This is a genomic window from Pedobacter sp. (genome assembly GCF_037719805.1).
Lineage (GTDB): Bacteria > Bacteroidota > Bacteroidia > Sphingobacteriales > Sphingobacteriaceae > Pedobacter.
This window is the reverse complement of record NZ_JBBJLZ010000003.1, coordinates 692,059-749,729: the sequence shown is the minus strand read 5'-3', so window position 1 is coordinate 749,729 and position 57,671 is coordinate 692,059. Positions and strand designations below refer to the sequence as shown.

The following is a 57,671-nucleotide window of genomic DNA, read 5'->3' as shown; positions in this document are numbered from 1 at the left end:
GGCTGTAGCTCTGGCGGCTATTGGGGCAACTATCGAAGTCAGGAAAACTGATGGATCTTCCAGGATGATAGAAATTGCTGATTTCCACCGCTTACCCGGCGATACCCCCGAGATAGATACGAACCTGATGAAGGGTGAATTAATCACAGCGATTCATCTTCCGAAACCTGAATTCGCAGAACATTATCACTACTTAAAGATCCGGGAACGTGCAAGCTATGCTTTTGCGATCATCTCTGTGGCTGCCGGTTTACAAGTTAAGGATGGGAAAATCACCAAAATAGGTCTTGCCATGGGTGGAGTTGCACACAAGCCATGGAAACTCACCAAGGCAGAAAACTTCCTGTTGGGAAAAACTCCTGATCAAGCAAGTTTTGAAGCAGCAGCCAAGCTCGCGATGAAAGAAGCAAAGCCATTAGAAGACAATAAATATAAAGTAGAAATGGGTGAAAAGGCTATCGTAAGAGCGCTTACCCAAGCTTATCAAAGAAAAGCCTAATCCAAATAAAGAACATTAGTATGAAGACAGTAAATGCATCGGGAGTAGGAGAAGCAATTGATAGAGTCGATGGTCGCCTGAAAGTAATGGGTATGGCTAAATATACTTCAGAATTCTCAGTTGAAAATGTAGTATATGCTCAGGGCATCAATAGCACGATTGCGAAAGGCAGAATAACCGCTATAGATACATCTGAAGCGAAAAAACAAAAGGGTGTATTGGAAGTGATCACCCATTTGAATGCGCAGAAATTAAAGGCTTTTGACAAAGAAAGGCCCTCATATACATTGACTACCATAGCACCATTATTGCAGAGTCCGGAAGTGAATTATTACGGTGAATTTGTTGCTTGTGTGGTTGCTGAGACTTTCGAACAAGCTCAATATGCAAGCAGATTAGTGAAAATAACCTATGAGGAAGACAAGCCTGATATCCATATCGATAAAAATAAAGATAAGGCCTATAAGCCAGACGAGGCTGCGGACTATTCAAGGGGTAATATGGACGCCGGTATGCGGGATGCAGAGATTAAAGTGGAAGAGACTTACACCACTCCTATCGAACATCAGCACCCGATGGAACTGCATGCAGCAATAGTTTCCTGGAATAATGGTCATGTTAAAATGTATGCGAATCAGCAAATCATGCATGAAGCCACGATTGCTGTCGCTGATACATTTATGATCCCCAAAGAGAATGTCCAGATCATTGCACCTTATATAGGCGGTGGTTTTGGCTCCAAACTACGCGTAAAGAAACACATCATCTTAGGCACTATGGCATCTAAGATGTTGGGTCGACCAGTTAAAATTACCGTCACCCGACAACAGATGTTCACCAATACGGGGATGAGACAGTTTGATGAACAGGTGATGCGAATAGGTGCTAAGAAAGATGGATCCTTAACGGCATTGGCTCACAATACTACCTCCCACTGTGCTGTTGATCTTCAATACTACGAAGCTTGTGGCAATGTTTCAAAGATGCTTTACAACACGCCGAATAATGAGATTACCCATAGATTGATCCCTTTGAATCTTCAATGTCCGGATTCTATGAGGGCGCCAGGCGAAGCGACTGGAAGTTTTGCGCTGGAGTGTGCGATGGATGAGATGGCCTGGAAGCTGAAGATGGATCCCATCGAATTCAGAATAAAGAATGATACCCAGGTTGATTTGGGAGCAGGTAAACCATTTTCATCGCGCTTATTGAAAGAGTGTTTAAGAATCGGAGCTGACAAATTTGGATGGCAAAGCCGGAATGCACAACCCGGCACTAAACAGGAAGGAAACTGGCTGATCGGTTATGGAGTGAGTGCTGCTTCTCGTAATGCACCCTATAAAAAGACCTCTTCAAAAGTTATCCTGGAACTTAATGATACAAAGGTTCATGCCACCATTCAAATGGATGCGACCGACATAGGTACCGGTAGTTATACGATCATCGCACAAACCGCATCAGAGTATTTAAAAATTCCAGTGGAGCAAGTGACGGTAGAGCTGGGAGATTCCAAGTTTCCAGTTACGCCTGGCTCAGGGGGATCTTGGGGAGCGGCATCCTATTGCAATGCTGCACGTGTTGCCTGTCAGAACGCTATTACAGGACTAAAGAACAAGAAAAGTATAAACCAAAGTCTGGAAGTATCGGTAGCAGAACTTTTAAAGCAAAATGGGCTGAATAAGTTTGAGGCTGAAGGAACCGCAGAGCCTTCGGAAGAATTCAAGAAGCATTCTGTCTTCTCATTCGGGGCAAATTTTGCCGAAGTATGGGTGGATAAAGATACTGGAATGTACCGCATTAAGCGGATGGTAAACGTGGGTTCTGCAGGAAAAATAGTCAATCCTAAGACTGCCTATGGTCAGATCATTGGTGGGTTAACCATGGGTGCGGGAATGGTATTGGCCGAACAGTCAAAGGTTGAACCCAATTTCGGTAATTTCATCACTCGTACTTTAGCGGATTACCATGTGCCTGTGAACCTGGATATGGCTAATATAGATGTGATTTTTTTGCCTGAAGAGGATAAGATTGCAAATGATATGGGAATAAAAGGTATTGGTGAATTGGGAATTACTAGCGTTGCCGCCTCTATAGCCAACGCAATCTTCAACGCCACTGGGAAACGAATGCGGGATTTACCAATTACTCCTGAGAAGCTGGTTGTGGCGAAGGCTGAGCGTTTCTAGCTAAGCCACCCTTCCTGAGTTTCAGCATATTCTTGCCAAACCTCTGTGAGATTTTCTAGTGCGTCTTGTGCGTCATTATAATCCACATATTCAATGGAGATCATATCGTTGATCGCCTCTTTCTCGAAGTCTTTTTTATTGGGGTTGAAAATATATTCATATCTCAAATTCAGATCTACTTTTAACACATTAGTTGGCCCAAGTGTGGTGCTTGTATTTAATCTGATTGCTTTTATTCTGGATAAATCTATACTGAAACCTGAAACGATAATAATCTTTGATTTTTGCATGCTGGTAATTTCGATCTTTAATAAAACTTGTATCTGACTCTATAAACGGAAATTATTGAAATATAGCGTTGGAGCCTGTGAAACTCAGTTCCATTTCGAAATCGAAAGTAAATAAAACTTACGCTATGATCGACTCATTTGGGTTATTGGTCGCATTCTGTTACAAAACTGTGAAGCAAAAAACGAAGCGTTTCACATAAGGCGGGTAGCTGTGTGCGCCATGTCCATGGCCATCAAGATTATTCAAGCATTAGCTAGCTCCGTATTTCTCAAAGGAAGCTTTTGCAAGTTCGGCGATTATACGATCATTAACCACTTCAGATTCACTGGACATCGTAACAAATGCCGAGATGAGCATGTGGTTTCCATTAGGCAATACCACTAAGCCGATGTCATTGGTCGCATAAGTAAGCCCATTACCATCAGTGCCGGAATAACCGGTTTTATGTGCGAGTAATGTCCCAGGAGGCAACAAGCCTTTTAGCTTTTTAGGTCCCGACGTCGACACCTGCATCACCTTCATTAAATAGTCAGTCGAACTTTTATGCAACACCTTTCCCTGAGCGAATTTAAGGAGTAGTGCTGTCGCAGATTTGGGCGTGCTGTAGTTATTAAACTGCATTTTATAATCCGCATGCATTTGCGCTTCTGTACCTACGATTGCTACTTCGAGTATTCCAAGGTGTTTAATATAGCGATCCACAATACTGGTCCCGCCAATAAGTCCAAATAAAATATCACAGCCATTGTTATCGCTTTGCCCTACCGTATATCGTAACAGCTCATCAATAGTGACGTAGACATTTCCATCAGGGTATTTATCTCTTAAGGGGCTATGCGTATCCGGATGTAAGTCCATTTTTTTCAACAATACCTTTTGATCGAGCTTAAGCTTCCCATTATCTACCCTATCGAGAACCGCCAAAGCAAGGTGGAACTTATAGACACTTTGCATTGGAAATCGACGGTCACCGTTCAACGAGATCGTATCGCCGGTTTCCATAATTTGTACCGAAAAACCAACAACAGCCTTCCGGAAACCTACGATACTGTCGAGTTTCTTAATAAAGGTGCGGTCTTGAGCTGCTGCAGAATCTGCAAACAAGAAAAAGCATAAGACAACACTGCAAATTGTTTTAGTCATAGGGCAATGCTTATCGCTGTTACTTATTGAAGAAAGAATCCATTAACACATACCGTCTCAAATTCCTTTCTGACTGTGACTTGCTTTCGGCATCAATGACCATGACTTTAGGTTGGCTACTTTGCAAGCCGTACCATGTTGGCAGACTTCCACCATTCGGGTTTCCGGTTTTAACAAAATTAACGAAGTAGTTCTGCATGGTTTCCGAAGCTTTGTAGTCGTCAGGCGTCCAGGCATAGACTTTATTAGTAGACAGGTTGCCCAGCGAATATTCAATATCAGACGCATGAGAAGCGCCAATAGCATGATCTACCGTGCCCGCTGGAGCATTAGCCATCACCGGACGCTTTTTAGCAAACAGGTATCGGTATACCGGGTGCCCGTTCGTTTTGCTATGCAGGTCAATAAACTTCCAGGAAGCATAGGCAATAAAGCGATCCGAAGCCAGATCCGTCGCTACCTGCCACACGTCGCCATCGGTTGCAGGGTTGTAAGCTTTGAGAATTTCCTCTGCACGCTCGCCATATAACTTTTGCACTGCGGCTTTAAAGTTCCCGATCGTCGGCTCTGCTTTCCCTAACACATCTCCAGCGCCAGATTCGGCAGTAGTCCAACCAGCTAGAAGTGGTACATCCATTTGCTTGCCAGTGGAGAATATTGCCTGCGGAGATTCAGGTAAAAAGTAGCCATCAATAGTGAAGGGGAAACTTGCTCCAGCTGAGATTTTTAATAAAGAATCAGCAGGGAGTTTACGCAGATCGGCTAATGATTTCGCTTTGATACCAGTTGCAAACTTAACTCCCCTTTGCTCGGCATCCGCTAATGGTGCCGGCGACAAATTGCCAAGAAATGCGCCGCTTTGGCCTATCGCACCGATAAATAAGCCTTTTGATAACGGCGATGCCATTTGTCCGCTTACCGACATGGAGCCTGCAGATTCGCCTCCGATAGTTACTTTATTAGGATCACCCCCAAAAGCCGCAATATTTTTCTTCACCCAAACCAATGCCGCGTGCTGATCCATCAAACCATAATTGCCTGAAGAATGATGAGCTGACTCAGCAGTTAGCTCAGGGTGGGCCATAAAGCCGAATATTCCTAAGCGATAATTGACGGTAATGGTAATAATTCCTTTTTTAGCCAAAGCTTCACCATCGTAACGGTACTCCGAGCCGTCGCCTGCACTAAATCCTCCTCCATAAAAGTAAACAAGTACCGGTAACTTTTCCGTTGGCGATTTCGCTGGAGTCCAAATATTCAGGTACAAGCAATCTTCACTTTTGCCTGCACTTCTAAACATCATATCACTATAAATTGCACGTTGCATTGCTTGTGGGCCGAAATGATCGGCCTGGCGAACACCTTTCCAGTTTAACGGTGCCTGCGGCTCTTTCCAACGCAAATCGCCAACTGGTGGTTTCGCAAAGGGAACGCCTTTATAAGAAACTACCCCGCTTGCTTCGGGAACCCCTTGAAGTATGCCGTTAGTTGTTTTCGCTTGTTGAGCATAGTTTTGCATGGACAGTACGGATAGTATAACCACTAATATCTTCTTCATAAACAAATTTATAATTTACCAAACGTAAGTTGCAACTGATGCTGCAGTTAATTGCGCCGTCACCGTTTTATCTTTCAACACTATTTTAAAGGTTTTCGCCGAATTGCCTTTGTTGGCAACGACTAAGACAGTCTTACCTTCGGGCGTAGTAAATGCGACGTTTGATAAGCCATCAGGCATGGAACTTTCGACCCTAACTGAATTTGGAGGAATAAATTTAGACACATGCCCGATGGTGTAATAGGCCAGATTTCGAGTTACCTTATCACCATCAATAGAAATCGCACCCTGGCAACTTGCACAACCACCGTTATCAGTATGTGGCTTGTTTTGCGAATCAGCAGCTAAGTTCCATAGGATGACATTGCGACTCCAGTTGCGGGTAGCGCCAATCACGATCCGTTCTGTTGGACTCCCTACATTGAAATCGTTCCGATTAACGACCATCATCTCGGTAAAATACAGGTTCTTTTTAGGGAAGGCATCATGTACCTTGCTCATCGCTGTTATCGGTCCCGCATATAAGTGAAAGCCGGAACCATCAACATATTGATAAGCCACAGGATCTGTCATTATTGAAATCGGGTATTCCGGCGCGTCAAGGTTGTGATCAAAAAGTATGATCTTCGTCTTAAGACCAGCAGCTTTAAACGCCGGAACTAAGTTGTTCTTTATGAAGTTTAACTCCTCTTTCGCCAGGAACTGGGCGCTCGGGGTATTCCCATCGTTAAAGGGTTCGTTTTGAATAGTAACAGCATCAATGGTGATCCCATGCTTTTTCATCCCCTGGATATACTTTACAAAGTATTGGGCATAGACACCGTAGTATTTATTTAGCAGTCTGCCGCCCTGAATATTACGGTTTGATTTCATCCATAACGGCGGAGACCACGGCGAACCGAGGATCTTAATGTTAGGGTTAACCGCCAGGATCTCTTTCATCACCGGTATCACATCCTGCTCATCTTCTTTCAAAGTAAACTTTGCAAGCTTCATATCGGTTTCCCCTTCCGGCAGGTCATTGTAAGAAAAAGTATGATCATTCAGGTCAGAGGCGCCAATGCTTAAACGCAGGTAACTGATACCGACGTCATTTGCACCGGAACCAAATAGTTCCTGTATAAGTTTCTTCCGCTCAGGTGCCGACATGCGGATCATATGTTGAGCGCTTCCACCGGTAACCGCAAAGCCGAAGCCATCAACGGATTGGTACTTCTTTAATGGATCGATAGTAATGACCGGGATGTTCTCCGTAGTACCAGGGCCAAATGACAAAGGTGATTGTTTGGTAAGCAACGCGGACTTCTCGTTATTCGTTAACCACCAATTTACGGTATTCTGTGCGAAGCAGATAGAACTTAGCAGCATGCAGACTGGCAGTAATAGTAGTTTAGAGAGTTTCATGAGGTAAATTATATTTGGTTAAATGTAAAGTCGATTTTGTGAAGATAATAAATTATGCGCTTCTTCATCTTGAATTCGTCATCCCGGTGAAGACCGGGACGATCGTAAAACACTTCGTCATCCTGAATTTATTTCAGGACCTCGGAATAGCGACGCCACCTAGTCCGAGGTCCCGGTCTTCACCGGGATGACGGTCGTAAAAAACACCTCCCAGTCCAAGGTCCACGCCTTCACCGGGACGAGTAGCGCTTAAGATCATATCTCAAATGTCAAAAAACCGAGACCAAGGTCCAACACAATTATAAAGATGCAAAAAGACCTTATCTTTATGGTAACCTATTGTGAAGAAACAAGATGCACCTGCTTAAACGATACCTAATCTTTATTTTTCTAACCGTCTTAGCTTTTCCTTCATTAACTTCGTTTAGAAGCTTTGAAGTTGCGGCTGAGGAACCGGTACTGTTCAAGCCATTGACTTTCTACGTTGCCGAAATGCAGGATCTGCGTGCGATTAAGGGGCCAGAGTTTGCAATCCTGACCAAATTCATTACAGACAATTTGCCGAAGAATCGATCCCTTAAACCAGTTATAATTGATATTAAAGAGCTGACGGTAAACGAAACACCAGGAAAAGCAGGTATGGTGGATGGAGTGATAAAAATGACTTTATCATTCAGCTTACAAAAAGAGCAGAACAACCAACACCTTTTAAACTACACTGGAGGCATGCGTTACTCGCGACTGCTTACCAATAAAGGGGCAGTGGAACAAAACCTGAAGAACCTTGATAAGTCTGCCCTCTTATATTTTAACAAGTGGATGAACGAGAATATCAATTCCAGCAGGGTACTTGCAAGCGGTGTAAAGATTCGTTTCGAGTATTATAGCGAGCAATTGGAGGGCGACACCATTTACTATGCTGCAATGAGGCCTTTAACCTGGACGGATTTCAAATCCAAAATAAGAAGGTCTAATAAATATGCTGCGATGGTAATGCCTAACATCGGTTATGACCAAAACGAAGAAATTCAGAATGGAGTTATCCATGTCACCCTGACCCTAAAGACCTTCCTGGCTAAAAATGATTGCTGGCTTGGCGTTCCGTACAAGGATGATTACATGCTGAACCATGAGCAACGGCATTTTGACATTGCGAAGATCGTAACCGAACAATTCAGGAAAGAAATACTACAAGCGAGCCTCAACCCTGATAATTATGAAGCGGTAATCAATATGCAATACCTGGATTCTTACCGGGATATGAATAAGCTTCAGAAAGATTATGATCGGGAGACCTCCCACGGCTTGAACAGGACGGCGCAGCAAAATTGGAACAAGCGTATAGACAATCTCCTGTCAGGCACGACCCTACCGGATGTGTAAGTGAATGCCCAGAGTGGCTAGACTATCATTTGCGGTCACCGTAGAGATCCGGATCATTTTTCAGCATTGGAAATTGACGTTGGTGCCAGTATGGATAAGCAGGTAAAACTTCACTTACTTTGTCCAACCGCTTCACTTGCTCGGTACTGAGGTTCCAACCCACTGCTTCCAGATTCTGTTTCAACTGTTCTTCGTTCCTTGCACCAATAATGATGTTAGCGATGGTCGGTCGTTGCAATAACCAGTTCAGGGAAATCTGCGCAGCTGTTTTACCGGTTTCTTCGGCGATTTCATCCAATACATCTACGATATCATAAAGCCGCTCTTCGTCTGCATCAGTATTTACAACCGGACTACCGCCCTGCGCTACACGTCCTTCGGATGGTATCGGTTGGTCTCTTCTATATTTGCCGCTTAGTTTTCCGCTGGCCAATGGGCTCCATACAATTGTGCCGATATTTTCTTCAATTCCTAATGGCATTAATTCCCATTCGAAGTCGCGGTTGAGCAGCGAATAATACGCCTGATGAGCGATATATTTTGACCATCCATAACGCTCTGACACGGACAATGACTTCATTAAATGCCATCCGGAGAAATTCGAGCAAGCAATATACCTCACCTTACCGCTCTCGATTAGTGTTTCGAGTGCCTTTAACGTTTCATAGATTGGCGTGGTGGCATCAAAGCCATGCATGTGATAGATATCAATATAATCAGTATCGAGCCGCTTTAAACTTGCTTCACAGGATTTAATAATATTGATTCGCGAGGAGCCGAAGTCGTTTACAGCCTCCCCCATTGGAAAAGTAGCTTTTGTAGAGATCAATACCTTATCCCGCGAAACGCTTAGCGCCTTGCCTAATATTTCTTCTGCCGCGCCCGCAGAATAAACATTTGAAGTGTCAAACAGATTTACACCTGCATCAAGGCATAAATTGATCAGCTGTGTTGCTTCATCAACTTGTGTGCTTCCCCAAGCTTTAAAAAATTCATTTCCTCCGCCAAAGGTGGCAGTTCCGAAGCTTAAAACTGGAACCCTAAGTCCCGAATTTCCTAATTGTCTGTATTCCATATACGTAATTAATAATTTGGTATAATGTGATCGGCCCTTAATTCGTCGAAAGTCTTTTTAAACGATTCGAAACTCTCCACCTGCATTTCATGGAAACCTGCACGGCGAAGTTTGTTCACATCAAAGAAAGCATCGGCTTCAACGTTGAAGATGAAGTCTCCAAAAGGCCAGTTGGCTAGTTCTTTAATGGTATGAGATGTTAGATTGTATTTACTGACAATTCCCGTCCATACCTCTTCCTTGTCGGCCATATAATCAGCTAAAGGGAAAGTGATAGGGCTATCCATACTCACTCCGAAGTATTCGGCTATTTTCGGCCATATCTGCTCCCAGCGGAAAATGTCGCCATTGGTTACGTTATAAATTTCTCCGTAGCACTCCTCATGTAAAGCCACGTATTCCATGCTTTTGGCAAGGATTTCACTATCCGTAACATTCACCAGCACTTTATAAGCTGCATCTGATCCAGGAAAACGAAAGGGCACATCCAGCTCACGACAAAGCGTAGCATATACGGCGATCAGGTTAGCCATGTTCATCGGATTTCCTGTGGCAAAACCGACTATAATATCCGGCCTTACTGCCGTCCAGCTCCATGCTTTACCAGCTGATTGTTTAACTAAATAGTCCTGCTGACTATAATAGAAGTTGGGTGGAAAGTGTCTTGAATCGGTTTCTAGCGCTGGTGTTTTGTATTTCCCTAAATGGGCACCATAAGCTTTACCGCCTTGTATAAAAGTGAGGTGTTTAAAATTCGGTGCCACCTTTTCTAACCCATTTACCAGATTTTCCAGTAATGATAGATTAGCAGAGGTTTGTTCTGCCAGGGCTTTCTTTTCCATATAGGCCGCATAAAAAACATGGCTTACGTTGGCTAAAGCTACCGCATTTTCAACTGCTTGCGCATCGGTTAGATCCATGCGGACGAAACCTGCAGTCGTTTCAAAGTCCGGGGCACGGTAAGAGGTGATAATGACCTCATCCCAGATCTCCCCTGCCTGAAGGTATTTCGCCATGTTACGGCCAATGATTCCGTTACCGCCGACGATAAGTGCTACTTTTTTGTTTTGCATAAAATTGATCAGCTGGTTGCTTCCATTCTTGTTACTGATAAGGCTTAATGTTCGGTAATTGTTTTGCGATGCGCTCCGCCATGCTATCTAAATAATCTACAAATGGTTATTTAATAGAAAATATTCTACAAATTCGTGTATGTCGACGAAATATAGGTCCTGCTTATGAAAAACCTTCTCAAAGCTGCAAAGATCTTGTCTTACCTGAGCCATCCCCTATTTACCTCCCTATTTCTTATCATCAGTTTTAGTCTGACTCGCTATTCGACCCGGCAGGCAATGATAATTATGGCAATACTTATTTTTGGAGTTGTTTTACCGATGAACGTGGTGACTTATCTTGGACTGAGGAAAGGGCGTTTCACCGATTTCGATGTGTCCTCCAGGAGTCAACGCTCCCCGCTGTACATCATGGTAATCATAACAATGCTCATAGCCTCGGGAGCTATTTATTTACTTGGGTTAGACAGGGTATTGTTTTCGAATTGCCTGATCACCTCATTATTGCTTTTGACTGTTTACCTGATCAACTATCGCTTAAAGGTTTCCCTGCATGTCTCTTTAAATATCTTTTTTTGCTTTATCCTGTACCAGATCCATCCTTATAGTGCGATAGCATTTGCATTAGTATTGCCACTGGTGGCATTTTCCAGACTTTTGCTAAAACGACATACTCTTGCGGAGGTAGCCGCAGGCGTTGCAGTTGGCTTGGTGTTCGGAGGACTATTGCTGATGATATAAACAAATTAAGTTATACCGATGGTCGGAATCCTAATATGGGTGGTCATGTAGGATTGCAGCTATGGTTACTTCTTCTTAGGTTTGACAGGTTCAACTTTATGATTAGGCATCGGAACAGGTTTAATTGAGCTTATACCAGACGAGTCCTGTGTCCCTTTAAACTTCAGCTCTTCAACTTTATGGGTAGACATAGGAGCCGGCTCCATACCTCCTTTGCGATAGGGATTCGGTAATTTAACATTCCCACTCGTCGCTGTATTTATTGGCATTGTTAGCATCAACGGATTACCAAATCCGGATCTAGTAATGATTTGATAGGCATGGACTTAATCCCTCGGCAATACGGGCTTTTTTGCTTTAGACTTGTTTTCTGTCCTCTGGCGACGCCCACCAGCATTGTCATCATGATATTAAGGCAAGTTTCGTTTTCATATAGCCATCTCAATTGATTGTTCATTAAGATGCGGGCTCACAGGGCATTCCATGAAAATAGCCTAAAAAGTTGACTAAACTCCATTTTGATGCATTAATTCTAATTCTTCCTGAGTCCGGGGAGGCAATTTATCTAACAGGGTCAGGTGGCGTAGGGATAGGAGTTTCGTCAGGCATCTTCTTATCTTTTGCTGGTACAATTACTACTGTTAATCAATCTTTATAGTGTTAAAAACCTGTTGCTACAACAAAAATGCTTTCGTCAAAATGTCTGCAACTTCCGGTTTTACCACATCAGAATGTCCTCCAATGATATTGTCACTTAATAAGTTGTAAACTTTCCCAGCTCTAAATTGATTTGAATCTACCGCTAATCTTAGGCTGATTGAATTATCAACTTCTGGGGTCTTCTGCGCACCATTACCCCCGAGCCCGCCATAAAGTGAGCTTTTATCTCCGATATCGCTCGATTCTTGTTCCAAAAGTCGTGAAGCCAATGCATAAGAAAGTCCAACGGCCCTGTCTGCTCTTGTATGTGTGATCAATATCGCCCCTTTTACCTTACTTCCAGTCAATACCTGTCTGAAAAATCCGTCATTTATGTCATCATATTTCTTTGCGAATGCATAGTGGGAAAATGCAGCCTGAAGAAGTGCTAGCGTTTTAACTTCAATTGGCTTAATTCCTTGAAGACAAGAGGTAACCAATCTTGCACCAAAACTATGGCCGACTAAGTGAACATCAATATTTGGTTTTGTCTCTTTGATGTCTGAAAGTAAAGGACTTAAACCTTCGGTTCCAATCTCACCAGCTCTTGCTTTCATCTTGTAATAAGTGGTTAAGTTGATCATATTTGCAAATCCTTGCTTCATCCCGAAAAAAAAACCAAGTGCATAACCATTTTCCCCATTTGTCTGGCTATTATCGTTAGAAGCAGCTCCGCCAGCTTCCTGCCCCGTTTCTAAATATGGTAGGCTTCCGTCTTGAAGGAATGTTTTCACTCTGTCAATTGATAAGTTATCGAAACATTCAGAATTTTCCACTCCCCCGTTTAAAGCAGCAAGTATTCTTTGAAACTGAGGACTAAGCTCTTCTTCATTTTTACCTTTCTGAATACCTTCCAGTATTTGTTCATAGGCTACTAGGGAATTTTCATCATCGAATAAATCAGCCATTTTTTTCCATTCATTTTCAAGGCGTAAACTTTCTTCACTATCATCGTTACTTGCGGCTCCACCAGGAATGAGTTTAGCATCAGTGAATTTCTTGGATGGCCAAAAGATATTTAAAGCTGCAAATCGCTTCGATTCATCATGGTTAGCTGTTATCGAGGAGGAGATCAAGTCTAGCAGTCCTCCGTATAAATTACGGGCCTCAGCAATATTGTTGTTCCAACCATGACAGAGGACAATCAAGTCTGTATAATCGGTTTCCCTAAGTGCTTTTATGACGCCATCAACTTGATTGCTATCAACTCTTTCTGCATCTTTACTAAAGTGAATTTCGAAATGTGGTATGCTCATGATCTCATTCTTTAAACTGACTGAATCGCACGCATTAAATCTATTAGGCCATTGCCCTGAAAATACATATCACGTTTGAGATCGGTAGCAGACTCTAAAAATATGGTTTTCAATTTTTCAGGCTGGCCAATATATTCTTTTCTTATAGATAAAAATGCTGCTATTGCACCAGAAACATGTGGTGCAGCCATGCTTGTCCCACTTTCTTCGAGGTAGTACGCTTCTCCAATAGATTGTGCGTTTACTCCAAATTTGCTTTTCTTCGAACCCGCTGCGCAGGATATAATTTTTTCACCTGGTGCAATAATATCCGGCTTAGGTCTACCATCGCCAGTTGGTCCCTTAGATGAAAAGTAAGAAACGCCATAAGTGTGTGGAGCTTCCCTATGCGTGGCGCCAACGGTGATAGCAAGTTCTGCATTACCCGGGTCGTTTATACTTAGGGGCATTCCAGTAGCCATTCTACCATTAAATTTAGTGTCAGTATAACCAAAACCTGTATTTCCAGCAGCAATAACAACGACTACTCCAGACTTAACTAACCGATTAACCTCAACGCAAATTGGGCTTTGACCGCAGGCAAACCATTCAGGATCGAAGGGGTAACCTAAGCTTAAATTTACACCATGTATTTTCAAATTTCTCCCATAATTATTCACTTCCTGGATATACGCAATTGCAGCGATTAGAGCGCTGGTTTGTCCTTTGCCGTTACTATCAAGTACTTTAAGGCTAACTATGGAACATTTAGGGGCTACACCGGAAATTTTATCAATGGTTTCATTTCGATATTCAGACTCTCCAAGTTGGTTCTTAGCCTTTGTAAGAAATATTGGCTGTAATCCCTTCCTTTTATCTCCTTTTATTATCTCACCAGCAATTATTCCAGCGACATGTGTACCGTGTCCGAAATCATCCTCTATTTCACTTCCTGATTCGGTGAAGTTTTTATGAAATTCTTTGTGCTTATTTTTATGCAAACTAAAATGAGGGTGACTAAAATCTACACCTGAATCTAGTACAGCCCAAATGATATCTTCTCCTAGAGCAGAAAACGAACTTCTAGCAGCATCAGCTTTAATAGTTTGGACTGACTTGATTGTCTGGCTGCTTACTTCAAAGTCTGGCCAAATCTTATAAATTGCAAGTGAACGTTCCCGATCTTTTAAAATTAGTGAACGAATATTTTTAGGGCTTAGCTTTACGAAAATATACTGGCGTGTAAGACGATTCTTTACGTCGTTTATAGCCGCTTCATTGAGGCTGCTTTCACTAGATAGCTCGCCCGATTCAGACAATTCATTTAACAATCCCTCTACTTTTTTTCCGGCTTCCACAATTCCTCCATCGTAATCAAAATTGAGATCAATAATAATATCTGTTGGTTCCTCTGGATGCTCTTCCATAACATTTAGGAGCGGCTTAGCAATGATTGTCCTCTCTAGTGCACTTGGGTCAAACTTGTAGTCTTGGCCGACTTTATCTCTTTTCTTTGTCATCTTACTGGAACTGAACCAAATTTTCTTGCGCAGATAACCAATTTACGGTTCCCCGTTCGATCCATTCAGGTTCCTCAATTGACAAAGGAGTTCCTTCGCTGGCCTTCTCGAATGCGCTATATTTTCCATTTTCGTAAATTAATCGTAATGCTTTAAAACCGAATACTAGTGTGTTTTCCCCACGATAAGCAATCTTGGACTCTATATCACCATTTGTTTCAATATTAATTTTGCCACCTAAGACTTCTTTAATTAGAGGTATATCGAGCTTTAATCTGCTGCTATCCTTTTTCGTCCCTTCTACGCTTATTATATTGCTTTTAATAATGGAAGTAATGATATAAATGTCATCAGACTCTAGTAGTTCACGTACTTGTTTTGAAAGCGGATCAATATCTGCATCATTAAGATACAAATCAAGCTCCACGATGTTAACAGAATCGGATTTTACATCTTGGAACTCGAAATTGATAGTTTTTGCACTAGAGTATTGAGCATCAATTCCAAGATTGCCACCCATTGCCGATATTATATTGCCCAATATACTCAAGGCAACTCCAGCACTCATATCGCTAGTCTTCTTCCCCGAAATGCCTGCCACACTTTCATCACGTTTTATTTTAGGTAATGACTTATTATTCCCAGCAATTAGTACAGAATCTATTGATCCTAATGTTTCAAAAGAACCGCTTTTTTTTATCAGAACTTGTAGAGGTCTAATATCGGCTCTAGGTAATCTTACTACATTATAGCCTTCTGATTTAAGGTATGTCACAGACTTATCGTTACATTTCATAGTTTACATTAGTGTTAATTCATTAAAAAGTTGGATTATCGAATTGTATTAGCAACGCCTCGTTAGCTATCAGCAACTGCAAGAGTTGATCAAAGGTCGAAGAGAAAAATGTTTGTCTCGCTTCGTACTATCCCGGGCGTATGTTCGCTGGAAATAGATTTCCAATATTTCGAGAATCAATAATTCTATCTTCTAAAGTTTTAAAAACATACGTTTTGGGATAACCGACACGTTTACATTTAGCTTTTATGTCTTTTTTAATAACTGCATTGTAGATAGTAGTTTTCTTTAATTCTAAACCGGGCGCGCGCAAGTGGTTGTTAATTATCATAGGAGGCGTTAATAATTCCACCCTAATCTAAAACCAATTTAAACGAATTAAAATAGCTAGAAGTAGTCATTTTTTCTAACAATCTTCGTGGTTCTTACGCAGAAATCAATAGAATGATCCAGTATTTTGGGCGCAGTTAACTCCTGCTAAGCAGCTGCGTAAAAACCCGCAGGCTTGATCACAAGACACTGCGGGATTGCAACCGTTACATTACAACTCTTTATCCCCGACTAGCTTTGCGTCGCGGGTATTCTTTTGCACGGCAATAGCCGAAAACATACTTAGACAAAAAGCCATAGTGTAAAACCCTTTTTCACTCCGGTCGATACCTGCATTCCAAAGACCGATGGTTAGTAAGATCATGGATGCGATGGTCGCGAACCAACTCAAACCGTAGTAAAGATCAGTAACGGCTAGTCCTTCGGCTCTATCCCTAACGCTTTTTTGTACGGAGATCACCGCGAACAAGCCAAATAATAAAATGGTGAAATAATAACCTTTTTCGTTGAGTTGCATAACGGCATTCCATAAGCCGATGCAATAGCCTGCGACACCTGCTAATAAGGCAAACCATGACGCTCCAATAAATGCGGCAGTAGGTTTAAATGGGTTTCTAAGATTCTCGCTATGCTTTACGATAGGTGAATGCTCCTCTGTTCTGTGTTGTAACGGTTCCATGTTAATTTGTTTAAGTGATTAATATGGAAGCAAATGTGGGATGAAAATCAAACCTAAAGAAATGAACTTCTTGAAATAACTGACGATATATTTAGACATTATAGTAACTTTATATTGCAATTACAGCGTTTATGGACCCAATATTAGAGCTTACTAACCTACTTACCCACAGTGATAAAATGCTTTTTAAGCAGTTTTTACAGCAGAAAAACAAGAGAACTGATGTAAAGAACTTACAATTGCTGAATTTGATAGAAACTGACGATATCAAGGGCTTAAACAAGCTTTACGATTCCGCGAAAAATAAGGATGCCTACCATGCCTTACGAAAAAGGTTGCAAGATAATTTGCTGTTGTTTCTATCGCAGAAGACATTTGAAAGCAACCAGTCAGACACGTATGATGCGCTTCGCCTGGTGGTCGTAGGGCGTTTCTTATTAGAAAATGATATCGTTAAAACAGCATTTAAGTGTTTGGATAAGGCTCAAAAGTTAGCTGCGCATTTAGAGCAGTTGAATTTGATAAACGAGATCTTATTGTTGAAGCTACAGTATGCACATCTGCCCGGTGCAGAAGACCTAGAAGCCTTGACTTCGCGCTTTCTCAAAAACCAGTTTCAAATGCAACGGGACGCGAAGCTCAATATGGCCTACGCCTTTTTGAGACAGCAGTTGCAGGAGATACACCTGAATGCTAAGGTCATTAATCTGAAAACCTTATTGGCAACAACCATTAAAAAATACCAGATTTCCCTTGAGGATCTGATGACCTATAAATCCATTTATCAAATTCTTCATATTGCGAATGAATACGCAGCGATACAGCAGAATTATGGATTGATAGCGGACTATATTGGCCGGGCAAGTCAATATATCGAAGCCGATGCGAATAAAAAAGAGTCTCATCTTTTTTATAATTTATCCATTCTGTATTACCTGGCGAACTTTCATCTCCGCAGAAGGGACTTTGCTAAGAGTTCATCCCAGCTTAAGGAAATGATGGATTTAATGGCGACAGATAGTCGGTACGCTGCCCTATTCTCTATGCGGTATACTTTGCTTTCTGCGCTAACCTTGTATTATACAGACTTTGCAGCGGATGCAATTTCGCTACTGCAAAAATCACTGACGGAAAAGAAACCTGCTGATAAAGCGGAAGATATTGAGGATCTGCAATTGTGTTTAACTATGTTTTTAGCCCTTCGGGATGACCGGGGAAGTTTAAAGCAGCTGACCTTGCTCACGCGGACCGATGCCTGGTATGAGAAAAAGATGGGCATGTTATGGACCATTCGGAAAAACCTGATGGAGATTCTGGTTCATGCACAATTCTCTAACATCGAGCTTGCCATGTCCCGGCTCAGTAGCTTCAGGCGGCGCTATAAGAAGTATTTACTAAGTACTTCGGAGGAACGTGTGCTCGCGTATCTTAAGTTGGTGGAGAAATACCTGATCAAACCCGACCTGCTTTTTGAAGCAAAATATAAACAGGCGGTCTTGGACTTGTTAAGCAGCATCGAAAACAATGATATCTTCACATCCAGCTTTATTGCCTGGTTAATAGCACGCTGGGAGAAGAAAACAGCATATGAGGTCGTTCTGAGATTGATGAAAGATGACCAAACCAAAGCCCGATAAGCCTTGAAAGACTAGCCGGTGATCTTTAGAGAACGTATTAACTTGTCCCCAAATTCTAAGTTGCACTTCAAAACGAGCGGACTTCCTTCAAAAGTGCCTGAGATCTTAGCACTTAGTACGCCTTTGTCATCAGATTCGCTGTATTCAATGGGCTCCATCACAGTTTGATACTTCTCTGCAGAGTTTTCGATCCAGGTTTTGATCTCATCTTTACCCTGATGGTTATGGCCTTCGTCGAAGACTATCGCATCAATGGTAAAACAATCTGCATAAGCAGCACTGTCCCGGCTGTTTTGTGCATTTACTAATTCGGTGATAATTGCAGGTAATTTCATAATTGTATTGTTAAAAATATTAAATAGTGGGGATTGTTCCTCCGTCGATTACATATTCGGTTCCGGTTAAATAGCCAGCTCTTGGCGAAACCAGGAACCCAACTAATTCCGCTACTTCTTCCGGTTCAGCGGGCCTGCCGGCTGGTATGCCGCCAAGCGCATCCATCACGCTCTGGGTAGCCTGTTCGATCGTTACTTTTGAACTTTCGGCAATCCTTTCCATCATCTTGATGGACGATTTAGTTTTAATCCATCCCGGAGAAACGGTGAGCACACGGATACCTTGGGGTGAAACCTCATTGGACAGACTTTTACTGTAATTGATGAGTCCTGCCTTGGCTGCTGCGTAAGGAAGCGTCGAATCATATAGTGGCAACTTGCCCTGAATGCTGGCGATATGTATGATGACCCCATTTCCACGTTCAATCATTTTGGGAAGGAACAGTCTGTCCAGTCGGACCGGTGCAAAAAGGTTTGCGCTAAAGGTCGATTCCCAATCCTGATCGGTCAATACGGAGAAACCACCACCTGGGCTTTCAGAACTCCCAAGGTTATTGACAAGAATATCCAGTCTACCATATTTCTCCAGAATCTCATCAGCTACTTTTTGTGCGCCCTTAGAAGTACTTAGATCGACGGCAATGAAATAAAGATCCTCATTGGCATCTTCTGGCTGGTTCCTGGCAGTGATAATTACTGTTGCCCCTGCCCTACGCAACCGCTCGGCAATCGCTTTTCCGGCGCCTTTCGTGCCGCCTGTTACCAGTGCTATCTTGTCTTTGAGCTCGTTATCAAAATTAAACTGTTCCATGTCTTAACCATTTATCTAAGACAAATTTCAGACATACCAAACTTCTCTACAAGTACGGAGGAACGAATCAGATAGGGATAAATTTATCTCCTATTTGCGGTTTTGTAACATACCCTTACATTTGTTATATGTACGAAAGGAAGTTAGCATTGAACCTGAACTGCGGGCTGGATTTGATCGCGGAGGTTTTGTATGGCAAGTGGAAGATCCGGCTGCTCTGGTTTATCAACGAAGGGCATCAGCGGCCGAGTGAATTGCAGCGTAAAATTCCGGAAGCCTCGAGACGGATGTTAAATGTGCAGCTGAACGAATTGGAAGCCCATGATCTGGTTACCAAGGTGATTTATCCGGTACTTCCGCCAAAGGTGGAATACAGTCTTACTGAATTTGGTAAAACGCTAATTCCGGTAATTGCAGCTCTTGGCCAATGGGGCGACGACAATGAGGCGTACCTGCGGGAAGTGATCAGTAAACGACTATAGGATTGCAGCTATACTTACTTCTTCCTGGGTTTAACAGGTACAACTTTACGATTAGGCCTCACAATAGATTCAACTGAGCCTTTTGCAGACGAGTCCTTTGTCCCTTTAAGCATTAGCATTTCAACTTTATGAGTAGGCATTGAAACCGGCTCCAGGCCTCCTTTGCGATAGGAATTCGGTAATCTAACACTCCCACTCCTCCCCGTATCTATTGGCATCGTTAGCATTAGGGAGTTACCAGATCCGGATCTATCAATGATTTGATAACCATAGACTGAATCCCTTGGCGATACCGACTTTTTTGGTTTTGACTTGTTTTTCTGTCCTTTGGCAATGCCAACCAGCATCGTCATCATGATAATTAAGGCAAGTTTTGTTTTCATATAGCCATGTCAATTGATTATCAATAAGATGCGAGCTTACGGGAAATTCCATAAAAATAGCCCATAAAATTGTTCTGCCTGACTAAAATCCATTTTGATAGATTAGTTCTACTTCTTCCTGAGTCTTGGGAGCTCAGGATAACGAGGAGTAAAGGTAAAAGTGTTTCATGAGAGTCTATGCTTCGCTGCGGATATTAGTTTATCCCCTTGCCGCTGCAATCGACACTCTTGCTCATGGCTAACCCCTTCCTACTGCAAGTTGGGTTTGCGACTTGTGCCCTATAGCAGATCTACATGCCCGGTGCAGAACAAAAAGGCGCCGATAAATAACCGGCGCCTTTGAAGAACAGTTGAGTTGATCACTAGAAACCTAATCCCAATGTAAACCCACGTACTGGTGTTGCAATGGTTGAGATAGCAGTTGTTGCTCCTGAAGTCAGGTTCACACTATACAGTCTTTGAACTGTCCCAACTGTAAAAATGCCATATGCAATTCCGCTTGTGCCGCCAATATCGAAACCGCTTGTAGCTTCAACATTTATGCCCAGTGGACCTACGTCTACCAGCGTTCCGTTGTTAGGCGGATCTTGCTTGTATAACCTATCAATCGTGGAATCTATATCATATAAAACCGTTGCCGTTGTACCCGCAAAGTTATTAGTATAAGCAGCACCCGTAATAGTTGCGCCTGCTAATGAGATAGGCATATCAACAGTAAGTGTTGCATCAACAGGGTTAATTCTGAAATTTTGACCATTGTTACCTACAATCCTGATTCTATCAGGTACCGGATTAAAGTCAAAGCCTACTGCAGTTGCTGGAATTAGCGTGCTTAGTGGACCAGTACCCACCATTGTGGCAGCTCCAGACGATGCGTTAATGGTATAGATTCTACTTGTTGACCCTAATGCATAGAGCTGTCCGTTCAAAGGTCTCATATCAAGCCCAAGAATGCTTTCGCCAACTTGAATACCAGTTATGGTTTTCGCTACGAGTGTAGGAGTTTGAGACGAAGGATTAAATATTAACAATTCATTTGAAGTGGATATCGCATAGGCAACAGGCTCCGTAGGTATCGCAATACCAGTTATTTGACCGCTTAGGTTAGCAATTTTCATCGCTTTTCCGCTGGTCAGATCTACGGTGAACAAGGATGACTGGCCACTGACTTGTAATGCAGCTAAAGCTACACTCCCGTCCGGATTGATATCAAAACCACCAATTTGATCTACATCAACGCCAAGGCTACCAACTTCAACAAGTTTACCATCATTTGGCGGATCCTGTTTGTACAATTTGTCAGTTGCTGCATCGATGTCAAAAAGAGTAGTTGTAGCCGCACCAGCACGATTAGAAGTATAGGCAACGGAAGACACTTGCGCGTTCGTTACACCATTGATTACTCCATCTACAATCATTACTGAACCTGTCTCTGGATTTAACCTAAGATTTTGGCCACTTGAACTCACTAATCTGATGCGGTCAACGGTAGGATTAAAATCGAAGCCGAAGCTGGTACCAGAAATTGCAGTAGCAAATGCTGTTGCACCTATTGCGCGGGCAGCACCAGTTTTGTAGTCGATCACATAAAGTCGGCTACTACTTCCGATACCATAAAGTTGACCTGTAGCTGGGCGGAAATCTATGCCCAAAATGTTTTCGCCAGTTTGAAGGCCCGATATGCTTACCTGAGATAATACGGATGATGGGTTTTTAGCATTTAGCGATAACAATCTATTATCGTTTGTTAATGCATAAAAGTTAAGGTCTGGTCCTGGGGTCAGGACCTCTGGCTTCACATCACGGTCTTTTTTACATGATGTAAAAGCAATAGAAGAGAAAATAAGGCACAAGAATGCCAGCGTATACAGTTTGAAATTTGACATGTTAAGATTTGTTTAATGAATAAATAGATTGAGAATATTTAACACAAACAAGCCTTAGGTGGCAATTCTGGGATCTTTTGAAAGATGGAAGAAAGACGATCGTCTATTTTGCTGTAAGCTAATATATTGCTGGTTTTTGGTACAAAATAGGAGACCAAATGATTAATGAATTCACTTTTCTTGAGGTCGTCCTTTGAATCTTTCTCTTTTTCAGAGAACTCGCTTTTTTCAGATTCATCGTTTTGATTCGTTGTGAGTTGCTTCTGTAAAGGTTCTGTATAAAAGAAAGCAACAGAAGACTTAACAGAAACTGCAAACAGGAGCGTGATATAAAAGAAACCGACGGCAAGCTTTAGCATTTTGTTTGTTAAGATTGCTTTCATATACGACGCAATTACGCTCGTAGTTTCGGAATTTGATTAATATCTTGCGCTCCACCTAAATTCCTTATCATTGTAAAAACTTTAAATGAAACGTATCTCAGCTCTTATCCTAGTAACCGTAACAGTTATGGCATTCCAGTCCTGCACAAAGTCGGATGACAATAAAAAACGTTGCTGGAAGTGCACTACCACTAAAAACGACGCTAAAGAGGTAAAGCGGGTTTGCGATAAAACACTCTCAGAGATATCGGCATATACCATGGAGAATCTTACTTTGGGCCAGCTCCCATCGAGAACGAAGTGTGTACCAGATTAACGTTAAATAAAACCCGCAGGCTACATAGCAAGACACTGCGGATTACGCTATCCTGCTCACCAATAAAGGGGCAGTGGAACAAAACCTGAAGAACCTGGATAAATCTGCGTTGCTATACTTTAACAAATGGATGAACCAGAATATCAATTCCACCAAGGTACTGGCCAGCGGCGTAAAGATCCGTTTCGACTACTATAGCGACCAATTAGAGGGCGACACCATTTAACAGAACGTCTAACAAGTATGCTGCGGTGGTAATGCCAAACATCGGTTATGAGCAAAACTAAGAACTCAAGGATGGAGTTATCCATGTCACCCTCACGCTAAAAACCTCTCTGGCAAAAAGTGATTGCTGGCTTGGCGTTCCCTACAAAGATGATTACATGTTGAACCATGAACAGCGGCATTTTGATATCGCGAAGATCGTAACTGAACGATTCAATATTTACGATCGTATCTATCCTCTGGCTTCTGGTGAACGAGCGGGGCGGCAGTAAGATCCGTCCTTGCTTCAGCATCAATTACCTTTACGCTAGGTTGCTAATTCGGCCATGTCTAATCACAAGCAGCTTCAAAGAATGAAAGATGTAAAGCCTTTCTGAATGCTCAATTGTTGTTCTTTCTTTAAATCTTGAAAGTAAACGTGGTGAAATTTGATACGTTAGCACCATCATTTTTAAAGTCAAATTTCTCTAAAAGCGCTATTGAATTTTTGTTTTCATTATTAGTGACAGCTTTGATTGATTCTAGTTGCAAATCTTGAACGGCAAAAGCTATCACTTTAGAAAGCGCTTCTTGCATTATTCCTTTTCCCTGAAAATCCGGCAATAATTCATAGCCAATCTCTGCCTTCAAATTGTCATTTGAAAAGTCAAATAGGCAAACTGTTCCAATCAGTTTGTCGATGCCATTTAATGTAATCGCCCAATAATATGAATTGTTATCTTGATTGTTACTAATGATAGCCCGAATAAAGGTCATTGCATCAGCAATTGATTCGCTTGGCTTTCTGTTAAGATATTTATTTACATTATCGCTTGAACGCAAGGCGAATATTCCATCGACATCACCGCTTTTAAGTTGTCTCAATGTTAACCTTTCAGTACTTAAGACTTGAAATCTATTACCGTTTTTGCCTCTCATTGATAACTATTAAAAATATTACCGCTGTCATTTTTCCAGGACAGCGTCGAATTACCATTTCCAGCTAAGATACAAAGGTTTAATAATGATTATGGAAGATAAATTCAACGTCCAAGCCTCCTTTGCTATAGGAATTCGGTAATTTAACACTCCTACTCCTCCCCGTTTCTACTGGCATCGTTAGCATCAAGGAGTTACCAGATCCGGATTTATCAATGATTTTATAACCATAGACTGAATCCCTCGGCGATACCGGCTTTTTTGCTTTTGACTTGTTTTTCTGTCCTCTGGCAATGCCAACCAGGATCGTCAACATGATAAGTAAGGCAAGTTTTGTTCTGCCTGACTAAAATCCATTTTGATGCATTAGATCAATTTCCTCCTGAGTCCTGGGAAGCAATTTATCTAACATTTCAACCGCATCGGCCTGAACCTGGTCGATAAACGGCCGCAGTTTTCTATCGTATTCAAGAAACGCCAATTCATGGTTTCCCTCACAATTCTGCAAAGCATCAGTAACCGCCGTCGCGCCTATAATGGCCAACGAACCGCCCATGCCAGCGGCCGGAGAAGCACAATAGCCAGCATCACCCGCCAATGCAACACGGCCTTTAGTCCAGGAAGGCATTTTAACCTGACAAAATTTATCAAAATAGAACGAATGTGCATTTATCAATTCCGACTGCAATTCTTGAGTACGCCAGCGCATCCCCTCAAATTGCGCTGAGACTATTTGTTTATGACGTTCCTGGTCACGAAAATCATAAAGTATCTCATTTTCCGGGCGGAACGTAAATACAATGTCCGTCTTATTATTGTATGCATTTAACATTACACCTTTGTTTGGTTCCGCATACAACTGCAATGTAGCATCAGGTATCAGGTATTTGTCGACTATAGCAGTGGAGAAGTATGGGCCCAAAAAACTGACAAAGTGATTTTCTGTACCAAAGGAAAGTTTTCGTACAACCGAGTGTAGCCCATCACAACCAAAAACCAGGTCATACCGATTACTAGTACCATCTCTAAAACTGGCTTGCACGAAGTCTTTTTCCTGATGTAATGCGGTAATGCTGTTACTGAAAAAGAATTGAACATCGTTCTTTACCAAATCAAATAGCATTTGAAGCAATACATCCCTTTCGATTTCAAACTCATCGTCCGGCAATTCTTCACCTGGTTCTTTTAGTAGCATCGTCCGTACGGTAAGGTCATCTGCATTTTTGAATTCCCACCTTTCCAAACCCAGTCTGTTCGCTTTTATTTGTTCAAACAAGCCCATTCTTTTTGCTATGTCAACCGTCTGATCCTTGATATCTACAGGAGTACCACCCCTTTTTAAGTCGGCACTAGTTTCTACCACAGTTACTTTATAGCCCGTTTTATTCATCCAAAAAGCGGTAGTAAGACCTGCAAAGCTGGCTCCTGATATCAATACACTTTTAGTATTTCCCATTTTCATAATTTAACATTGACCACGCAGATTCCATATCCTCGTTCTGTAATACAAAATTGCACTGAACCTAAAGAATGTCACATGCTGGAACGAAGCAAGTATGGTACTAATCGCGGTTTTTGTTGCGGAAGGCTAATCCGGACATACCGGCGATCTTTTTGAAAAGCTTAGTAAAATAGATGTAATCATCATAACCTAAATCATATGAAATCTCCTTAACTGATTTATCGGTGTAGTAAAGCATTCGCTTTGCTTCCAGAATAATCCGGTTATGGATATTTTTTGAAACAGAATGTCCAGTGCTGACACTAATACATTCATTCAGATAGGGTACGGAGATATTTAGGTGATCAGCATAGTCTCCAGCTCGCTTCAGTTGACGGTAGTTTTTTTCCAGTAGTAATCTGAAGGATTTAGTGATGAGTGCATACCTGGGAAGATTAGCTGTTTGTGGATCTTGTTGTAGGAATTGTGAGATTAGATAAGACACAAGCGTGTTACAGCTGTCATTTAGAAGCGGAAAATAAAACCTACCGCTGTGTTCTTCGGAAAAGCCTAAACACAATGCGAAGATAGTTGATACCTTGGAATCGGCATCATTAATAAGAGCAAGCGGTTTTGAAGGAACAAGCTCCTCCAGAAAATCAATGTAGTCTGGATTCATCGCTTCATTTCGAATCGATACAGAGGCAACTGTGACCTCATCAAAATCCAGAATTCGATGAACCTGGGTCGGATGCATATAGACTACGGAAGGCCCCGTCACTTCATATTGCTCAAAATCAATTTCAATGAGGATTGTGCCGGCTTCAACAATGTGAAAGGTGTGACCGTCATCGCGATGTGAGTCGTTGGCACTTTCATATTGCTGACCCGCTTCGAAGTCCGATTTTCTGATGATCATTCTTTCCACCGAGATTCCCTGACTGAAATCATCTGCCATGGAATTGATGGGTATTTTGCCGTTTGTCTTCGCCATGGGAATTGACAAAATAAGAAATAAAAGATTAATCAACTAAATGACCTCATTAGATTACAACCTACCAGATGCCAAACCATTAAATGACTATTACTAGTCATTGTGAGCCTAATTTCCCTTTGGTAACTTACAAATACCATCCACGGCTTTTATCAAACATCAACCAACTAATTTTATTCATAAAAATTTACTCTTAACTCTGAAGTGCATGAAAAATTACGCTATTAAATCTTCACTAATCATTTTATGCCTTTTTACAACGATACACTGTAAGCCAGAAGAGGAAGTCACCATTTCAGGAAAGAAATTTCAGGTTACTGAAAAAAGCACGCTGAATAATACCACAGAATATTATGAGCTGAAGGATGGGTCAACCCCTAATGCTTCGCCTACATCTTACCTGAAAACGAAGGGCAAATTTGTGAAGACTATTTTCCTAGCAGCGGAATTAAAAGGATTCTTTGAAAAAGGAACAATCTCTTCACTTGGAAATATCAAATCTTTTAAAATGAGCGAAAAAAGAACGGTAAAATATGTCAGCAGAGGCAATGTAAACGTACTTTTCGCTTATCACGATAAACAGGTGACGGTATATGAGTTTCCGGGTGATATTGTGCAGGTGCCAGGCGACAATCCATCAGGGGATGGAGGATTCAGTGAGGCAAGAAAAAGATGTGGAAGGAACTGTACGGACGATCTTAGAGCTTGTGATGACGAATTGGGGCCGCAACCCGAGGATAGTGATGATCCCTGCTTTAGGGATTGGCTGCTCTGTCTAGTTGCTTGCGACAAATCCATCGCTATTGGCCAAAGACCAAACAATTATACTGTTGATTTTAATCTGCCCTTAAAATTCAAATAAAACTCTTTATTTGGATTAATCGTTCAAGTAAAGCGGAAACCACTTGGGCAGGGGCCGCTTCGTATAACCGCTACCAGCATGTGCTCAATCAAGGCGCTGAAGCTTAAACTTACCCGCAATGACTGAATTCAGGTATTTAAAATGCCAAACCCCGAAGGTAGGGACCTAATTTTTAACACCCTATTAGGAAAGTTAAGGGCAAAATTTACTAATACGTCAAAGAACGATGCTGGACGCTTCACAGCGAACAACCAAGATTCCAGGTGATCAATCCTGATTAAATTGGAAATTAGGATAGAGGCTAGCATAGATCCTAATTAAACGGGAAATTGTAACTAAGAAGAGGAACGTTGTTGATGTCAGCCTGGGGCTGATCATTTTGCAGGTCACCTGATGTGATCTACTTATTTTTTGTTTATAGGTACGGACGCGAGCGCAAACTTTGTTATGCTGTGGTTATCGGCGATAGTAATCAGCTTCTATTTAATGCGAATGGTGTTGATAATCTAATTAACAAGGGCATTCAGGAACATTAGTATCTTATAAGTGCAATGTACGAAGATTTAATGGAATAAACAAATAATTTCATAAAAAGAAACGATTATTTTTTAATTATTATTTTTTATCCATTTTATTTACTTTCCTGATAGGAAACGACGACTATCGCCCCTCCTATCAAATCAGCGATAACGGACTAACCAAATTTTGCACAACGAGGGAACTCCTAGGTATATCAGTGCGAACTGCTTGGGAAAAGCCCCCCCTTTTCGCAACGAATGCGCCCTGATATACCTCTTAGTCCGCAGTTTGTGCAAAGGGAGGTACTAGAATATTCATTCTAATTGATATGAGGTTAATAAGGAAGATTCTTGCCTCCCACTGAGTTATGTGTATTCTATGTGCTCGCTACGGCCCAGGAGCAAGCAAACACATAGCTGATACCTAGCAGACACCAAGGAAAGACCTAGTCAGATAAACCCCATATCAACTAGATCGTAGGCTCGATGTAGACTGAAACAAGGGAATTGATGTCTAGATAGTACCATATTTAAGCGCCAGCATTGATTAATTGCTGAAACGAAACTACAATCCTTTTACTCCAAACAAGATTAATTTACACTTAATCTTCGTAGCTGTACAGATAACCGGCCTATTTATACAGATTTTTTTTATCTGTACACATAACATTTATCTGTACAGCTACGGTTTATCTGTACACTAACCTCTAATGTCATTCAGGAGAATGGCTGGTACCCGGCTTTTCTTACCTCCTTTGCAAATTATTCATTCTTAAAACGCGCCAAACTCTTTAATGACCGGAGTTCCTTCTGAATCCAACACACGAAGCTTTATTTTAGAAAGCACCATAGGCTTAATCAGCATCTCGATTCTTTTATGACCTATTGAACTGCCACCGCCAATTGTTTTCCAGGTCTTCCCATTAAATCCTTCCAGGACGTATTTCCGAATCCGCTCTCCTTTTGCAATGTCTTCTTTGATCACCACTCCTTTCAGAGACTGCATCTTGTTAAGATCCAGCAAAAGCTCCCTGCCGCTTCCAGAAGTCGTTTTTACCTGGCGATATTTCATCTTCACTGCATCTCCAAATTCTTTTAGCAAAGCCACATCTCTTACAGGAACCAGTCCGCTGCTATCCACTACGATCCCGATCAGCATGTTTGAGTTACGACCTACACTGGTTACATAGTTATCCAGGAATTTTTCTTTAGTAATCATATCCTGATTTTCATCGACCCAAAACCAACCACCTTGGAAACCACCAGTTCTCAGTGGAAAGTCCGTTTCACCAGGGCACCAAATCTTGCCTCCTGGAACCCCGGAAAAGTCATTCTCCTTAAATCCCTTAGTGGCATCTATACCGTTGGTCGTACTCCAATTGGGGTAAGGCGCTAACCCATCTTCATTACCAATCCACCTGATTAGGTTTTTAGCGGAAGCCGGACCTTGGAAAACCACCGCATCAGGCTGAAGTTTCTTAAGCAAAGCATTTACGTCAGGACCACCTTCACTAACTGGTATCACACCACCATCGAACCAAATCTCGAACAACTTCCCATAATTAGTCCATAATTCCGTTAATTGCTGTAGGACAATATTATTATAAGTTTTCTGGTCTACCGGTCCGCCCTTTGCAACTACACCTGGATTGTCGGCCCATAAATAGCCATTAGTAGATGCACTTGCATAAATACCTGGTCGGACCCCATAACTATTGCAGGATTCCACAAAGTCCTTTACTAAATCTCCTTCACCATTCTTCCAGGGACTATTCTTTACACTGTATACATGCGCAGCAGTTGGCCATAAGCTAAAACCAGAGCCATGCTTTGCTACCAATACCGCATACTTTGCGCCTCCAGCCTTAGCCGCGGCTATCCACTGATCAGTATTTACTTTAGATGGATTAAATACTGATGCTGGAGGGTGCGAACCATAAACCCGCCAATTGTATTCCGGCTTGAATGTAGGCATATCAAAGTGGAAGATTGCCCCTATCTCGGCATCTGACCATTCCAAATGTGCGGAAGAAGGTAGGGCTAGCTTATTTTGAGCCAAGACAACGAAGGAATTGAGGGTAATAGTGAAAAATGCTGCCATCTTCAATAGATGGCTTAAGAGCGCTTTATTTTTCATTTCTTTGATTTGGGAATACTAATTTAATCACCAAACTCATTGTATCCTAATCTGTTGGTGGATTGTGTACCTACGTTTTCTGACACCCCTTCGAACCGGTAGCTCGACATTTGCAGTATACCTATGGTATCGAGCCTTATGCAACTGACATATCATTTTCTGCTTTAAAGGAATGAATTCTGCTGAACCACGATCTACGGAAGCGTTCCTGGGTAGGGTCTTTTTTAATTATTCGCTCATAAAAAGCTGACCGGAGCACGTTGATTTGATTGTAAAGTGCTTGGTGATCTAGCCCATTTGCGGCAGTAATCGTTTCATTACCTACATCTCCATCGACAGCAATCTGGTTAGGGGCAATTAGTCGATTAATAGCTTCCTGCAATATTTTAGCGCCGCGACTAATGCCAGAATTAACACTCATATCAAAAAGCTGGAGGGAAATCTGATTGGAATGTATCAGATCAATGTTTAGAGGATCCCAAAAGTTCTGCTTGTAAAAATTCAGCACAAGGGTATCCAAACTAGCATTCTTTTGTAGTGCCGCATTTAGAGAAGTTGGCTTTCGTAATTTGATGTCGTCAACAATCTTCCATCCTGGCCAGTTGCTCCAGGAATTGCGTGCAATGCCGCGCCAGGTTTCGCCTCCATGGTCATTCGGATCATTAGCATAGCCACCTTCATGCCTCATTGTTGCTTCGTAAGCAAGTCTAAATTTCTCAGTCATATTAGTTTTTTTTTAGATTATATCAGCTTTTGTAGTATTTCAGTTTTAGTCGTTTTATAAGAAGGAGTTCTGATTCTTTAGTATTTACGTTCAAGGAGTTAGTCCGCGATCCTTATCATTTTCTCGCTACCTATACAGGAATTAAAGGAATAGTTTGGTATAGCTTTTCCTTTGGAATCAGAGACTGATTGCTTTACGGATGGAGCTTGGAACGGAAGACGACAAAAAGAAACTACAGTACCGGAATGTTTGAGCGAGATCGCTTTAAAATAGTGTGATCAAATTGCTTATTATTAGAACTTAATTATTAATTAAAGCTAAACAGCTATTCTGCTAAGTACAATAGCTACTTCTAGCTAATTTTTAATAGCGTTCTATGGTGACAATTATGTTGTCAGCTACCTCACTTAACTAGCTATGGGCGATGTGGGATACAATATCAACCACATGTTCTTTTACACAGACATTAACTATCCGATCTTATAATAAAAGTCCAGGTCGTTCCGCTGTCTGCACTGATCCGAAGCAGCTGGCTTTCGGCTGTCAGGTAACCACCTTTGACACCGATATCCAGGTTTTGATCAATGGTGCAAGGATTTGGACCGTATGCTAACTACTTGTTGCACCCATCGTAAAATAGCTAATAATAGCTATTTTTTTCCTGATTAATAAAATTCAATTTTAGATAACGTGCAAATAAATAGTTGTAGGAATATGTGTTAGTATCTTAAAATATAATATAGCCAATATGGTAAAGAAATTTTTCTCCACAATGACACAGGCACAATTTTTTGTGTTCGTGATGTTACTTCTTTTATCTATTTTATTTTCGGTTTCAACGTTGCCCAAATGGTATAATTCGGCAACAGCAGTTGAATATGAGCCGTGGAATCCTGATAATATCAATAACATTAAAGAAAAGATAACTTCAACTAATAATGAGGCGTCAAAACTTGAAAAAGACATTTCATATCTATCAAGATTTAAGGACAAATTAAACGTCTCTCTGAGAACTTTCGATTCGATGAATCTTGACTCACCATATGCACAAACTTTAAAATCTTTTGCTCCCAGATTGATTTTCAGTGCCAATCAAGATTATGATGAATCTATTGGTGATTATGAAGTCAATGAAAGCATAGCTGGGAAAATCGAAAATGCCGCTCAGGCTTACTCAACGGACTTAAGCAGCCTTTGTAATACGCTAAAAACAAAAGACTATACATCACCATTTGGCTTCGCAAGAAACGATTCTCTTTTCACAAAAGAAACCCCACCCAAATTCACCATTGCAAAAGAAATTTTTACTCAAAAGAAAGGATCTATGGTTTTCACATTAAAGGAACTTAAAGTGTCCTTGCAACTTGAAAACGACACCTTGATTGCCAGGAAAAAAAATCTGATCAGGAAGCTCGACGATTTAAGGGACGAATTCAACAAAAAGAATTTCAACATCAACCAGTATGCTGTTGTAATAGGTATACCCTTTTTTATAATTGCTGCGTTGATCATGTACTGGTATGGCTTGAAGAGCACAAGGGAAAATGCTAATACACTTACACCGGCCATAGATCCCAAAGATAAATTTGCATTTGCCATCAATACGATAACGGTATTATTGTTGATTCTTTCTTTATTGATACTTGGTTTATCTAAAGTAATAGCTGAAAATACTTTAGCGGCACTATTGGGAACGATAGGTGGCTATGTGCTCAACAATAAGAACAAAGATTCACTTTCGCAAAGCCCAGCTCCTCTCGCGCCCGCGCCCATTACGACGCTTGGTGGCGTGTCGGCATCATCTCCGCCACCATTGCCACCGGCCGTCCCAAATCCTTAACCCAAAAATTAGAGACATGGAATTACTAAAAAATGGCAGCACTGGACCCCTCTTACATTACTTACAACAGAAACTTTCATTACTTGGATACTCTTTTGATAACGAACAATCATTCGGAGCTAAAACGTTGAGTGTAGTAAATGAATTTCAGCAAAGCAATGGGATCAAAGTTGACGGGTTGGTTGGTGGACAAACCTGGCTCAAGATCTATTTGAAGACCGAAACTCCCAGGGTACCTGTAGCAAGAATCGATAGAAGTAATGACATCAGATTTCTTCATCCGAAAGTGAGGGTTGCTGTGGTAAAGGTATATACCCAATTGCAAAGTGAGGGCATTCCCTTCAAAATATATGAGGCTTTTAGATATCCTGAAAGACAGGCAAAATTATATGCACAAGGTAGAACTGAGCCAGGCAAAATTGTAACTTATGCGCAGCCATGGTCGTCTTACCATCAATATGGGCTTGCTGTAGATTTTGTGCTTCTCATTAACGGAAACTGGAGCTGGGATACCTCTAGCGCACAATCGGAGTGGTGGAGCAAAATGAATAAAATTGGCATTTCAGAGGGTCTGATGCCATTAAATTTTGAACGCCCTCATTTGCAAAATACAGGAACCAGTTCGAATGCTCTCCGACAAGGTATATATCCAGACGGAGGTGATCAAACCTGGACTGACAATTTCAGTGCAGCTATAAGGGGTGCTTAATATCAGTAAATGTAAAGGCGACCGCAATCTTGAAAAATTTTGACAAACTGAGCGGGAAAGTTTAGGCTTATGTGCAACAATTTAAGGTAGTTTCGTAGAATGATGATGCATTTTAATTTCATTTATTGAATCTTAAGAACTCTAAAACATTAAAGCTTTCTCCACTTAAGCGCTCTACGTCTTTATGGTTTGTAAGGTGGTCGCTACTTGATTAAATAATGTATTAAAACGCTGGCTTTCGTCAAGGAACTTGGTTTTGGAATTACTAGTATTGCGTCTGGAAAAATCAAAACTTTTTCGACGTAGTAACATTTGAAAGAACTGGAAGAGCTCCGGAATCCCAACAGAACATTAGGACAATCAATAACAAAGACATCAGAGACCTATATCCGCCGAATTATAAGAAACATATAGAGAAGGAAAATATGTAGTTTGTTGGGTGAATACGAACATGGTATGTAATTAAAGCATACGTGTAAGCAGGTAATACTTTACCGTTCTGCTAGTATGAATTCCGACGTACCGAAAGGTATATTCAATTTGATAGTCCGGAATCCCAATTGAACTCAGAGAATTGAAAACGCACTGCTCTAGTTTCCGAATAAATTCATCTGCAAACAGTTTCGGCTTATCAAGAAAGTATTTATTAACGAAACTATCCGGTAACTTAGATAAATCAACGTCTACTTTTCCATTTCCTTGGCAGACAATAAGCCTGTCAATATCCTTAACCATACTAGATATTTTATCATTATTAACTACCCAATGATGAAAACCAGAATTTAGAGTTGATTTTATTTGGTCGTCTTCTATAGTTTGATTTAGTTTAACAACTGTTCCCATGGAACAAAAATACTAATATTTTTAGTGTATAGAATGATGTCAAAGAAGGTTAGCATTTTTTGATAACGATGATTAATCCTGCAAAGCCTACAACAGATGATGGATTTAAATTAGGTCAATACACCAAAAGACTTGAGACGATACTTCATAATATAATGCCCCACCACTTAGCTAGCGCGGCTTGGCTCGTCACTTGTTTTTAAGCTACCTCTATTAAGCCTTCTTCTATCAACCGATAAACCACCGGATGCTCTTTTTCAACGTATTGAATTTTCAGACGACGTATATTAGCGTATTCATATTCGAACCATTTGTCTCTCCACTTAAAATAAACATCGAGTTGCTCAGGTTTTGGGTCTGCAATGAGCCCCTTAATTCTTAACCCAGATAGAATTTCATTATATCCATGAGTCGTTGAATCTTAATCGTATTCTGTACTTTCTTGCTTGTCTTCAATTGTCTTATCATAGAAGCAAAGTATAGCTCACGCGGCTGTAAGTCGATAGCAGGATTTTAAAAGTTGCATATTGTAGTGTTTTTGGTTGTATGTATCATAGTACGCTGAATCTATGTAAACAGCTTTAAGATGGTGGATGATTCCATTTATTTTTTCTAATTTGCAAGCAATGAGTATTTTCATTAGTCTGCCGGAAATAGGTATCCAAAATATGGCAGCGGTCCTTTTCATTATTCAGTTTATCTGGGCTGCAAAGGATCGATATAGTAAGTAGGTAACTACTTTAAGGATTGGGCAAACCATCCACTCAGATAATTCAAAACATTCCAGTAGTGATACTGTAAGAAGTTTTTTGAGGGATTAGGAGCAATCCTAGTCCCGTTTTTATTACTAGTTCCATCTTCACAAAGTAACACGGAGTCTAAAACATCTCGGATCTCTATTATAATAGGCTTAGCAGCAATATTCATATAACGTTTCAAAAGCAGAAAATCGAGTCCGTTAGGTATCTCTGGATCGTTTCAAGTTGAGATCAATATACTCAGTAGATTCATGCATTTTTGAAGCAACTCACTTCCAGCAAGGTTTTCGCATGCGTAAGTGGCTGCACGAATGCAACTTGCTGAGAGGTGAACACCATCATGTTGGAAATTCAACTTTTTACCTCGGTAATCAAGTGTCGTCTGTGAAACCGACGCTGCAATTGATGCGCGGTGTAAATCAAACACTACATTGTCAATTTTAAGCCTGATAACTTCATTAAAAAGAAACTGGAGCAATTCTAATATTTTCCAGTCCCTACTTGGATTGATAGCACCCAACCCCGTTTCTCGTATCGATCTTAGGAATATTGTTGAAGTGCCATGCCAAAAACTTCGACCATTCCAAGTAGCATTTGGGTATTTTCCATTCATAAATAATATTGTCGTACGCTTCGCAACTAATAAATCTATCTTTTGCGATAGTATCACTAGTCGATATCGTTGAAAATTAATTCCTCTTCGTCTTCAAATATGTCACCTGCTGGTGGTTGAAAATGCTTATCGATGCCCCAATTTCTGATTATCCAAAATACTAATTCTTCTCTTCTTTTTTGGCGAGTTTCATTAGTCCAATCGTTATACTCTGCAATTTTCCTTTCTTGTCGAATATCAGAGTTGGAATAGGAGAAACCGGATCCTGCTGTTCCTTTCTTTCTTAGAAATTCAAAATTACTATATCGTGAATTGTCTTTAGTAAGCACTATATTAGAAATATCATGTATAAACTTCTTACGTTCCTCTTTTGTCCATTTAGTGAGCCAATTTGAAGCTACTTCGGGGTTTTGTGGTAGAATATGTTCAAGTGTAGAGTCTGATAAATCTTCCCACTCTAATTTAGGTTGGTTTTTGCCTTTTAATAAAAAAAGTTCATACTCGAAAAGCGTATATTTTAATAGTCTCCGATATGGGTACCAATCAAAAAAATCTTCTATTAAAGACTTTCTAAAGCCGTTTTCAGGAGAATACCAATTAATGGTGCCGTAAATCCATTCTGTAACGGACTGCAAAGAGAATTTAGACGCAAACACATCATCAGCCCAGCGGTAGAATTTTGACAAACCAGCATTACTTCGTTTCCCTTCCCAAAGAAACACCCGATATGAAAACATTTCTAAAGATTTCAATAACCCAATATATTCGCCTTTTCCTACTTCCCCGTTTTCTATTTTAATGCGCGATGCGACCATGAGAGGAAGATAGCTCGCTATATTGCCGGCGTTTATAATTTTGCTTAGTAAATTTAGCTCACTTTCATCAACAGAAGAGACGCTTGGCTTTATGATAGTTGAATAATGTTTAGAAATCAGTGCAAGTCCATCAACAAACTTTAGAAGAAATTCTTTCACTTGCTCTTTACTCCTAATCGAAAAATCTCTCAATGGAATAACATAATCAGATTTAAATCCACTATATCCATCCCAGTTTTTTGGTGTGTAATTCACATACAACGTCCAGGCGATACGTAGGCATTGACTTTCACTACCGTTGCACTTTGCGATGTTTACATAAACTTCTTTCCAAGTTTTATTGATTGTTTTGGTAAAGTTTTCTTTCTCCGAACTATCTTGAACGTTTCGAAAAACCCAATACATCAAATAGTTTTTCAGCAGTTCCATGGATGACAAGTCTTTCCCTCTCGAATTCATCAATTCGAACGTCATCCCAATTTCACTCTCAACCTCAATAGGGTAGAATGAAAAATTTAATTTACGAATGATAGCGTCAAATAAATCTCTTAAATATTCTTCTCCTTTATCACCTCTAATTCTTAATTGTTCTTCTATATGTCTCTTCAAAAAGCAGTAGGCTTCAAAAATTCTTTTTTGATGAACTGAGTTTGGTTCAATGTTGCTAATGCCTTTAGATACTAAGTCGGAATAAAAGTCACCAGTGTCGTTGTTTAACCTAAGTTTGCTTTTGCTACCAGAATGTAGATAGATAGGAATCTCTGAAGTGTAATCATCTTCGCTAACTTTTATCAGTTCCTTTAGGATGATTGACAAGTAAATACTACAGGTTGTTAGTCGCTGTTGCCCATCAACAATGTCAACTATCTCAAGCCTCTTAGTTCCGTAATTTTCAGTTGGCTTGTCGATAGGTTGATAGATGACAATTGTTCCTGTATAATGACTAATTATGTTATCATCAATTAACGCGTCAATATCTGCAACAAAATCTTTCCACTGTTTAACTTCCCAGGCATATCCCCGTTGGTAGTCAGGAATTTGAAAAATCTTTCCTTCTAAGATATTTGATAATGTCTTTTTTTCCATTAAAGTTAATTTTCTATAATTTTCATTTACGTTGTTATATAGTTAGATAAAATTTTATCTAAGATACATCAATCCAAGTAATAATCGACAACTTCAGAATATAAATAAGTCGTTTGATTTCAGCGTCATAAATAAGGTTTAATGTGAAACTATAGGTAAAATAAGCGTCAATATCCTCAATAATTAGGCAGCTATTAGGTGAGTAGCTTGCTGAATTAGTATTCCATTGGTTTTCTTAATTTAAAAAAGAAATCATTAGAATAAGCGGAAGGGGACTGGCGATGATTTTCAAAGACCGTAATAGGTTGTCCAAGAATTCGAAATTGTATTTCAAAACGAGCGGGCTCTCTTCGAAGGTGCCTGGGATTGTAGCAATCAATACGGCCATATTGTGGAATTCACCGTATTCAGTAGGGGTCGATAAATAGTGCCAATCACAAATCCTAGTCGGAGTTTAGCCAGGATCTATTAGTATAGCTAAGGCTTCCTTCATCTTTCTCCAGGGTAATACATGCATATATACATTCTTTCACGAATGGTTTTTTTTTATACTTTTAAGCTCTTTTTTCCTAATACCTAACATTATTTAGCTCTGCATGGTTGTCTTACGCTGATCGCCCTAGATATTCCATCAGGTAGGATATTTTTTAGTTGATAAGATTCGAAGGTTTGCCATCGGACGGCCAATTTAAATAGTATTACTCTTTAAAGTAGCTTCCATACAAACCTGACGTACCTAATTCTCCTTTATGGTTTCATCAAGTCGTCCAAGACTACATTCTTAACAAACTTAACATAATTTTCTAGCTCTGGATAAATGTATAACCTATCAATGTCTTTAATTTTAATTTTCCTTCTAACATACTCAGACAAATCCTTTTTTATATTAATGCACATCATTTTTTTAAGATTGAGATTTGAATTCGCTTCCGGCGAATTGAAACAGTCTTCTAAAGGAATTATAGGTGACGGATTAAAAACAAATAATCCTTCCTGTGGGATTATTCTTTGATTAAATAAAATAGTTAATGGTCTTTGATCCTGAAATCCTTGGGAACTTCTCTTAGAAAATTTATTCTCAAAATCCGTAATGTAAAAAATCGAATTAGGATTTTCTTGCAATTCATAAAATGATTTCAATACCGGAAATGAACCATTATTAAATTGTAATAAATTTAAGAATTCATTTTTAATCTGACTGTGCCTATCAATCGCATTAACCGAAAATAATGGTCTAATGGGTTTGAACTGTTGCTTGGTTTACAAAATTCGGTAGCGAAATAAAGCGCAACATCTAGATTATAAGTAAAATCGATCAAAGGTGTTGGGGCTCCATAATGTTGCAAAATACTTAAGGTCGGGAAATCAGTTTGAGTATAATGTAACTTATAATATTTGAAAACTTTGGCTAATAATGGTAATCCACTTGCCTTTTTGACAAGGTCGTTGACATACTCTAAGTAAGATCTATTAGCCCATTGTCCCATGTCATTTATATTCCAATCTCTTTGAGCAGAAGAAAGATTTTGTATTTGGCATCACCAACTCCTCGAAAAATATATGGATAGTAATTGTATTTTGCATCATCAAAGATTTCCAGACCATTATTATTTCGTTCCAAAAAATTAGAATGATCATGTAATTTAGATATCTCCTTGTACCATCTGTCAAAGTCTTTTGCAGAATCAATAGTAAAATAGTCAGTTGACTTAAATACTCTTCTTTTTTCTTTAAGACTTTCGTAGATTGAGAGCTGGGACATTTAACAGGATTTAATTACTTACGTCCAATAGTGCAATATAAAGTTATTTTGTCATTACTAAGTGTTCCTTTTATCGATACCCGTTTTGCAGGAGAGTAAGCGGAACTACTGGCCCATTAGAGTGCTAATGGCCCTAAACGGGCAATGTCATTGCTAATCTTTCTATTTATCTAATCTCCTGGCATTGGCGTTATTGTCTTATGTACTGTCATATATAATTTCATATCTGGTTAAAATATTTTTTAAAAGACATTCGCTAGTTTGTACTTAACATGCTTGTATTTTTTAACAAATTATCATCTGCAACTACAGAAGGAAAATGAATTGCGTGCATGAATCCCAATAATAATGTACTGACAATTTAATTGATATTTCGATATATTTAATTGATTTTATGAGTTCTGCTTGGACTCCCAATGTAGGTAAAATAACGAAGTAGAACAATCATTTCACCAATTGCCTGTGTTTACAGAATACGCTCGCTCTTATTGTAGAGGATGGATGCAAACGGAGTACAGCACTCGAAGTTCAGTTGATCATCAAGAAGTTCCGTGTCTAGTTCACATCCGAAGGTGTTAATGCCAGAAAGAGCAGATTTTATACTCTAATTTAGTAAATCCTTAAAAAATCCATGGTTATGATCGACTAATATGGACCTGTCTAGACCAAGGTTCATCTCTTCACAGGCGGTTTCGGAAACTAGTGAACAAGAGAAACAAGCCGCCAAGTTTAGACCGAACAGACCTTGACCTTCCGACTCCCAGCATAACGGGTCAGAAGAACAATCCCAAGCTCGTGAAAGCCCTTTCTTTATGAGTTTTTCGATCTGAAGCGGACTTCCCTGCCAAACTAGACCGCCCATACTCCCTTCCGAACCTTCCGCTGTATAAATAAGCACACCAGACATTCTATCAGAAATGTATAGCCTTTCCTTGAGGCTAGCAGTTGGATACCCACATGAGAACTCGAGCTCCCTCATAAGGATGTGAGCGAATGAATGTATTATAAAATGTTTAAGACCATTATTCTTTATCTTTTGTTTAAAAGCTGCTCCCTGTGCCTTAAGATCATGATCAAAGAAGAAATGATTATATTTAGGATCATCGCGTAGCATGAACTTCGAGGCCCAATCCTGTAACTCCACATCGTTGAACTGGAAAAAAATACCTTCGCCGAACGATTCATTTGCAGGCAGTACAAAAAGCTCCTGATCCGTTAATGAATATATATTTTGTCCTGTTGCAGATACAACGATTTCATCATCTATTTTTATTCTCTCTTTTGGTTTCACGCGATTAAAGTCTAATTGGACCTGAGTGATGCGAAGCTCCTCTATCTGTTGGATTTTGGTGAAGAATCTATTTAAACCTATCGGAAGAAGAATATCTGCGAATTTCAATCCATTCTTAACCTCTATCTTCGAATTATTAATAAAACATTGATATTCCTCAAAGCGATATTGTTCATACGGATCGATCGCTACTATTTCCTCATCAACACCGATGATCTCGTTTTTAAGAGCAAATAAGAACAATTTTGGATCGTTTACAATAATATTATTGTTCGTCAAAAAGTGGATATTGATCTGGTCCTCACAAAACTGTTGCCTCGTCCGACCTTTAAAAAATATCATCATCCGCTCAGCTATGTCCTTCGCTTCGAGAAGCAAAGGATCCTTGTTTTTTGCAAGATTCTCAGGAATATAGACACTTGAAAATCCGTTAGCATAATAAATATTGTTACCAGTGACGAGAGCAATTTGCATATGTTGTGAGCCTGCAATAGTATTATATCCTACACACAGTTCTCGCGGGATCGAGTCGTTATCACCGGAAGTCTCTACTTCCCAAGGCCGATGGCCCGGACAGAGCGGTTTTAGATTATTAATACCTTCCAGATTTATCTTTGGCTGATTCGTACCACCAGAACCAAGGCCACAGTTCATACATTCGATATAGATACTACCGTAGCCCTCCGACTTGGTCTTACTTTCGGTCCACTTAAGCTGAGGCTGTGGACAGCAGGTTTCACATTCGAGTTCATTAAAAAGTGCTTCTCCTTTATCTGTGTTCCTATCCCTTACGCCGATGAACAGTTCAGTCCTCCATCGTAAAAACTTCGGCCAGGGAATATCTGAAAGATGTCCATTTGGGCAGATTAGGACCAAATTAGTTTGTGATAGCTCTTGATAAAGGTCAATGGTATAGGATACTCCATCCGCATCTTTTAAACGTTTGACCAAGGGAACTGTATTCGCTACGATCCGTTTATTTGCATCACGTGGAGGCACGAAATAGATTGATTGATGACCACTATTGTTCCAAAGTGATTTCCATTCAGAATAGGTCTTTAATAAGCCATCTGCGTTCTTGAACCATTTTGGAAAATGGGTACCTAGCACCATGTACTCCTCTGCCTTTGCATCTTCTCCCTTTTTCTTTAGTAACTGATTGATAGGATGGTCCTTCCAGTTCGGTGAATTGAAGTGCTCGTTTAAAGCGATGTCCGGGATACCAATAAGACAGATAAGCTCAGCAAGCTCTTTTTCTGTCCTTAAAAAGTCCCTAAACCGTTTATCATCTACAAAATATATTCCACGCTGACCTATACGTTTTTTGGCTAGGTCATATCTTACTTTGTCATCAGCAGTTTCCGCCCGTATGTCTTCGACAATACTTTGTGCTTTTTTAACGAATTTCCATTTATTGATGTCTGAGACCAGGATATAATATCCGATTTGTGTAGTGATTATAGAACCTACACCAGCAGTTGAGGATAGTAATTTATATTTCCCAATACTTTGATTGTATTCGTTCGATCTAACTATTTCCATGTCATTTTAATTTGATCTTAAGAGCGGCCGCAGGTTCAATCACCCTAAGTGACATAGGTATCTGCCATTTTTCACTATGGATGTTCGTATTATATTCATCTATTTCAACATAAAGTTGTTCCTGCGTTGCGCTCTGATTAGCTACCTTACGCTTATTATTGAACACCAATGTCGAACCATTGATCCGAGCCGTCTCAGCCAAAACCTTCCAATCTTCAATAGCTTCAGCCATCCATTCAATGATTTGATCAACATTATCCTGCGTCAGAATGCTCAATAGCAACGGGTCATTTTCATTGCGCATCAACCTATTCATCCTTTCTAAGAAATAATCACTTAAATGGTCTTTGAGTGCTTCCAATTCTATTGAACTATACTGTAAAATAGTGTTAGCATTTCGTCTATCCGGGAATGCATGGCTATGTCTAAGCATGGTTGCTAAATAGAGGCCCATATATCGGTCTATCGCTTTTTTCGTAAAGGGAGTGATTGAGATAGGTTCCACATAACTGTACATTTTTTCATGGAACTCAATAAACTTTTCGTAATGAGAAACATCACGCGCCCTAAAGGGGTGATGAATCGTGATAACCATACCATAAGACTCCCTTGCGACACGACTACTGGCCTGTATATATTCTGCTACGTTCCTCGGCATGGAGTTTATAATCATTGAGTTGAATCTGGATACATCTATCCCTACAGAAATCATGTTAGTAGCTACAACAAAATCCGGGGGAGTGCCACCGGATAATATTACGTCCTGTTGGTTCTTTGTTCCAATATGTGCAAATCTTTTCGCTGGTTTCCATTCGGACTGGACCTTGTGAAGTTCGTTCTTTACTTCTTCACCCGATAATCGACCGGTAAGCTCGCCACTCCGAATGGAGTAAGTGTACAAGCAGTGCATAAGCTTTTTGGGTCTTACTACCCTATTAAATACCCGCCTGATCTCTTTAGAAAGATAAGTATGGATTTGTGACTCTGTCTTTCCTACCTCTTTTAGACTATTAAAGTAAGAAATAATTGTATGATAATAGTCCATAGCGCGATCAGAAGGCCCATACTCCAATGTGTCTAACGGACAATGTTCTTGGAGACCAATTAATTCGAAAACTGCTCTATGTGTCATGAAAATCGCAGCAATCCTCATCTGCATCCAGATCTGGGTTCGACCAGTCGGCAGGATACCTAGATAGCGCCTTTTTGAGTCATAGGGTACTCCGTTATCAATATAAGAGGTTTTCCTTTTATAGAAAGCAAAGAAGGAATCGTCGCACTCTACACCTGGTTTTGGAAATAAATTAACTCTTCTATCAAACAACGCCATTATTTGAAGTTGGGTATTCCGAGTCGTTGCAGTGGAAGAGATAACTTTTGGCCGCGTTCCATCCGCTCTTGTACAGAGTTGATCCACCGCCGATTCAAATAGCGCTACCGAGGACCCAAGTGGCCCCAATAATAGGTGCAATTCGTCCTGAATAATAAGATCAGGTGGAAAGTAACCTTTGTTAGGTTTTCCGGATTCCCAATTACCTTGCCCAAATAATCGCCTGGAGTCCTTATGACGTTTCGCCTGTTCGGTGGTTACTTTATGAGCAAGTTGTGCGAACTTGTCAACGGTACCAAAAAGTAGTGCAGGGGGATGTTGATAAATGATATCATCACAAAGCTCAACTGGTAACGGGCCTTGAACCCCACTATCGTTGAACATTTCCGGCTGACAGAAAGAACATTTTTCGTTTGTACAAAACAAATGCAATCGATTATATTCAAACGTCAGGCTACGGTCATTTTCATGGTTTAACATAGGTATTAAGGGCGACCGGCACCATGGACAATGTTCAAAAGGAATTTTCGTACCGATACCTCTATTCAATTTTCCATACTCCTCCTTTAAACCATCGAGGTCATTAGGTAAAGAACCTTCACCGACCCAGAGTCCTATGTAAATGGGTTCCGCACCCAGCCGGTCAAATCCCCATCGTCTAATACTTTCCAACGCCATGATTAGTAATGTGGCCCTTGTGAACTGCTGTTGAGTTAGCAATCTAAGCGTGTACCTCATGATTGCTGCTGTGCCACCACCTATTGCCCCATGAATTATTCTTCGATTTATAATGGTGAGCGAAATAAGCCCAAGATAGGCCTCTGTCTTACCGCCACCTGTGGGGAACCATACCAGATCGACCAGTTCATTACGTTCTTTCCAGACCTCATCTCCGGGCCGCTTAAATATCCCATCCAAATTTAAAATAATGAAGGCCAACTGAAAAGCACGCCATGCAGCCGGCCTTTGGTTAAAGATTACCGACGATGCACGATAGAACTCTTGATCAAAGGATTGAAAATCAACATCATTCATAAACGAGAGCACCGTGTTTTTTTTGACATTTTCACTATGCCACAATTGCATGAACATGCTGGAATTCATCAATCGGAATGACCGCATGTTCTGCTGATTTTCAGGCCCGGTCAGGAAGTCATTGATATTGTTACTCATTCGATCCTTATCGGTAGTACATTTATCAAGTTCTGCAGATACAAGTGTTCGTTCTTCTAATTTTTGACCTTGATATTTAGCACGTTTTACGGAAATCCAATTTCCGTATGCATCAATGAAAGCATTCAGGCCAGCGATGACTTCCAAGTCGGTAGCCTGAGAAAATGTTGATAGCCACTTAAATTGCAATGAAGTTGTATCTGGCAAAAGATCAGGCAGCGGACCACTAGCTTTTTGTTCACTATGCGTCTTAAATTCTTTATCTTTTGGAACCGTGTCTATGTCCGGTGTATCACAAGTTGGGATGTATTCGGTCTCAAATTTAGTCATGCCGGCGGTCTGCCATTTAACGGAACAACCATGTCCCACACCGTAATCCTCAAACTGACGGTATATAAACTTTGTTGTCAGGTCTTCATCAGAGTTTTGTTCGGCGATATTTATATCAAAACCATTATAGGGTTGAAGATAATTATTAGCTATGCCCAATTTTACACCAAAGAAAGAACGTTGATTTACCACTTCATTGAAAGTTGAATAATATCGACTATCGCCCGGAGATCGAGTGTAATGAGTACTCGTATTTACCAATTGGACCTTAAGAAAAACGCTATTATTATCCCTTCTGGAATCCCTGCTTAGCTGAAGATTTACGGAAAGAGCTGCTTTAGATTCTTGATCTATCTTGTTTTCATAAACATCTTTTAGGGATGAGCAGTAATTCTTACTCTTTTCGCTAAATGAATAAATCATTTTTCCTTTTATCTCAGTGGGTACTGAACCTGGGAATGGAAGATCTATGTTGACCACATGTGCCCGCCATAGTCCATATCCTCTGTCATTGATATCCAGAAGGTCGACTAAATGGCCAATCATGTTCTCTACCAACTCAATCCTTTGGGAGGCATCATAAATCGTTCTTCTTATGGTCTCATCGATGGCTTTGAATTTAAGTTCATAAAATAAGCTCTGTTTTAGGGCGCTTGGATTCTTCCCTCCGAACGAATAGCCCTCGTTTCGAAGTTCGTCGTTTATGGCACTTGCATTACGGTCAGCTATAGCTCTTAGTAAAATCCTAATTTCCTTAAGCTTCTCATTTTTTTGTTTACGGAAGAGCACAATATAATTAGATTCTTTTTGAACGATTGAGAAAAATGGCTCAAGTCCATGAGAGAGCAAGAACGTATTAAAGAGCGTCACATCAAGTTCACATAGAACGCCATAATTCTGATTAAAAAGTTCATCTTGGACAACTCTGTCATAATACCTTGCACTAACATTGATCACCAAATCATCCCGACCCAAGACAGCGTCATCGAAGCAACATGTCATACCCATAATGTTAGGAAACATTTGATCTATTCGAATTGAATCTTCTTCTTCGATGATATCACCATCAGTGTCCTGATCACCTGCATTTTCTTCGGCAGTTAGGTGTTCTCTATCATTGAGTGGTGTTAGCGCTTCCAAAGACATTGAATCATCTACTGGGAAAAGTATTCCAGTGCTATATACTGCAGCAGGGACAATGTTTAATAATTCTTGATTATACTTAGTCACAGAAAATTTCAGCAAATCGTTCGCCATTACATCAGCGTCGTCAAGACATACAAATCGATAACCACTTATGCCTGGCCCGAGCGTCTGTGATCTTAAAAATAATTCGAGTTCTTCTCTTTTTTCTCTGATCATACTTAATTATAGTCGATTTTTTTTACAAACTTTAAATTAAGTTGCGGCTTGAGGAGCGCAACAAGAGAGCAGAGCTCTTCTACCATCTTAGTCCCAGAAATCCCGATGGACTCAAGATCATGTGACTTGATATATCTTTCAATTCCATTATTGATAATAAGTGATGGCAAGCTGCCCTCGTTAAAACAGCCATCGTTAATAAGATCGGATAACAATAGGTTCATCTTTCTGCTGCTTCTCGATTTATTAAGCTTTTCCGCATTATATATCCGCGTCATTATCCTCATATAGCTTTTTGGAAGTTTAAGATAATCACATATTCCAAGAAAGATGCTTTTTCCTCTTGCTAATAAAGTATCGCTATCTGGATTAACCCAAACACTGAGAAAATGCCCCTTATCAACTATCTGCCTATTCTTCAACAAAAGTTCTTGTTTTATTTGGTCGTATACAGCATCAGCCCCTAGTTCGATCACCTTGTCTCTTAACAGCACCTTCCAAAGTTGTTTTGCCGTATAGTTTGCCTGTAAGTTATAAGTTGCTCTAATAATCTTAAGTTCAACTTCCTCTTGCTCATAATCGGCGATTCTTTCGTAAATATTAAAATCTGTATACAGGTCTGTCAGGCATTGCGCCTTAAGATAAGCACTTGAAAGATCATAAATGCCGAGGTCTTCTAATCGTCTGGCCATCAACACATCCGTTTCAAGCTCCGTTACGATGAAAAGCTCAGATGGATGAAAACTTTTTGCTTTCGACCCTTCTACTGTTATGGCCGCTGACTGTTGATTTTGAAAATAATTATATTTGCTTTCAAGATTAAAATTAGTCTCCTGTCCATTCGGCCTGCTGGCTAGAAGCTTGTTATTAAAAGAAGACCATGCAAATGAACGCGATCTAATGGGATGGTTGAGGATGTTATAAAGATGTTTATTATAATTAAATAAGGACCATAAATAGCGTCGTTCAAAAAAAATTGCAAGGAATGTTGATTGAATATCCTGATATGGCTGTTGAACGTATTCAACAAGATTATTTTTATAGGTGTTTGGTATTGGACCCAAATCAATATAATCGAGGATAAGCGTACACCCGGTACTTTCAACTTTATAATCATACCAGCTCGTGAACCTTTGCTTCGGGGAGAGGTGGAAAAAGAGACCGAGTTCATGCGTTAACAATTTATGTTTTAAGATAAGGTTGGAAAGTATGATCGTAGTTGTTCCTGAAACGAAGCTTACCAGGTTCGATGGCCAACCGGAACTAATAATCCAATTAAAAAAAAGCACCATATCATTTTTTAAAAATAAAAGGTTGTCTTCGCTTAATGATTTTAACACCTCTTTAGTACCATCGGTTACCAATGATGAACTTCGCACTAGCGAAAAAAGCTCATCTATAACTAGGTCTCGTATTTTCGTATTTATAACTATCGAATAAATGTCCATTAGTTTCGAACTACGTAGCTCTTCCAAGCCTTCATAGCGATCTATCGACATCAACGCATTATCCCAAAAATCGCACGTTTTAGATCCAAAAAAAGATACAGGTACTCCTCTGGTCGGAACACTTCCTGTTAGTTGTTCAATCTCGATCGGTAGAATCGTATAGGCGTTATATTTGGGATACTGGGCTATTGAATTGTAACGAGAATGTATTCGGTCGAAAACGGTTTTCAAGCGATTGAACTTCATTGACCGCTCGTTAACACTGATGATTAAAAGCCTCCTAAAGACTGTTTTGCTCCTCTGGTTAAGTTGATCAAGGTTCCTCAAAGAAAATTTACCGAACTCACTTTTGCTCGCCGAGTTGAACAACAGGACATTTTCTATCACCTTAAGGAATGAAACTTCTTTATATTTGATATTCATTATAGATTCCATGTTGCTTTCGTTCAACACTACATAAGTAGAACTGTGTTCATTTAAAAGTTTAGCATCGATTAGAAAAGGATAACCAGCGAATCTTAAAAATAAACGTTCCGCTTCTTTTTTACTGATGTTCACCAGCGTTCTAGGCTGCATTGAAACATTTGGCCAAACCCGCTGCAATTCTTCAAAAAACTTCCTGCTCTTTCTCAATTGTTTCCTTTCGGCGATGAGCGTTTGAATAGCTCTACTTTTTCCTTTAGAATCATTTTTAGCTGTGATATCTTTTTCAATCAATCGGTCAAGGCGCTCGATCCTTTCTTTAATTGGACTAGAGTCGGCAAGATTTGCATCAGCTAATAGACCCATGTGAAAGAACTTCAGGATCAAAAATTCAGAGATTAAATCGATCTGATTGTCCGTGACATATTCTAGATGCAGGTGGTTATATGTTACAACGTTACTTTCACTGCCCATCATTTCATTCACAATCCTATCGATATAAATAAGCAGCGACCTATTTGGCATTTTATGCTGATTGTCCAAATAATCGAACACCGCTTCAAAGCCCTCATTCGGCAATGAAACGAAATTTGGTAGTATGCCTGTTAGGTATTGATCTAAGTTCATTTCAATTAACAATCAAGATTTCAAGATTAAGCATAGCACGCGTGACACCGACATAAATTTCATACTTGTTCCAATCGCCTGGCTGAGTGATGACCAATACGACGTTCTCTTTCTCTAATCCTTTGTATTTTAAGATAGAGCTATATCTTAGCTTATTACCTTTATCACTTACATTATTTAGCGTCAGTTCTTCGATATCCTTGACGGTCATCCAAAAATGTGCATTTGGTCCATTATCATATGTGTCTTTTAAAAAGCTGGATTCGAATAGTACAATGCAACGGCTTCCATTCAAGGTGGTGTGCGTATTGCGCATGGGCTCCAAAAAGTGTTTGATGATGTACGTCTTGACGCTGTCCAGCCCTTTATGATGTGTGATATTAATGTGTTCGAGTTCCTTTTCTAATGCTAAATCAAATAGGCAAGCTGGTCTAGCGAAAATTTTAGTAGAAAGATGACGTATATTGGGACATTGTGCGCTCCTTTTTACCTCATTGAGTTTAAAGTGGGTAAAATATTCGCTAATAAGGTCCGAAATCTCGAGTACGTTTCTACCTTCAGAAACATAACTTTGGTCGATATCATACAGTAGCAGGACGTTTCCATTGTTCAATCCGTTATTGCTGTAACCACATAGTTTATTTATAAGTAAATCTATTCCCTTATCAAAGATATCCTGTCCTTCATCGATTACAATATAATCATATATCGGCAGCCTACCTGTTCGTTCGCCTTTTTCAAACGCCCTTATAACATGTTTGTAGAACTCTTCAGGCGTTGATCGCATCAGGACCTCTAAATTAATATCAGGATCGATGTCCATAAGCAAACGAATTAGCGTGTTCACTGAAAGATCAATATTGTTCGTCCTTTCCTTTAACGCCTGCCGATTATGTTGCATGAGCAATGTATTCCAACAAAGGTAAAGACCTCGTTTATTGTACTGACGGTCGATGAACGCTTTGGCTATGGTCGTCTTACCGCTTCCGGGCGGCCCCTCGATCATAATTCTTTTATTCTTGTAAAGTCCGTCTAATATCTCCAAATTATTAATCTGTAGCCATTCGAGGGTGCTAGTTGAATAAAAGCGATTATTATCATTTACCAAAGGACTAAGCACGTTCCGGATCGCATACATCTCTTTGACGTTTATTTCAGGATAGTTGCGGCCGTATCGCTGATGTTGTGATTTGTTATAGATGTAAACCTTATTTAAGAATTCAAGAATGGAATTATTGAATTGAGCCGCTTTTTTCCTAGTCCAGAGAATTTGATTCTCAAATATTTGTGTATCAAAGCTCCTGTCCTCATGAGGGAAAACTACCGCATAACAAAATAGACACCTTCCCAAATTGTTCAAGATTTTATCCTTTAAGGTGTATTTATAACCTTCAGCTTGTCGGAAAGGGTCTTGGTCCATCTTCTTTCCAAAATTCTTTCCATAATAGAAGGTGTTATCTGAAAAAGATATAGGTCCGCCTTTAACCTCTAGAACGATCACACCATACTTGGAAAGGATTAAAAAGTCTACCTGTGCGCTATTTTTACGGTATTGATTAAAGGTATCAGCATGAGTAGGTAATTTAAGATCATGCCACACATACCATTCGCCTGAAGTTTGCGAAAGTTCACGATGCAATAATCTATATACGTCGATCTCACCTTGCAAAGGACTTCCGTCAGCCTTTACAACATATCTTTCCAATAACTCAATAGGCTTTTCTGGATAAAACTTTACTGGCATTCGGTAACATTACTATCGAAGACGATCAATTGTATCGCAACAGCCATTAACGTTGGTTCGGTTGACATATTATTAGCTTCGGGGTTGAAGGTTCCTTTATTGGCGTCCTTCTCAAATATATAAAAATTGTAATAGCTATTCTGTTGAAATTTATTGATTACCAGATTAGAATTATAATGATTGCGTGCAATGTCTGAACTCTAGCATCTATCATTTCATCGACCAAATTAATATATCGAAGGCTCTGTGCAATGAGCTTGCAACGATGACCGTAAGGCAAGCTAGGTTTTTAAAAGGTATTTAAGAAGAAACATTAAACTTATATTATCCAATGACTCCGAACAAATAAACGATAGATATTTGCCTCTGTTATCAATGCCATGTCGGACATCTGTTAAAAATCGCTTTGTGAGTCGCCTGCGCAATCCAGGGTCCTTACTCTAACTTGTACTTAGTATCAAGTATAAAACAGTCCTTAATATAGACTTTGTTATATTATCTAAAAGATTGTTATTGCATTGGTTCCAGCCAGATGGGTACATCTCCCTAAGTTCAGATCTGACCCAGGCCATTTCTATTTGTTGAAACGAGTTTGTTCTTCGAAAATATTCCAGTGTTACTAAAAGTTAAAAAGTAGCTTTTATCAACCGCATCGAAATGTGTAGCGAAACTAGCAGATGCAGCGGCGAAAATCCTTACCCCATTTTTGCAAGTTGCATGTAAAGGATTAAGTTTTACTTCATCATGATTTGAGGTGACACCTTTTAAGTTAGCACATTATTCAGAAATAGAGATAGAGTTCAATCATTTTTGTGCATTCATTTCTGCTGATTTTGACCAATGTCTGGTAAGGAATTGAACTATCCAATTTAACATATGTAATGACTAAATCTAAAACAAACTGGGTTTGATAGCGTTAATCTTCGAGGATTATTTTAAATGATTTATTTATTCAAATGGCAAAAAGAGCAAGCATTGAATATATTCGTGATGGCAGAGCACCTGTACCGAAATCATCCATCACATCTAGAGTGATGAGTGCGAATAAGGGAAAGGCTACGAGACCAGAACTATTAGTGAGAAAGGCATTGTTAGCCGCTGGTGTGAAAGGTTACCGTTTAAACTGGAAGACAGTGCCCGGCCGCCCTGACATTGCTTTCCCAGGCAAAAAAAAAGCAATATTTATTAATGGCTTTTTTTGGCATAGCTGTATAAACTGTGCACTCACTCTTCCTAAGACCAACACTGAGTTTTGGAGGACGAAGTTCGATCGTAATAAATTGAGGGATAGAAAAAAGATAGAAGAACTGCAGGCATTACGATGGGAGGTACTGGTCATTTGGGAATGTGAAATAAAGGATAACCTTGACGGTGTGGTAGAGAGGGTGAAAAATAAATTTTTGAATTCCTAATATCCTATCTATCTTCCCACATGGGAAAACTGACCGTTATTGACTTCTTTTGTGGCGCTGGTGGGTTTTCAGAAGGCTTTAGGCAACAGGGATTTGAGATCGTTAACGGCTTCGATCATTGGAGGCCGGCGATCGAGACCTATGATCACAATTTTGGAAGAGGCAAAGGTATTCTACAGGATATCCTTGCTTACCAAGATTGCATTGAGCTAATTGAACTTCTACCAGACACTGACGTGATATTGGGTAGTCCACCATGTGTAAGCTTTTCAAGTTCCAACAATTCTGGTAAGGCTGATAAATCCCTTGGCGTTAAATTAACCGAGACCTTCTTGAAGATCGTCGTTGTAAAGAAGTTTAAGGAGAACTCTATCTTAAAGGCTTGGTTTATGGAGAACGTCACCAATTCTACGAATTATTTGGCAAGGGAATATAATTTCAAGGATCTTGGACTGCAAGATTGGGCTAAAAAAAACCGATTAAGTCCCAGTAAAATTGCTATAAAGATTGAAGGTAACAGCATCATTATCAATTCAGCCAACTATGGCTCTGCCCAAACAAGAAAACGAGTGATTTCCGGGGAAGTAATAAGTAAGGGAAAGCTTATAGTACCAGCAACGACACACGGTCATCCCGATACTTTGTATGATCATGTGTTACCTTTTAAAGAGCTGAAGCTCCTAAAAAATTCTCTACCATCGCCTATCGATCATACCGCAGATAGGGTAATTAGAGACCCAATGTATCCTGAACTAACGATTCAATCTGCTGAACTCACCGACCATTTCTATGATTCTGGACTTTACGAATGTCAGTGGAAAAGTTCAAAATATTTAAAGGTAAACCATCCGTATATGGGTACGATGTCTTTTCCAGAGAATGATAACAGACCGAGCCGGACGATAACCGCCACCAAGATTGGGACATCTCGGGAGTCCTTGATTTACCGTTCGGAATACAATAGGGTAGGCGACGGACAATACAGAACGCCGACAGTCCGTGAAGCTGCGACTATCATGGGGTTTCCCCTCACCCACCAATTTGCCGGTAGCGAAGGTACTAAATGGAGGCTAGTAGGTAATGCCGTTTGTCCTTCGGTGAGCAGAGCCTTCGCAAGTGTCGTCCTAGTTGACCAAGGCCTTCCACTGCTGAAGGAACTGATGTTAGACACCTCAGTCAGCAAGAGCGGACTTCACAACCTTAACACATTCCAAGAAAAGATTTTTAACGACCCGCCTAAGCGCAAAAAAGGTTCAAGGTTCAGGAGGCACCCATTTAAAGAAGGAAATTTGACGGTAACCTTGTCAAATTATGATATTGTCAAGAATGAAAAAGCAATTAGCGACTGGGTCACTTCTGTACAGTATGGTAATGGTGAAGGATTTCCATCCTTCAATTATCCTAATAAGTTTTATAGGAAACTAGAAGTCTCTCTAAAAAACGTCGAACATGGAGAAGATTTTATACACTTTATTAATAACGGATTCTCACAAAGAATTGCTCCTAAAACATTAATGCAAAGTATGTATGAGCAGCAAAAATCTCATCCAGGCTATTTAGAACCCACTGCTCTAGTCGAGCATATTGGCGAGATCATAGACCAGTACCAATTTCAAGAGGCGTATTTTGAACAAAGCACCGATCGATTCTTTAACAAGGACGTTGTTCCTAAGAAGCAGCTGTTCGCGTTATATGCCTTAAATAAGGTTGCTACTTTATTGAACGGTAAACAAAAGAAATAATAAGGACTTCTTGTGTTTACGTGATGTGTTCTGTGCAATATCGAGCTTTGGTTTGTTGTGCAACATCACCATATCATCCCTCCTTATATAAAGTTTTTGTTCGTAAGCCCCCCATATTTGCCGCCAGCTTCCTTCAGATTCTCAGTCGCCCACGAGACCTTTTCTCTTGGCTAATCTTTCGTATTTCAGGGTAGGTTCGCGACTCGCATCTTATAGATCATTGGCATGCCGGGCGCAGCAATAAAAAAAAGCGCCGATAAATAACCGGCGCCTTTGAAGAATAGTTGAGTTGATCACTAGAAATTTATCCGATCTTTGTTTTTTAAGGTGTGGTAAAAATTGCTGCACCATTCGTATGGGCCCAGATAAGTTGATATCGACTTCCCGGGTAATATTTAGCAGGTCAATAGAAGTGTCATGCAAATCTATTTTACGCATCTCTCCTGCATTGTTGATCAGGATATTGAGTTCCGGATATTGCGTGGTAAGCGTTTCGAAGAGCGCTGTGATGGCGGAAACATCGCTAACATCACTTCTAAATGTATGCACCTTCGGAAACAGTTTCTTTGCCTTGTCTAATTTTTCCTGATCTCTTCCGGTGATTATTACGGTGTTACCCATTTCTAAGAATCGTTTCGTAAATTCTAAACCAAATCCGCTGGTGCCGCCCGTGATTAAAATGGTGTTGTTTGTTAGTTCCATAATTGTGTTAATTAAATACCGATATTATTTGTTAAACCTATTGGTTGCGTCCACCAGATTCAGGAAGGCAATTAAAGGATACCCCGCTTCATTTGGACGTTGTAACCGACCCTTAAATCAGGAGTCAATTTTTAATAGGACAAATATGGAGAGTTGCTAAAAAGCCTACTTAGCCTAAACGTCTTTTGTTGTAGCCGAAAGTAAGTTCTAAGCGTTACTTTGCTGCGCATGGGATTGGACCCAAATGGCTAATCTAAGGCCTCAGAGCCTAAGGCATTCTTTTGAAAACGATAATTATTATTGGGAAGCGCTTACCGCTTATGGGATGAAGAAGGTTCTTGTGGATGAAGGTTTCGTAATTTTATACACATGCAGAACCGCAATAAGCCAGTCCCAACAATTTATCTTGTTTCATTCTTTTTTCCTGGACGAGTACTTTATAACTACTGCCCATATCTATTAATAGCGTATTGCTGATAGAGGCAGCTTTTATAGCGGCCTGCATCACATCCTTTTCAGCAGAAAGCATTTTAAGGAGCTCCTCCCTAAAGCCAAGGGCCATTAAAAATTGGCCTTGGGTGGTAAAGCCGCATTCATTCATTCCATTTTTTGTTCCCCAATGGCTTAGGGCCGAAAAATTTACATGGCAGGTGATATCCTGTTCGCCGATATGTTGATAGATCAGCTCATTTACCTGGTGCCGATGGTAGCATACCATTGTGCCCTGGCTTCTGCTGGGCTTGTAGATTTCCCGGCTAATATAGCCATAATCAATAGTGAGCAGATATCCCCTTTCCATCGCAGCTGCAATTTCAGTGAGCCAATCCAGTGCCTGGAGATTGATTTCAGTATGGTATCCATTGGGAAGTTCAACGCCAAGTTCTGCCAAATATTCTTTTAGTACGAGGCCTGCAGGCCTTAGCTCCTCAAAAAACCCGTCCTCGAAACCTACAAAAACCTCCATCAGCTCATCTTGCATTACCACCCGGTGCACAGCGAAATTGTCTAATAGTTCATTTGAAAGTACACAGCCTTGAAAGCCTGTTATTTCCTGTATAGAATCGATCCATTCTACTTTTTCCTGCAGAAGTTCCATTTCCTTCTGCCTCATCGCAGCACTCTTTTCAATGATACAATAACGCAGCTTGGCGTACATTTCTTCATTCTTGCTAAGATGGTACAATATGGATTTGCATAATGCCCCTGTTCCCGCACCATATTCTACTATGGTGAATTGTGGCTTTCCCATAATAGACCACATTTCTTCCAGCTGCTTTGCAATTATAATCCCGAAAACTGGGGAAACAGTACAGCTGGTATAAAAATCGCCATCGTTGCCAACTATCGGTTTTAAAGTAGTATAATAACCAAATTGGCGATCATAGAGGCAGATTTCCATAAAATCTCTATTAGAAATAGCGCCATTTTCAGAGACCCGCTTTATGATCTGCTCGGAACAGTTTGTAATGCCAGGTTTTTCCTCACGTTGCTGTGGATCAAAACCCTGACCGGAAGTTTTAATCTCAGTGGTAGAGCCTACATAATTATGCACCATTTGTTCCATAGTTCCCTTGATCAAACTATCACTATTATGAATTTGCAACAACAAACATGGATTAAGGTTTTTGTAGAGAATAAACGCCTGCAGCCTCCTGAAGGTATATTCAATTTTGAATAACCCCAGTTTATAATGAAGTAGCTGGCATCTTCAATAGGTTTGGACGAATATGACAAAAGCCACTCGAATGATGGCTTTTGTCTGTTAATAACCTTCGCAGGCTTTAAATATTGATTCCTTTTTTCTTCAGCAAATCTTTCGGTAAAGACAAGAACAATTGCTTGGTAAGCGTTTCGAAGAGCGCTGTGATGGCTTAAACATCGCTAACATCACTTTTAAAGGTGTACACCTTCGGAGACAGTCTCTTTGCCTTGTCTTTTTTCCTGATCTCTTCCCGTGATGATTACGGTGTTGCCTATTTCTAAGAATCGTTTAGTAAACTCTAAACCAATCCGCTGGTTCCGCCCGTAATGAAGATCGTGTTGTTTGTTAGTTCTATAATTGTGTTAATTAAATACCGATGTTATTTATTAAACCTATTGGTTGCGTCCACCAGATTCAGGAAGTCAATAAAAGGATACCCAGCTTCATTTGGATGTTGTAACAACCCTTAAATCAGGAGTCAATTTTTAATAAGACAAATATGGGGAGTTGCTAGAGCGCATACTTAGCATAAACGTCTTTTCTTGTAGCCAAAAGGTAGAAACTTTAGATACGTTGAAACAGCTGCTTTAACCGTGTATCAAGTTAATTAATATGTCTCCAAAAAATATTATATTCACCTTTAAATCACTGCGTTGTGTTAGTAACATTATTTTTATGATCAATTCAAAGTTCACCTCTGGCCAAAAAAATGTTGCAAGAATTGTTTACTTAAATTTTGTAACTTTTATTATTGATTGCAGGTTTCGAAATACACCCATTTGTAGAAAGAAAATTCTTTTGATGTTTTGGTTTTATCTTCTTTCTAGTAGCACCAGTGCACAACAGCTTTTTTTCCCGGCAACAAATTACGCTGACAGCGCTGTATTAAGTAATCAAATGCCAGGGTTGGCCCGCCAGGTCATCGGCAGATACCAGGAGTCTAATAAATTAGTTTATTTTGACAATTTATTCCGCTTCCAACTTGTTGCTGGTGAATTTACACAAGCAGAAACCTCACTACGCTCATTAATAAAACTTGTTGGAGCAGAGGAAGGAGATACGGTGTCAACGCAGGCGATAGGTTTCGCGTTCCAGACCTATTTAGCTAATAAGATTAAAAATAATGATCGCAACGGAAATGCGGCCTCCTACACCAAAACGTTTGAAAGGTTGTACAACGCATTGAACATTCATGCCCAGGATTTTGTCCCTGGTTATTTTACCAACGATAACTCAGCTGTTAGAAGTCAGCTGCAAAGCCTTATCAATACAGCAGGTAAAACAGACAGTATTTCATTAACAAACGCCATCGCGCTTTGCCGTACTTATTGTGCTATTAAAGTATACGGTGAGACACAGTCTACAGCGCAACAGTTATTGGCCAAGATAGAGAATGATAAATATTTTTATGAGGATAGTGTACTCGTAAAGATGCCGGATGGCGGAACAATTTCTTTGGCGGTTTATCGGGATAAAAAAATCACCGTCCCACAGCCGGTTGTACTTTTATACAATATCTATGCAGGCGACGAAGCAAGCGACTGTAAGCTGGCTGTTAAAAACGGCTATATAGGTATTGTTGCCAATCCGCGGGGAAAGCGACTGAGCCCCGATGCCTTTGAGCCTTTCGAACATGATGGTAAAGATGCTTATGCGATCATTGACTGGATCATTAAGCAACCCTGGAGCAACGGAAAGGTTGGCATGTACGGCGGAAGTTATCTGGGGTTTGCCCAATGGGCCGCTACCAAAA

The 57,671-nt window shown here is 40.2% G+C and carries 49 protein-coding genes (2 of these 49 only partly in view); 14 read left to right on the top strand and 35 right to left on the bottom strand.

All coding sequences use genetic code 11. The features are described 5' to 3' along the window. On the top strand, positions 1-499 hold the 3' portion of the coding sequence (locus tag WKF66_RS12920) for an FAD binding domain-containing protein (protein ID WP_489674876.1). 494 nt of this gene lie to the left of the window's left edge; only the last 499 of its 993 coding nucleotides appear in the window; the start codon falls outside the window, past its left edge; its stop codon occupies positions 497-499. 20 nt (positions 500-519) lie between these two features. After that, entirely contained in the window at positions 520-2,685 is a 2,166-nt protein-coding gene (locus WKF66_RS12915; RefSeq protein ID WP_489674875.1) for a xanthine dehydrogenase family protein molybdopterin-binding subunit, read from the top strand. Here the strand turns inward: WKF66_RS12915 and WKF66_RS12910 are convergent. The 5 genes from WKF66_RS12910 to WKF66_RS12890 form a co-directional block, all read right to left on the bottom strand. Continuing rightward, a complete protein-coding gene (locus WKF66_RS12910; protein ID WP_489674874.1) occupies positions 2,682-2,975 on the bottom strand; it encodes a hypothetical protein in 294 nt (97 codons plus the stop codon). The genes WKF66_RS12915 and WKF66_RS12910 overlap by 4 nt on opposite strands. A gap of 250 nt (positions 2,976-3,225) precedes the next feature. Then, a complete protein-coding gene (gene bla, locus WKF66_RS12905) occupies positions 3,226-4,119 on the bottom strand; it encodes a class A beta-lactamase, subclass A2 (protein WP_489674873.1) in 894 nt (297 codons plus the stop codon). 19 nt (positions 4,120-4,138) lie between these two features. Then, positions 4,139-5,677, bottom strand: coding sequence for a carboxylesterase/lipase family protein (locus WKF66_RS12900; protein ID WP_489674872.1), 1,539 nt, complete (start codon positions 5,675-5,677; stop codon positions 4,139-4,141). A gap of 15 nt (positions 5,678-5,692) precedes the next feature. Continuing rightward, entirely contained in the window at positions 5,693-7,081 is a 1,389-nt protein-coding gene (locus WKF66_RS12895) for a glycoside hydrolase family 30 protein (RefSeq protein ID WP_489674871.1), read from the bottom strand. 133 nt (positions 7,082-7,214) lie between these two features. Continuing rightward, positions 7,215-7,340: a hypothetical protein gene (locus WKF66_RS12890; protein ID WP_489674870.1), complete on the bottom strand. Its 126-nt coding sequence runs from the start codon at positions 7,338-7,340 to the stop codon at positions 7,215-7,217. A 95-nt stretch (positions 7,341-7,435) separates the two neighbouring features. Here WKF66_RS12890 and WKF66_RS12885 point away from each other — a divergent pair, with 95 nt between their 5' ends. After that, positions 7,436-8,464, top strand: coding sequence for a DUF922 domain-containing protein (locus tag WKF66_RS12885; protein WP_489674869.1), 1,029 nt, complete (start codon positions 7,436-7,438; stop codon positions 8,462-8,464). Positions 8,465-8,489: 25 nt separating this feature from the next. Here the strand turns inward: WKF66_RS12885 and WKF66_RS12880 are convergent, their stop codons facing one another. Next, positions 8,490-9,539 carry an aldo/keto reductase gene (locus WKF66_RS12880; protein WP_489674868.1) on the bottom strand — a complete coding sequence of 350 codons (1,050 nt, stop codon included), beginning with the start codon at positions 9,537-9,539 and terminating at the stop codon, positions 8,490-8,492. Between the two features lie 8 nt (positions 9,540-9,547). After that, positions 9,548-10,612 (bottom strand): SDR family oxidoreductase, encoded by a 1,065-nt coding sequence (locus WKF66_RS12875; protein WP_489674867.1) that lies wholly within the window; start codon positions 10,610-10,612, stop codon positions 9,548-9,550. A 165-nt stretch (positions 10,613-10,777) separates the two neighbouring features. On the opposite strand from WKF66_RS12875, the gene WKF66_RS12870 reads away from it, so the two are divergent. Further along, positions 10,778-11,353, top strand: coding sequence for a hypothetical protein (locus WKF66_RS12870; protein WP_489674866.1), 576 nt, complete (start codon positions 10,778-10,780; stop codon positions 11,351-11,353). 65 nt (positions 11,354-11,418) lie between these two features. On the opposite strand, the gene WKF66_RS12865 is transcribed toward WKF66_RS12870, so the two are convergent. The 5 genes from WKF66_RS12865 to yiaA all read right to left on the bottom strand — a co-directional run bounded on the left by WKF66_RS12865 (position 11,419) and on the right by yiaA (position 16,612). Continuing rightward, positions 11,419-11,622 (bottom strand): hypothetical protein, encoded by a 204-nt coding sequence (locus WKF66_RS12865; protein WP_489674865.1) that lies wholly within the window; start codon positions 11,620-11,622, stop codon positions 11,419-11,421. Positions 11,623-12,027: 405 nt separating this feature from the next. Continuing rightward, on the bottom strand, positions 12,028-13,308 hold the full coding sequence (locus tag WKF66_RS12860) for an alpha/beta hydrolase (RefSeq protein ID WP_489674864.1): 1,281 nt from the start codon (positions 13,306-13,308) through the stop codon (positions 12,028-12,030). Between the two features lie 11 nt (positions 13,309-13,319). Next, a complete protein-coding gene (locus WKF66_RS12855) occupies positions 13,320-14,807 on the bottom strand; it encodes a S8 family peptidase (protein WP_489674863.1) in 1,488 nt (495 codons plus the stop codon). 1 nt (position 14,808) lies between these two features. Then, the gene (locus WKF66_RS12850) at positions 14,809-15,603 is read right to left on the bottom strand and encodes a gasdermin (protein ID WP_489674862.1); all 795 of its coding nucleotides are present in this window, start codon (positions 15,601-15,603) and stop codon (positions 14,809-14,811) included. A 541-nt stretch (positions 15,604-16,144) separates the two neighbouring features. Beyond that, positions 16,145-16,612 carry an inner membrane protein YiaA gene (yiaA, locus tag WKF66_RS12845; protein WP_489674861.1) on the bottom strand — a complete coding sequence of 156 codons (468 nt, stop codon included), beginning with the start codon at positions 16,610-16,612 and terminating at the stop codon, positions 16,145-16,147. A gap of 131 nt (positions 16,613-16,743) precedes the next feature. Here yiaA and WKF66_RS12840 point away from each other — a divergent pair, with 131 nt between their 5' ends. After that, positions 16,744-18,249: a hypothetical protein gene (locus WKF66_RS12840; protein WP_489674860.1), complete on the top strand. Its 1,506-nt coding sequence runs from the start codon at positions 16,744-16,746 to the stop codon at positions 18,247-18,249. Positions 18,250-18,260: 11 nt separating this feature from the next. Here WKF66_RS12840 and WKF66_RS12835 read toward each other — a convergent pair whose 3' ends face one another. Both WKF66_RS12835 and WKF66_RS12830 read right to left on the bottom strand, forming a co-directional pair. Further along, positions 18,261-18,584: a nuclear transport factor 2-like protein gene (locus WKF66_RS12835; protein ID WP_489674859.1), complete on the bottom strand. Its 324-nt coding sequence runs from the start codon at positions 18,582-18,584 to the stop codon at positions 18,261-18,263. A 19-nt stretch (positions 18,585-18,603) separates the two neighbouring features. Then, complete coding sequence (locus WKF66_RS12830) at positions 18,604-19,395, bottom strand: SDR family oxidoreductase (protein ID WP_489674858.1); 792 nt, start codon at positions 19,393-19,395, stop codon at positions 18,604-18,606. A 128-nt stretch (positions 19,396-19,523) separates the two neighbouring features. On the opposite strand from WKF66_RS12830, the gene WKF66_RS12825 reads away from it, so the two are divergent. Beyond that, on the top strand, positions 19,524-19,877 hold the full coding sequence (locus WKF66_RS12825; protein WP_489674857.1) for a winged helix-turn-helix transcriptional regulator: 354 nt from the start codon (positions 19,524-19,526) through the stop codon (positions 19,875-19,877). Between the two features lie 14 nt (positions 19,878-19,891). Here WKF66_RS12825 and WKF66_RS12820 read toward each other — a convergent pair whose 3' ends face one another. The 3 genes from WKF66_RS12820 to WKF66_RS12810 form a co-directional block, all read right to left on the bottom strand. After that, complete coding sequence (locus tag WKF66_RS12820; RefSeq protein ID WP_489674856.1) at positions 19,892-20,260, bottom strand: hypothetical protein; 369 nt, start codon at positions 20,258-20,260, stop codon at positions 19,892-19,894. Positions 20,261-20,622: 362 nt separating this feature from the next. Next, on the bottom strand, positions 20,623-22,146 hold the full coding sequence (locus tag WKF66_RS12815) for a DUF4394 domain-containing protein (protein ID WP_489674855.1): 1,524 nt from the start codon (positions 22,144-22,146) through the stop codon (positions 20,623-20,625). 38 nt (positions 22,147-22,184) lie between these two features. Then, on the bottom strand, positions 22,185-22,529 hold the full coding sequence (locus WKF66_RS12810) for a hypothetical protein (protein ID WP_489674854.1): 345 nt from the start codon (positions 22,527-22,529) through the stop codon (positions 22,185-22,187). Positions 22,530-22,614: 85 nt separating this feature from the next. Here WKF66_RS12810 and WKF66_RS12805 point away from each other — a divergent pair, with 85 nt between their 5' ends. Further along, positions 22,615-22,845 carry a hypothetical protein gene (locus WKF66_RS12805; RefSeq protein WP_489674853.1) on the top strand — a complete coding sequence of 77 codons (231 nt, stop codon included), beginning with the start codon at positions 22,615-22,617 and terminating at the stop codon, positions 22,843-22,845. 73 nt (positions 22,846-22,918) lie between these two features. Continuing rightward, complete coding sequence (locus WKF66_RS12800; RefSeq protein ID WP_489674852.1) at positions 22,919-23,071, top strand: hypothetical protein; 153 nt, start codon at positions 22,919-22,921, stop codon at positions 23,069-23,071. A 97-nt stretch (positions 23,072-23,168) separates the two neighbouring features. Here WKF66_RS12800 and WKF66_RS12795 read toward each other — a convergent pair whose 3' ends face one another. From WKF66_RS12795 to WKF66_RS12775, 5 genes are all read right to left on the bottom strand, one after another. Continuing rightward, a complete protein-coding gene (locus WKF66_RS12795; RefSeq protein ID WP_489674851.1) occupies positions 23,169-23,363 on the bottom strand; it encodes a hypothetical protein in 195 nt (64 codons plus the stop codon). Positions 23,364-23,469: 106 nt separating this feature from the next. Further along, complete coding sequence (locus WKF66_RS12790) at positions 23,470-23,988, bottom strand: GNAT family N-acetyltransferase (protein WP_489674850.1); 519 nt, start codon at positions 23,986-23,988, stop codon at positions 23,470-23,472. Between the two features lie 79 nt (positions 23,989-24,067). Beyond that, positions 24,068-24,304 (bottom strand): hypothetical protein, encoded by a 237-nt coding sequence (locus WKF66_RS12785; protein ID WP_489674849.1) that lies wholly within the window; start codon positions 24,302-24,304, stop codon positions 24,068-24,070. A gap of 30 nt (positions 24,305-24,334) precedes the next feature. Further along, positions 24,335-25,444 (bottom strand): FAD-dependent monooxygenase, encoded by a 1,110-nt coding sequence (locus tag WKF66_RS12780; RefSeq protein WP_489674848.1) that lies wholly within the window; start codon positions 25,442-25,444, stop codon positions 24,335-24,337. A gap of 106 nt (positions 25,445-25,550) precedes the next feature. Then, positions 25,551-26,423, bottom strand: coding sequence for a helix-turn-helix domain-containing protein (locus WKF66_RS12775; RefSeq protein ID WP_489674847.1), 873 nt, complete (start codon positions 26,421-26,423; stop codon positions 25,551-25,553). Between the two features lie 208 nt (positions 26,424-26,631). Between WKF66_RS12775 and WKF66_RS12770 the strand changes: the two genes are divergently transcribed. Beyond that, entirely contained in the window at positions 26,632-27,285 is a 654-nt protein-coding gene (locus tag WKF66_RS12770) for a hypothetical protein (protein ID WP_489674846.1), read from the top strand. A 1,290-nt stretch (positions 27,286-28,575) separates the two neighbouring features. Here the strand turns inward: WKF66_RS12770 and WKF66_RS12765 are convergent. Both WKF66_RS12765 and WKF66_RS12760 read right to left on the bottom strand, forming a co-directional pair. After that, the gene (locus WKF66_RS12765; protein WP_489674845.1) at positions 28,576-29,940 is read right to left on the bottom strand and encodes an alpha-L-fucosidase; all 1,365 of its coding nucleotides are present in this window, start codon (positions 29,938-29,940) and stop codon (positions 28,576-28,578) included. 136 nt (positions 29,941-30,076) lie between these two features. Continuing rightward, the gene (locus WKF66_RS12760; protein ID WP_489674844.1) at positions 30,077-30,664 is read right to left on the bottom strand and encodes a glycoside hydrolase family 108 protein; all 588 of its coding nucleotides are present in this window, start codon (positions 30,662-30,664) and stop codon (positions 30,077-30,079) included. A 748-nt stretch (positions 30,665-31,412) separates the two neighbouring features. On the opposite strand from WKF66_RS12760, the gene WKF66_RS12755 reads away from it, so the two are divergent. Further along, positions 31,413-32,504: a hypothetical protein gene (locus tag WKF66_RS12755; RefSeq protein ID WP_489674843.1), complete on the top strand. Its 1,092-nt coding sequence runs from the start codon at positions 31,413-31,415 to the stop codon at positions 32,502-32,504. 16 nt (positions 32,505-32,520) lie between these two features. Next, positions 32,521-33,213, top strand: a complete 693-nt coding sequence (locus WKF66_RS12750) for a peptidoglycan-binding protein (protein WP_489674842.1) — start codon at positions 32,521-32,523, stop codon at positions 33,211-33,213. A gap of 462 nt (positions 33,214-33,675) precedes the next feature. Here the strand turns inward: WKF66_RS12750 and WKF66_RS12745 are convergent, their stop codons facing one another. The 9 genes from WKF66_RS12745 to WKF66_RS12705 form a co-directional block, all read right to left on the bottom strand. After that, complete coding sequence (locus WKF66_RS12745) at positions 33,676-33,948, bottom strand: hypothetical protein (protein WP_489674841.1); 273 nt, start codon at positions 33,946-33,948, stop codon at positions 33,676-33,678. A 1,086-nt stretch (positions 33,949-35,034) separates the two neighbouring features. Continuing rightward, the gene (locus WKF66_RS12740) at positions 35,035-35,427 is read right to left on the bottom strand and encodes a hypothetical protein (protein WP_489674840.1); all 393 of its coding nucleotides are present in this window, start codon (positions 35,425-35,427) and stop codon (positions 35,035-35,037) included. 56 nt (positions 35,428-35,483) lie between these two features. Beyond that, a complete protein-coding gene (locus WKF66_RS12735; protein WP_489674839.1) occupies positions 35,484-37,328 on the bottom strand; it encodes a DUF262 domain-containing protein in 1,845 nt (614 codons plus the stop codon). 1,175 nt (positions 37,329-38,503) lie between these two features. Further along, a complete protein-coding gene (locus WKF66_RS12730; protein WP_489674838.1) occupies positions 38,504-38,815 on the bottom strand; it encodes an FRG domain-containing protein in 312 nt (103 codons plus the stop codon). A 5-nt stretch (positions 38,816-38,820) separates the two neighbouring features. After that, on the bottom strand, positions 38,821-39,090 hold the full coding sequence (locus WKF66_RS12725) for a hypothetical protein (protein WP_489674837.1): 270 nt from the start codon (positions 39,088-39,090) through the stop codon (positions 38,821-38,823). Between the two features lie 604 nt (positions 39,091-39,694). Then, on the bottom strand, positions 39,695-41,923 hold the full coding sequence (gene drmB, locus WKF66_RS12720; RefSeq protein WP_489674836.1) for a DrmB family protein: 2,229 nt from the start codon (positions 41,921-41,923) through the stop codon (positions 39,695-39,697). Between the two features lies 1 nt (position 41,924). After that, the gene (locus tag WKF66_RS12715; RefSeq protein ID WP_489674835.1) at positions 41,925-46,118 is read right to left on the bottom strand and encodes a helicase-related protein; all 4,194 of its coding nucleotides are present in this window, start codon (positions 46,116-46,118) and stop codon (positions 41,925-41,927) included. A gap of 2 nt (positions 46,119-46,120) precedes the next feature. Beyond that, positions 46,121-48,616, bottom strand: a complete 2,496-nt coding sequence (locus WKF66_RS12710) for a hypothetical protein (protein WP_489674834.1) — start codon at positions 48,614-48,616, stop codon at positions 46,121-46,123. A 1-nt stretch (position 48,617) separates the two neighbouring features. Beyond that, the gene (locus WKF66_RS12705) at positions 48,618-50,360 is read right to left on the bottom strand and encodes a nuclease-related domain-containing protein (protein WP_489674833.1); all 1,743 of its coding nucleotides are present in this window, start codon (positions 50,358-50,360) and stop codon (positions 48,618-48,620) included. A 956-nt stretch (positions 50,361-51,316) separates the two neighbouring features. Between WKF66_RS12705 and WKF66_RS12700 the strand changes: the two genes are divergently transcribed. Then, positions 51,317-51,772: a very short patch repair endonuclease gene (locus tag WKF66_RS12700; RefSeq protein ID WP_489674832.1), complete on the top strand. Its 456-nt coding sequence runs from the start codon at positions 51,317-51,319 to the stop codon at positions 51,770-51,772. Positions 51,773-51,792: 20 nt separating this feature from the next. Then, positions 51,793-53,514 carry a DNA cytosine methyltransferase gene (locus WKF66_RS12695; RefSeq protein ID WP_489674831.1) on the top strand — a complete coding sequence of 574 codons (1,722 nt, stop codon included), beginning with the start codon at positions 51,793-51,795 and terminating at the stop codon, positions 53,512-53,514. 210 nt (positions 53,515-53,724) lie between these two features. Here the strand turns inward: WKF66_RS12695 and WKF66_RS12690 are convergent, their stop codons facing one another. Both WKF66_RS12690 and WKF66_RS12685 read right to left on the bottom strand, forming a co-directional pair. Next, the gene (locus WKF66_RS12690; protein ID WP_489674830.1) at positions 53,725-54,216 is read right to left on the bottom strand and encodes an SDR family NAD(P)-dependent oxidoreductase; all 492 of its coding nucleotides are present in this window, start codon (positions 54,214-54,216) and stop codon (positions 53,725-53,727) included. Between the two features lie 361 nt (positions 54,217-54,577). After that, the gene (locus tag WKF66_RS12685; RefSeq protein WP_489674829.1) at positions 54,578-55,822 is read right to left on the bottom strand and encodes a class I SAM-dependent methyltransferase; all 1,245 of its coding nucleotides are present in this window, start codon (positions 55,820-55,822) and stop codon (positions 54,578-54,580) included. 897 nt (positions 55,823-56,719) lie between these two features. On the opposite strand from WKF66_RS12685, the gene WKF66_RS12680 reads away from it, so the two are divergent. Next, positions 56,720-57,671, top strand: the 5' end (the start) of a protein-coding gene (locus WKF66_RS12680) for a CocE/NonD family hydrolase (RefSeq protein WP_489674828.1). It continues 1,298 nt past the right edge of the window; 952 of the gene's 2,250 nt are visible here — the first part of the coding sequence; it begins with the start codon at positions 56,720-56,722; its stop codon lies beyond the right edge, outside the window.

What these genes read in the sequence shown, in the direction of transcription:
- WKF66_RS12760 (WP_489674844.1), bottom strand. Translation starts at nt 30,664, where the DNA reads ATGACTGAGAAATTTAGACTTGCTTACGAAGCAACAATGAGGCATGAA.
- WKF66_RS12780 (WP_489674848.1), bottom strand. Translation starts at nt 25,444, where the DNA reads ATGGGAAATACTAAAAGTGTATTGATATCAGGAGCCAGCTTTGCAGGT.
- WKF66_RS12865 (WP_489674865.1), bottom strand. Translation starts at nt 11,622, where the DNA reads ATGCCAATAAATACAGCGACGAGTGGGAATGTTAAATTACCGAATCCC.
- WKF66_RS12815 (WP_489674855.1), bottom strand. Translation starts at nt 22,146, where the DNA reads ATGTCAAATTTCAAACTGTATACGCTGGCATTCTTGTGCCTTATTTTC.
- WKF66_RS12695 (WP_489674831.1), top strand. Translation starts at nt 51,793, where the DNA reads ATGGGAAAACTGACCGTTATTGACTTCTTTTGTGGCGCTGGTGGGTTT.
- WKF66_RS12870 (WP_489674866.1), top strand. Translation starts at nt 10,778, where the DNA reads ATGAAAAACCTTCTCAAAGCTGCAAAGATCTTGTCTTACCTGAGCCAT.
- WKF66_RS12875 (WP_489674867.1), bottom strand. Translation starts at nt 10,612, where the DNA reads ATGCAAAACAAAAAAGTAGCACTTATCGTCGGCGGTAACGGAATCATT.
- WKF66_RS12860 (WP_489674864.1), bottom strand. Translation starts at nt 13,308, where the DNA reads ATGAGCATACCACATTTCGAAATTCACTTTAGTAAAGATGCAGAAAGA.
- WKF66_RS12770 (WP_489674846.1), top strand. Translation starts at nt 26,632, where the DNA reads ATGAAAAATTACGCTATTAAATCTTCACTAATCATTTTATGCCTTTTT.
- WKF66_RS12840 (WP_489674860.1), top strand. Translation starts at nt 16,744, where the DNA reads ATGGACCCAATATTAGAGCTTACTAACCTACTTACCCACAGTGATAAA.
- WKF66_RS12755 (WP_489674843.1), top strand. Translation starts at nt 31,413, where the DNA reads ATGGTAAAGAAATTTTTCTCCACAATGACACAGGCACAATTTTTTGTG.
- WKF66_RS12850 (WP_489674862.1), bottom strand. Translation starts at nt 15,603, where the DNA reads ATGAAATGTAACGATAAGTCTGTGACATACCTTAAATCAGAAGGCTAT.
- WKF66_RS12705 (WP_489674833.1), bottom strand. Translation starts at nt 50,360, where the DNA reads ATGCCAGTAAAGTTTTATCCAGAAAAGCCTATTGAGTTATTGGAAAGA.
- WKF66_RS12895 (WP_489674871.1), bottom strand. Translation starts at nt 7,081, where the DNA reads ATGAAACTCTCTAAACTACTATTACTGCCAGTCTGCATGCTGCTAAGT.
- yiaA (WP_489674861.1), bottom strand. Translation starts at nt 16,612, where the DNA reads ATGGAACCGTTACAACACAGAACAGAGGAGCATTCACCTATCGTAAAG.
- WKF66_RS12700 (WP_489674832.1), top strand. Translation starts at nt 51,317, where the DNA reads ATGGCAAAAAGAGCAAGCATTGAATATATTCGTGATGGCAGAGCACCT.
- WKF66_RS12725 (WP_489674837.1), bottom strand. Translation starts at nt 39,090, where the DNA reads ATGTCCCAGCTCTCAATCTACGAAAGTCTTAAAGAAAAAAGAAGAGTA.
- WKF66_RS12690 (WP_489674830.1), bottom strand. Translation starts at nt 54,216, where the DNA reads ATGGAACTAACAAACAACACCATTTTAATCACGGGCGGCACCAGCGGA.
- WKF66_RS12825 (WP_489674857.1), top strand. Translation starts at nt 19,524, where the DNA reads ATGTACGAAAGGAAGTTAGCATTGAACCTGAACTGCGGGCTGGATTTG.
- WKF66_RS12790 (WP_489674850.1), bottom strand. Translation starts at nt 23,988, where the DNA reads ATGAGAGGCAAAAACGGTAATAGATTTCAAGTCTTAAGTACTGAAAGG.
- WKF66_RS12885 (WP_489674869.1), top strand. Translation starts at nt 7,436, where the DNA reads ATGCACCTGCTTAAACGATACCTAATCTTTATTTTTCTAACCGTCTTA.
- WKF66_RS12730 (WP_489674838.1), bottom strand. Translation starts at nt 38,815, where the DNA reads ATGGGACAATGGGCTAATAGATCTTACTTAGAGTATGTCAACGACCTT.
- WKF66_RS12820 (WP_489674856.1), bottom strand. Translation starts at nt 20,260, where the DNA reads ATGAAAACAAAACTTGCCTTAATTATCATGATGACGATGCTGGTTGGC.
- WKF66_RS12715 (WP_489674835.1), bottom strand. Translation starts at nt 46,118, where the DNA reads ATGATCAGAGAAAAAAGAGAAGAACTCGAATTATTTTTAAGATCACAG.
- WKF66_RS12890 (WP_489674870.1), bottom strand. Translation starts at nt 7,340, where the DNA reads ATGATCTTAAGCGCTACTCGTCCCGGTGAAGGCGTGGACCTTGGACTG.
- WKF66_RS12915 (WP_489674875.1), top strand. Translation starts at nt 520, where the DNA reads ATGAAGACAGTAAATGCATCGGGAGTAGGAGAAGCAATTGATAGAGTC.
- WKF66_RS12775 (WP_489674847.1), bottom strand. Translation starts at nt 26,423, where the DNA reads ATGGCGAAGACAAACGGCAAAATACCCATCAATTCCATGGCAGATGAT.
- WKF66_RS12795 (WP_489674851.1), bottom strand. Translation starts at nt 23,363, where the DNA reads ATGCTGAAGCAAGGACGGATCTTACTGCCGCCCCGCTCGTTCACCAGA.
- WKF66_RS12765 (WP_489674845.1), bottom strand. Translation starts at nt 29,940, where the DNA reads ATGAAAAATAAAGCGCTCTTAAGCCATCTATTGAAGATGGCAGCATTT.
- WKF66_RS12910 (WP_489674874.1), bottom strand. Translation starts at nt 2,975, where the DNA reads ATGCAAAAATCAAAGATTATTATCGTTTCAGGTTTCAGTATAGATTTA.
- WKF66_RS12710 (WP_489674834.1), bottom strand. Translation starts at nt 48,616, where the DNA reads ATGAACTTAGATCAATACCTAACAGGCATACTACCAAATTTCGTTTCA.
- WKF66_RS12835 (WP_489674859.1), bottom strand. Translation starts at nt 18,584, where the DNA reads ATGAAATTACCTGCAATTATCACCGAATTAGTAAATGCACAAAACAGC.
- bla (WP_489674873.1), bottom strand. Translation starts at nt 4,119, where the DNA reads ATGACTAAAACAATTTGCAGTGTTGTCTTATGCTTTTTCTTGTTTGCA.
- WKF66_RS12805 (WP_489674853.1), top strand. Translation starts at nt 22,615, where the DNA reads ATGAAACGTATCTCAGCTCTTATCCTAGTAACCGTAACAGTTATGGCA.
- WKF66_RS12745 (WP_489674841.1), bottom strand. Translation starts at nt 33,948, where the DNA reads ATGGTTAAGGATATTGACAGGCTTATTGTCTGCCAAGGAAATGGAAAA.
- WKF66_RS12810 (WP_489674854.1), bottom strand. Translation starts at nt 22,529, where the DNA reads ATGAAAGCAATCTTAACAAACAAAATGCTAAAGCTTGCCGTCGGTTTC.
- WKF66_RS12735 (WP_489674839.1), bottom strand. Translation starts at nt 37,328, where the DNA reads ATGGAAAAAAAGACATTATCAAATATCTTAGAAGGAAAGATTTTTCAA.
- WKF66_RS12900 (WP_489674872.1), bottom strand. Translation starts at nt 5,677, where the DNA reads ATGAAGAAGATATTAGTGGTTATACTATCCGTACTGTCCATGCAAAAC.
- WKF66_RS12740 (WP_489674840.1), bottom strand. Translation starts at nt 35,427, where the DNA reads ATGAATGGAAAATACCCAAATGCTACTTGGAATGGTCGAAGTTTTTGG.
- WKF66_RS12830 (WP_489674858.1), bottom strand. Translation starts at nt 19,395, where the DNA reads ATGGAACAGTTTAATTTTGATAACGAGCTCAAAGACAAGATAGCACTG.
- WKF66_RS12855 (WP_489674863.1), bottom strand. Translation starts at nt 14,807, where the DNA reads ATGACAAAGAAAAGAGATAAAGTCGGCCAAGACTACAAGTTTGACCCA.
- WKF66_RS12785 (WP_489674849.1), bottom strand. Translation starts at nt 24,304, where the DNA reads ATGTTGACGATCCTGGTTGGCATTGCCAGAGGACAGAAAAACAAGTCA.
- WKF66_RS12880 (WP_489674868.1), bottom strand. Translation starts at nt 9,539, where the DNA reads ATGGAATACAGACAATTAGGAAATTCGGGACTTAGGGTTCCAGTTTTA.
- drmB (WP_489674836.1), bottom strand. Translation starts at nt 41,923, where the DNA reads ATGGAAATAGTTAGATCGAACGAATACAATCAAAGTATTGGGAAATAT.
- WKF66_RS12750 (WP_489674842.1), top strand. Translation starts at nt 32,521, where the DNA reads ATGGAATTACTAAAAAATGGCAGCACTGGACCCCTCTTACATTACTTA.